At 66.3% G+C, this 57,402-nt stretch carries 57 protein-coding genes, 1 tRNA gene and 1 pseudogene (1 of these 59 only partly in view); 29 read left to right on the top strand and 30 right to left on the bottom strand.

What is annotated here, in order from left to right; genetic code table 11:
- Positions 1–185, top strand: a pseudogene (locus A5698_RS00440) (ABC transporter permease); the annotation flags it as partial.
- Here A5698_RS00440 and A5698_RS00445 read toward each other — a convergent pair.
- Together A5698_RS00445 and A5698_RS00450 are read right to left on the bottom strand one after the other, a co-directional pair.
- Positions 182–1,231: a phosphotransferase family protein gene (locus A5698_RS00445; RefSeq protein WP_068291938.1), complete on the bottom strand. Its 1,050-nt coding sequence runs from the start codon at positions 1,229–1,231 to the stop codon at positions 182–184. The pseudogene A5698_RS00440 and the gene A5698_RS00445 overlap by 4 nt on opposite strands.
- Before the next feature lie 90 nt (positions 1,232–1,321).
- Complete coding sequence (locus A5698_RS00450) at positions 1,322–1,864, bottom strand: TetR/AcrR family transcriptional regulator (protein WP_068292066.1); 543 nt, start codon at positions 1,862–1,864, stop codon at positions 1,322–1,324.
- A 93-nt stretch (positions 1,865–1,957) separates the two neighbouring features.
- Here A5698_RS00450 and A5698_RS00455 point away from each other — a divergent pair, with 93 nt between their 5' ends.
- The 5 genes from A5698_RS00455 (at position 1,958) to A5698_RS00470 (ending at position 5,915) form a co-directional block, all read left to right on the top strand.
- Complete coding sequence (locus A5698_RS00455) at positions 1,958–2,647, top strand: metal-dependent hydrolase (RefSeq protein WP_231967235.1); 690 nt, start codon at positions 1,958–1,960, stop codon at positions 2,645–2,647.
- A gap of 65 nt (positions 2,648–2,712) precedes the next feature.
- Positions 2,713–2,880 (top strand): hypothetical protein, encoded by a 168-nt coding sequence (locus A5698_RS29210; protein WP_231967236.1) that lies wholly within the window; start codon positions 2,713–2,715, stop codon positions 2,878–2,880.
- Between the two features lie 4 nt (positions 2,881–2,884).
- Complete coding sequence (locus tag A5698_RS00460) at positions 2,885–4,048, top strand: Rv3169 family protein (protein WP_068291940.1); 1,164 nt, start codon at positions 2,885–2,887, stop codon at positions 4,046–4,048.
- Between the two features lie 67 nt (positions 4,049–4,115).
- A complete protein-coding gene (locus A5698_RS00465) occupies positions 4,116–5,144 on the top strand; it encodes an epoxyqueuosine reductase (RefSeq protein WP_068291944.1) in 1,029 nt (342 codons plus the stop codon).
- 57 nt (positions 5,145–5,201) lie between these two features.
- Entirely contained in the window at positions 5,202–5,915 is a 714-nt protein-coding gene (locus tag A5698_RS00470; protein WP_068291947.1) for a cutinase family protein, read from the top strand.
- Between the two features lie 3 nt (positions 5,916–5,918).
- On the opposite strand, the gene pth is transcribed toward A5698_RS00470, so the two are convergent.
- The 8 genes from pth to A5698_RS00510 all read right to left on the bottom strand — a co-directional run bounded on the left by pth (position 5,919) and on the right by A5698_RS00510 (position 12,008).
- Positions 5,919–6,497, bottom strand: coding sequence for an aminoacyl-tRNA hydrolase (gene pth, locus A5698_RS00475; RefSeq protein ID WP_068291950.1), 579 nt, complete (start codon positions 6,495–6,497; stop codon positions 5,919–5,921).
- A 6-nt stretch (positions 6,498–6,503) separates the two neighbouring features.
- The gene (locus A5698_RS00480) at positions 6,504–7,175 is read right to left on the bottom strand and encodes a 50S ribosomal protein L25/general stress protein Ctc (RefSeq protein WP_068291953.1); all 672 of its coding nucleotides are present in this window, start codon (positions 7,173–7,175) and stop codon (positions 6,504–6,506) included.
- A 143-nt stretch (positions 7,176–7,318) separates the two neighbouring features.
- Positions 7,319–8,191, bottom strand: coding sequence for an oxidoreductase (locus tag A5698_RS00485; protein ID WP_068291956.1), 873 nt, complete (start codon positions 8,189–8,191; stop codon positions 7,319–7,321).
- A 90-nt stretch (positions 8,192–8,281) separates the two neighbouring features.
- Positions 8,282–8,962, bottom strand: a complete 681-nt coding sequence (locus A5698_RS00490; RefSeq protein WP_068291959.1) for an LpqN/LpqT family lipoprotein — start codon at positions 8,960–8,962, stop codon at positions 8,282–8,284.
- Positions 8,959–9,303 (bottom strand): arsenate reductase (glutaredoxin), encoded by a 345-nt coding sequence (arsC, locus tag A5698_RS00495; RefSeq protein ID WP_068291961.1) that lies wholly within the window; start codon positions 9,301–9,303, stop codon positions 8,959–8,961. The genes A5698_RS00490 and arsC overlap by 4 nt, the downstream gene beginning before the upstream one ends.
- Positions 9,304–10,284, bottom strand: a complete 981-nt coding sequence (locus A5698_RS00500; protein ID WP_067089459.1) for a ribose-phosphate diphosphokinase — start codon at positions 10,282–10,284, stop codon at positions 9,304–9,306. It lies immediately after the preceding gene.
- Positions 10,285–10,382: 98 nt separating this feature from the next.
- Positions 10,383–11,870, bottom strand: a complete 1,488-nt coding sequence (glmU, locus tag A5698_RS00505) for a bifunctional UDP-N-acetylglucosamine diphosphorylase/glucosamine-1-phosphate N-acetyltransferase GlmU (protein ID WP_068291964.1) — start codon at positions 11,868–11,870, stop codon at positions 10,383–10,385.
- A gap of 66 nt (positions 11,871–11,936) precedes the next feature.
- Positions 11,937–12,008: transfer RNA gene (locus A5698_RS00510), tRNA-Gln, on the bottom strand.
- A 98-nt stretch (positions 12,009–12,106) separates the two neighbouring features.
- On the opposite strand from A5698_RS00510, the gene A5698_RS00515 reads away from it, so the two are divergent.
- The 12 genes from A5698_RS00515 (at position 12,107) to A5698_RS00570 (ending at position 25,526) form a co-directional block, all read left to right on the top strand.
- Positions 12,107–12,712: a TetR/AcrR family transcriptional regulator gene (locus A5698_RS00515; RefSeq protein ID WP_064401528.1), complete on the top strand. Its 606-nt coding sequence runs from the start codon at positions 12,107–12,109 to the stop codon at positions 12,710–12,712.
- A gap of 76 nt (positions 12,713–12,788) precedes the next feature.
- The gene (gene mfd, locus A5698_RS00520; RefSeq protein WP_068292070.1) at positions 12,789–16,433 is read left to right on the top strand and encodes a transcription-repair coupling factor; all 3,645 of its coding nucleotides are present in this window, start codon (positions 12,789–12,791) and stop codon (positions 16,431–16,433) included.
- A gap of 257 nt (positions 16,434–16,690) precedes the next feature.
- Positions 16,691–17,317, top strand: coding sequence for a hypothetical protein (locus tag A5698_RS00525; RefSeq protein ID WP_068291967.1), 627 nt, complete (start codon positions 16,691–16,693; stop codon positions 17,315–17,317).
- A 169-nt stretch (positions 17,318–17,486) separates the two neighbouring features.
- Entirely contained in the window at positions 17,487–18,557 is a 1,071-nt protein-coding gene (locus A5698_RS00530; protein WP_068291970.1) for a nucleoside triphosphate pyrophosphohydrolase, read from the top strand.
- A 103-nt stretch (positions 18,558–18,660) separates the two neighbouring features.
- A complete protein-coding gene (locus tag A5698_RS00535) occupies positions 18,661–19,392 on the top strand; it encodes a lytic transglycosylase domain-containing protein (RefSeq protein ID WP_067089449.1) in 732 nt (243 codons plus the stop codon).
- Positions 19,393–19,477: 85 nt separating this feature from the next.
- Positions 19,478–20,767 (top strand): phosphopyruvate hydratase, encoded by a 1,290-nt coding sequence (gene eno / locus A5698_RS00540; RefSeq protein WP_067089649.1) that lies wholly within the window; start codon positions 19,478–19,480, stop codon positions 20,765–20,767.
- Between the two features lie 14 nt (positions 20,768–20,781).
- Entirely contained in the window at positions 20,782–21,486 is a 705-nt protein-coding gene (locus tag A5698_RS00545; protein ID WP_068291973.1) for an FtsB family cell division protein, read from the top strand.
- Positions 21,479–21,976, top strand: a complete 498-nt coding sequence (locus A5698_RS00550) for a DUF501 domain-containing protein (protein ID WP_068291976.1) — start codon at positions 21,479–21,481, stop codon at positions 21,974–21,976. The genes A5698_RS00545 and A5698_RS00550 overlap by 8 nt, the downstream gene beginning before the upstream one ends.
- A complete protein-coding gene (locus tag A5698_RS00555; RefSeq protein ID WP_068291979.1) occupies positions 21,969–22,910 on the top strand; it encodes a Ppx/GppA phosphatase family protein in 942 nt (313 codons plus the stop codon). The genes A5698_RS00550 and A5698_RS00555 overlap by 8 nt, the downstream gene beginning before the upstream one ends.
- 104 nt (positions 22,911–23,014) lie before the next feature.
- The gene (locus tag A5698_RS00560; protein WP_068291982.1) at positions 23,015–24,040 is read left to right on the top strand and encodes an Acg family FMN-binding oxidoreductase; all 1,026 of its coding nucleotides are present in this window, start codon (positions 23,015–23,017) and stop codon (positions 24,038–24,040) included.
- Positions 24,041–24,072: 32 nt separating this feature from the next.
- Complete coding sequence (locus A5698_RS00565; protein ID WP_084792161.1) at positions 24,073–24,537, top strand: hypothetical protein; 465 nt, start codon at positions 24,073–24,075, stop codon at positions 24,535–24,537.
- Between the two features lie 2 nt (positions 24,538–24,539).
- Positions 24,540–25,526, top strand: a complete 987-nt coding sequence (locus A5698_RS00570; RefSeq protein ID WP_068291985.1) for an Acg family FMN-binding oxidoreductase — start codon at positions 24,540–24,542, stop codon at positions 25,524–25,526.
- 10 nt (positions 25,527–25,536) lie between these two features.
- Here the strand turns inward: A5698_RS00570 and A5698_RS00575 are convergent, their stop codons facing one another.
- Positions 25,537–26,079, bottom strand: coding sequence for a GNAT family N-acetyltransferase (locus tag A5698_RS00575; RefSeq protein ID WP_068292077.1), 543 nt, complete (start codon positions 26,077–26,079; stop codon positions 25,537–25,539).
- A gap of 178 nt (positions 26,080–26,257) precedes the next feature.
- Between A5698_RS00575 and A5698_RS00580 the strand changes: the two genes are divergently transcribed.
- Positions 26,258–27,148 carry a universal stress protein gene (locus A5698_RS00580; RefSeq protein ID WP_067089430.1) on the top strand — a complete coding sequence of 297 codons (891 nt, stop codon included), beginning with the start codon at positions 26,258–26,260 and terminating at the stop codon, positions 27,146–27,148.
- A 7-nt stretch (positions 27,149–27,155) separates the two neighbouring features.
- Here the strand turns inward: A5698_RS00580 and dosR are convergent, their stop codons facing one another.
- Together dosR and A5698_RS00590 are read right to left on the bottom strand one after the other, a co-directional pair.
- Complete coding sequence (gene dosR / locus A5698_RS00585) at positions 27,156–27,806, bottom strand: hypoxia response regulator transcription factor DosR/DevR (RefSeq protein WP_067089427.1); 651 nt, start codon at positions 27,804–27,806, stop codon at positions 27,156–27,158.
- 60 nt (positions 27,807–27,866) lie between these two features.
- Complete coding sequence (locus tag A5698_RS00590) at positions 27,867–28,880, bottom strand: Acg family FMN-binding oxidoreductase (protein WP_067089425.1); 1,014 nt, start codon at positions 28,878–28,880, stop codon at positions 27,867–27,869.
- 107 nt (positions 28,881–28,987) lie between these two features.
- Between A5698_RS00590 and A5698_RS00595 the strand changes: the two genes are divergently transcribed.
- From A5698_RS00595 to A5698_RS00620, 6 genes are read left to right on the top strand one after another with little or no spacing between them, the layout of a single operon-like run.
- A complete protein-coding gene (locus A5698_RS00595) occupies positions 28,988–30,490 on the top strand; it encodes a bifunctional aminoglycoside phosphotransferase/ATP-binding protein (protein ID WP_068291988.1) in 1,503 nt (500 codons plus the stop codon).
- Positions 30,491–30,538: 48 nt separating this feature from the next.
- Positions 30,539–31,897, top strand: a complete 1,359-nt coding sequence (locus tag A5698_RS00600) for a WS/DGAT/MGAT family O-acyltransferase (RefSeq protein WP_067089643.1) — start codon at positions 30,539–30,541, stop codon at positions 31,895–31,897.
- A gap of 1 nt (position 31,898) precedes the next feature.
- Positions 31,899–32,366 (top strand): universal stress protein, encoded by a 468-nt coding sequence (locus tag A5698_RS27710; protein WP_067089420.1) that lies wholly within the window; start codon positions 31,899–31,901, stop codon positions 32,364–32,366.
- Between the two features lie 23 nt (positions 32,367–32,389).
- Positions 32,390–33,385, top strand: a complete 996-nt coding sequence (locus A5698_RS00610; RefSeq protein WP_082964003.1) for an alpha/beta hydrolase — start codon at positions 32,390–32,392, stop codon at positions 33,383–33,385.
- Entirely contained in the window at positions 33,382–34,185 is an 804-nt protein-coding gene (locus tag A5698_RS00615; protein ID WP_068291994.1) for a sigma 54 modulation/S30EA ribosomal C-terminal domain-containing protein, read from the top strand. Before A5698_RS00610 ends, A5698_RS00615 begins: the two co-directional genes overlap by 4 nt.
- A 33-nt stretch (positions 34,186–34,218) precedes the next feature.
- Positions 34,219–35,109 (top strand): universal stress protein, encoded by an 891-nt coding sequence (locus tag A5698_RS00620; protein WP_067089415.1) that lies wholly within the window; start codon positions 34,219–34,221, stop codon positions 35,107–35,109.
- Here A5698_RS00620 and A5698_RS00625 read toward each other — a convergent pair.
- Positions 35,038–36,009, bottom strand: coding sequence for a universal stress protein (locus A5698_RS00625; protein ID WP_068291997.1), 972 nt, complete (start codon positions 36,007–36,009; stop codon positions 35,038–35,040). The two genes, A5698_RS00620 and A5698_RS00625, sit on opposite strands and share 72 nt — an antisense overlap.
- Complete coding sequence (locus A5698_RS00630) at positions 36,006–36,884, bottom strand: universal stress protein (protein WP_067089409.1); 879 nt, start codon at positions 36,882–36,884, stop codon at positions 36,006–36,008. Before A5698_RS00630 ends, A5698_RS00625 begins: the two co-directional genes overlap by 4 nt.
- A gap of 312 nt (positions 36,885–37,196) precedes the next feature.
- On the opposite strand from A5698_RS00630, the gene A5698_RS00635 reads away from it, so the two are divergent.
- Positions 37,197–37,775 (top strand): Rv1733c family protein, encoded by a 579-nt coding sequence (locus tag A5698_RS00635; RefSeq protein ID WP_067089406.1) that lies wholly within the window; start codon positions 37,197–37,199, stop codon positions 37,773–37,775.
- A gap of 53 nt (positions 37,776–37,828) precedes the next feature.
- Here the strand turns inward: A5698_RS00635 and A5698_RS00640 are convergent, their stop codons facing one another.
- From A5698_RS00640 to A5698_RS00665, 6 genes are read right to left on the bottom strand one after another with little or no spacing between them, the layout of a single operon-like run.
- Positions 37,829–38,077: an acyl carrier protein gene (locus A5698_RS00640; protein WP_067089638.1), complete on the bottom strand. Its 249-nt coding sequence runs from the start codon at positions 38,075–38,077 to the stop codon at positions 37,829–37,831.
- 5 nt (positions 38,078–38,082) lie between these two features.
- On the bottom strand, positions 38,083–39,339 hold the full coding sequence (locus tag A5698_RS00645) for a dihydrolipoamide acetyltransferase family protein (RefSeq protein WP_067089403.1): 1,257 nt from the start codon (positions 39,337–39,339) through the stop codon (positions 38,083–38,085).
- Positions 39,339–40,313 (bottom strand): alpha-ketoacid dehydrogenase subunit beta, encoded by a 975-nt coding sequence (locus tag A5698_RS00650; RefSeq protein ID WP_067089402.1) that lies wholly within the window; start codon positions 40,311–40,313, stop codon positions 39,339–39,341. Before A5698_RS00650 ends, A5698_RS00645 begins: the two co-directional genes overlap by 1 nt.
- Positions 40,310–41,284: a pyruvate dehydrogenase (acetyl-transferring) E1 component subunit alpha gene (gene pdhA / locus A5698_RS00655; protein WP_067089400.1), complete on the bottom strand. Its 975-nt coding sequence runs from the start codon at positions 41,282–41,284 to the stop codon at positions 40,310–40,312. Before pdhA ends, A5698_RS00650 begins: the two co-directional genes overlap by 4 nt.
- On the bottom strand, positions 41,281–43,068 hold the full coding sequence (acsA, locus tag A5698_RS00660) for an acetate--CoA ligase (protein WP_068292000.1): 1,788 nt from the start codon (positions 43,066–43,068) through the stop codon (positions 41,281–41,283). Before acsA ends, pdhA begins: the two co-directional genes overlap by 4 nt.
- A gap of 6 nt (positions 43,069–43,074) precedes the next feature.
- Positions 43,075–43,329, bottom strand: a complete 255-nt coding sequence (locus tag A5698_RS00665; protein ID WP_067089395.1) for a hypothetical protein — start codon at positions 43,327–43,329, stop codon at positions 43,075–43,077.
- Between the two features lie 185 nt (positions 43,330–43,514).
- Here A5698_RS00665 and A5698_RS00670 point away from each other — a divergent pair, with 185 nt between their 5' ends.
- Positions 43,515–43,919 (top strand): nitroreductase family deazaflavin-dependent oxidoreductase, encoded by a 405-nt coding sequence (locus A5698_RS00670; protein ID WP_068292003.1) that lies wholly within the window; start codon positions 43,515–43,517, stop codon positions 43,917–43,919.
- Between the two features lie 213 nt (positions 43,920–44,132).
- Complete coding sequence (locus tag A5698_RS00675; protein WP_156614032.1) at positions 44,133–44,558, top strand: hypothetical protein; 426 nt, start codon at positions 44,133–44,135, stop codon at positions 44,556–44,558.
- A gap of 22 nt (positions 44,559–44,580) precedes the next feature.
- Here the strand turns inward: A5698_RS00675 and A5698_RS00680 are convergent, their stop codons facing one another.
- The 5 genes from A5698_RS00680 to ppsA are packed head-to-tail and all read right to left on the bottom strand — an operon-like array spanning position 44,581 to position 50,219.
- Positions 44,581–45,819: an NRAMP family divalent metal transporter gene (locus A5698_RS00680; protein WP_231967237.1), complete on the bottom strand. Its 1,239-nt coding sequence runs from the start codon at positions 45,817–45,819 to the stop codon at positions 44,581–44,583.
- A complete protein-coding gene (locus A5698_RS00685; protein ID WP_068292006.1) occupies positions 45,816–46,649 on the bottom strand; it encodes a magnesium transporter MgtE N-terminal domain-containing protein in 834 nt (277 codons plus the stop codon). The genes A5698_RS00680 and A5698_RS00685 overlap by 4 nt, the downstream gene beginning before the upstream one ends.
- A 36-nt stretch (positions 46,650–46,685) precedes the next feature.
- On the bottom strand, positions 46,686–47,054 hold the full coding sequence (locus tag A5698_RS00690; RefSeq protein ID WP_067089387.1) for a SpoIIAA family protein: 369 nt from the start codon (positions 47,052–47,054) through the stop codon (positions 46,686–46,688).
- Entirely contained in the window at positions 47,051–47,866 is an 816-nt protein-coding gene (locus A5698_RS00695; protein WP_067089385.1) for a universal stress protein, read from the bottom strand. Before A5698_RS00695 ends, A5698_RS00690 begins: the two co-directional genes overlap by 4 nt.
- Positions 47,867–47,912: 46 nt before the next feature.
- A complete protein-coding gene (gene ppsA / locus A5698_RS00700; protein WP_068292009.1) occupies positions 47,913–50,219 on the bottom strand; it encodes a phosphoenolpyruvate synthase in 2,307 nt (768 codons plus the stop codon).
- Positions 50,220–50,388: 169 nt separating this feature from the next.
- Here ppsA and otsB point away from each other — a divergent pair, with 169 nt between their 5' ends.
- Complete coding sequence (gene otsB, locus A5698_RS00705; RefSeq protein ID WP_231967239.1) at positions 50,389–54,087, top strand: trehalose-phosphatase; 3,699 nt, start codon at positions 50,389–50,391, stop codon at positions 54,085–54,087.
- Between the two features lie 17 nt (positions 54,088–54,104).
- Here the strand turns inward: otsB and A5698_RS00710 are convergent, their stop codons facing one another.
- The 4 genes in view from A5698_RS00710 to A5698_RS00725 are tightly spaced (each overlapping or abutting the next) and all read right to left on the bottom strand, a layout consistent with a single transcriptional unit that may run on beyond the window.
- A complete protein-coding gene (locus A5698_RS00710; protein WP_068292015.1) occupies positions 54,105–54,557 on the bottom strand; it encodes a hydrogenase maturation protease in 453 nt (150 codons plus the stop codon).
- Positions 54,554–55,846, bottom strand: a complete 1,293-nt coding sequence (locus A5698_RS00715; RefSeq protein WP_068292018.1) for a Ni/Fe hydrogenase subunit alpha — start codon at positions 55,844–55,846, stop codon at positions 54,554–54,556. The genes A5698_RS00710 and A5698_RS00715 overlap by 4 nt, the downstream gene beginning before the upstream one ends.
- The gene (locus A5698_RS00720; protein ID WP_068292021.1) at positions 55,843–56,601 is read right to left on the bottom strand and encodes an NADH-quinone oxidoreductase subunit B family protein; all 759 of its coding nucleotides are present in this window, start codon (positions 56,599–56,601) and stop codon (positions 55,843–55,845) included. Before A5698_RS00720 ends, A5698_RS00715 begins: the two co-directional genes overlap by 4 nt.
- Positions 56,602–57,402 carry the 3' portion of an FAD/NAD(P)-binding protein gene (locus A5698_RS00725; RefSeq protein ID WP_068292024.1) on the bottom strand. 15 nt of this gene lie beyond the right edge of the window, so the window shows 801 of its 816 coding nt (coding positions 16–816); its start codon lies off the right edge, out of view; the stop codon is at positions 56,602–56,604. It abuts the gene before it with no gap.

Here is a 57,402-nt window from a genome sequence, read left to right on the forward strand (position 1 = left end):
GGAATCCGGTGTCGTCGCTCGCTCAGGCGATGCGTCAATTGTGGGGCAACGGCGGCCCCGCGCCGGAAAGCGCGCAGCTTCCGCTGCACCATCCGGTGCTGGCGACCGTCATCTGGTCGCTGGTGCTGACCGCCCTGTTTGCGCCGTTCGCCCTGCGCGCCTACGCCCGCCGCACGGGAAGCTAGCCGCGGATCGCGACCGTCGTCCATGCGGGCAGTATCGGTGCCCGGGTGAGGAAGTGGTCCGATTGCCCCGTCACGCGTAACAACGCCTGCATCCGCAATATGCAGCAGCCCATGCGGACCATCGCGAAGATCTCGTACCAGTCGAGATCCTGCAGTGGCCGACCCAGCATCTCCTCATAGCGCTCGACCACCGAGGCGCGGCTGTCGAACCCCGCAAGTTCGGGGTCGAGGTCGAGCCCATTGACCTCGAGCATCTGCTTGCGGGTCGCCAACCACCAGGCGATGTCGGCTTCGGCGGGGCAGATGCAGGCCTGCTCCCAGTCCAGGGCCCCGACGAGTTCACCGTCGTCGTCGAAAATGGCATTCGACAGTCGTGCGTCGCCCCAACAGATACTCAAATCCGTTGTCGGAGAAGGCAAACGGTTCGTCAGCCAGTCGAATGCCTCGACCATCACGTCGGGGAGCTGGTCTTCGGTGCCCCAGCGGGCGTATTCGCGCCACCAGTCCAGCTCGGCGGCCACGCCCACCCCGCCGGGCCGCGCCAGCCACGGCGCCGATTCGACCGGAACGCTGTGCAGCCGAGCGAGCGTCTCGACGAACGAGTCGTGGGCGCGGCGCTGTACCGCAGGGCCCGCGTCGTGGAGCCAACCACGCGTGGCGTAGGAGGTGTCCGATGGGGTGTGGCCGACAATGCGCGGCATCACAAGGAACTTCGAGCCGATCCAGGACGGATCGGGTTCGTAGAGCAGCGGTGACGGAGTCGCGACACCGTGGGTGTGCAGCAGTTCCTGCGTGCGCGCCTGCGCCTGGAGGTCGTACTCCGGAAAGATCCCGCCACCGGCCGGCGGAATGCGGATCACGTACTCGGTCGACGCTCCGTCGGCGGTGACCGCGAAAACCAGCGACTCGCTGGACCACCCCGCGGCCCGGTTGGCCGTGCGCAGCTCCGACACCTCGACGTCACCGGAGGACCGCTGCGCGAACCAGTCGCGCAGTCGCACGCGGGCGGCGGACAGATCGCGCTTGACGAGAGCGATTCCGACCATGCGAATAGGGTTACACGAGCGCGGTGCAATGTAAAGGAATGACTTGTGACATACCGCAGCGCGCGGACAAGATCGTCGACGGGCTGGACGCTAGCTGACCGCCCGACGCGTCTGTCCGACGTCCAGGCCCGCGGCGTGGCGCAGCTCGGCGAGGAAGTCGGCGGGAGTGCCGCCACCGATCATGTAGTGGCACACCGCGATCCGCACCACTGCTGCCGCCGCGACGTTGCTGGCCTCGCCCGGGATGATCCGCGCGATGCGCTCGTGCATGATCGGCAGCACTCGTTTCATCTGGGACAGCACATGTTCAGGTTCCACATCGGCGAGCGAGCCCAGCGAGTAGGTGCTTTGGAACTGCACGATGAACCGTAGCGCCGCATCGAGCCGCTGCGAACCGACCAGTCCGGCCATGGCCGCGGCGATGCCCGCATCGAAATTGTCTTGTTCGTAGAGCCCGAACGCCTCGAGCAGGCCCTCCTTCGACCCGAAATGCCGATAGACCGTCGGACGGGAGACCCTGGCTTCGGCGGCGACGTCGGAGAGTTGAAGCCGGCGCCGGCCGTCGCGCGCGAGCACCACGAACGTCGCAGCAAGAATGCGCCGCCGCGTCGACTGCTCGTCCTGATCCGACATCGCCACCCTTTACACCTACGCCATCAAATGTCACACTGACGCTACAGCACACGCGTCCACGAGCGAGGCATCCGTGGGCTCCATGTTAATCCGGTGCGGAGGGCAGCAGCGGTGACCGACCTGGTGATCCGCAAGATCGGCTGGGAGTTCGACGCAGGCGTTCCGTTCAAATGGCAGCCGGCCAATCCCAACTTCGGGTTGTTCTGCAACGCATTCACGTTCATTGCCGTGCCGTTCGAGCGCTACATCGTCAGCGCGGTACGGATGGCGGCCGACCGGTTCGCCGAGAACCCCGCCGTCGCCGACGAAGCCGACGCGTTCCTCAAGCAGGAGGCGCAGCATGCCGCCGCCCACCGCAAGCACATGCTCGCGCTCATCGCGCGTTACCCCGAACTCGAACAGTGTTACGCCGACGCCTGCGCGGCCTACGACGCGCTCATCGAGAGCCGGCCGGTGGAGTTCCACCTGGCGTACATCGCGAACCTCGAGGCGACGTTCACCCCGCTGTTCAAAGTGCTTCTGGACAATCGGGATTCGTTGTTCGGTGGGGGAGACGCGCGCGTCGCATCGCTGATGATGTGGCATTTCGTCGAGGAGATCGAACATCGCAGCTCCGGACTCATCCTGTCTTCGCAGGTCGCGCCCAACCCTTGGTATCGCGTTCGCCACATCAGGGGCATGTGGGCGGCATTGCCGATGCGATCGCCGGGGAGTTCGACCGCATCGTCCCGTTCGATGACCGTGGGGCGTCGACACGCGAACTGCTGTCCGGGGCGTTTCTGACCGGCGAACTCAAACAGCGTCTCGGCCGCAGCCACGGTGGAGGCGCACCCACGATCTTCCATTCGGTGCCCACGCGCCACCTGGTGACGATGGTGTGGCGACTGGCGCTGTCGCAGACCCCGTATCACGACCCCGCCGATCAGCCCCTGCCCGAGTGGGCCGACGAGTGGATGCGGGCCTATGACCGCGGCGACGATATGACGACGTTCTTCGGATCGGCCGCAGAAAGGTGACCTTTTGCTGACCACCAACTACGGCGGCCTGGTGCCGGAGGACGAACTGCTGACGCACCAGATCGTCGACACGTTCGCGACCGTGAGTCAGTCCGATCCATCGTGGACCGAGAAGATCTGGACCATCGCCCACGCCCGGGACAACTCGCTGCAGGTGGTGCTGGGCGTCGGAAAGTACACCAACAGAGGGGTTTTCGACGGCGCCGCCGGTGTCTGTCGCGGTACCGAACAGTGGACGGTGCGCGCCGGGCGACGACTGTCGTCCGATCCGTCGGCCCCCGAGGTGGGGCCGATTCGCTACCGCGTCGAGAAACCGCTGCGCGCTGTACGGATCAGCCTCGATCCGTCCGAGCACGCACCGATCGCCTTCGATGTGCAACTCGAGGGCACCTTCGACGCGGCGTTGGAGGACCCGTGGCCCGACCGCAGCCCCGACGGCTATCGGGTCACCCACAACGTCTTGCGCTACCACCAGATCGGCGCGGCGTCGGGCTGGGTGGAGGTCGAGGGTGACCGCACCGAGATCGCGCCCACCGACTGGATCTCGATTCGCGACCACTCGTGGGGGCTGCGCCCGGGCGTCGGCAAGCCCATCCCGGGCTTACCGCGCGGCGGTCGCAGGATCCGCCAGATGTTCATGACCTGGCTTCCGATGACGATGACCCGCCCCGACGGCTCGAGGTACTCGCTGTTCGTCATGTACCAGGAGGAGCGCGGTGACGGTTTCCTCGAAATCCGTTGTCAGGCCGAGCAACAGAACGATGACGGTACCGCCCACCGGTTCGTCTCCGTCGAACAGGACATGCACTTCACCGACGACAACCGGCGGTTCACTCACGGCGTCGTCACCCTGATCGACGCCGACGGCACGCGCCGGCCCCTGACGGTCACCGCGGCCGGGCCCACCGGGTTCCACCTCGGCACCGCCGGCTATTACGGCTGGAACGATTGGGTTTACGGCGAATGGGTCGGCGACCTGAAGGTCGAGGGCAGCCACGTCACCGACTGTGATACTCCGGAGAATGCCCGCAAACTGCATCAACTGCGTGACCTGCTGGTCCGCGTCGACGACCCGGTGGGTGGCGGCTCGGGGTTCGGCAACGCCGAGACGTTCGCGCTCGGGGAGTTCCCCGAGCGGGGGCTCACCGCGCAGAACTCGTTCCTCTGATCGCCGGGCGTCGGCGCGCATTGGCCCAGCGGCGTGCCCCAGCTGAGTATTGTGTACTATACCTAGTATGGTGCAGAGAGCCGGACGCCTGGATGATCACCCCACGGTGCGCAAGGTGCGCGCCCGGCCGAGGCGGGCGCCCGGCGTCGTCGACGGGGACTGGCTGCGCCGGGTGTGCCTCGAAGCCGGCGCCGACGACGTCGCATTCGTCAGCGCCGACAACCCGGAGTTGGCGTCGGAACATGAGCACGCCGATGCCGCCCTGCCCGGCGTACGGAGTTACATCTCGCTCGTGGTGCGGATGAACCGCGACAACGTCCGTTCGTCGGCCCGCAGCGTGGCCAACCAGGAGTTTCACCGCAGCGGCGAGATCATGAACGAGGCGGCCCATCGCATCACCCGCGCACTCCAGGATGCGGGCCATCGAGCGATCAATCCGTCGATGTCGTTTCCGATGGAGATGGACCGCTATCCCGGGCGCATCTGGGTGATTGCGCACAAGCCCGTCGCCGTCGCGGCCGGACTGGGTGTGATGGGCATCCACCGCAACGTCATTCATCCGAAGTTCGGCAACTTCATCCTGCTCGGTACCATTCTGCTCGCCGCACCGGTCTCCAGTTACGGTGAGCCGCTGGGCTATTCGCCGTGCCTGGAATGCAAGCTGTGTGTCGCGGCCTGTCCCGTCGGTGCCATCAAGAAGGACGGCGACTTCGACTTCCTGGCCTGCTCGGTGCACAACTACCGCGAGTTCATGGGTGGTTTCACCGACTGGGTGCAGACCGTCGCCGACAGCGAGGACGGTGCCGACTTCCGCTCCCGGGTGACCGATTCCGAGAACGCCTCGATGTGGCAGAGCCTGTCGTTCAAAGCGAACTACAAGGCCGCCTACTGCCTGGCGGTGTGCCCGGCAGGCGAAGATGTGATCGAGCCGTATCTCGACGACCGCAAGGCGTTCATGGACCTGGTGCTGCGCCCGCTGCAGGACAAGAAGGAGACGCTCTACGTGCTACCCAACTCGCCGGCCAAAGAGCACGCCGAGCGTCGGTTCCCCCACAAACAGGTGAAGGTCGTCGGCAGCGGGATTCGCGGCGTGTGACCGGGGCCGCGGCCCACCCGCGGAATACATCGTCGTCGAGTCGGCGTTTGGCCATGCATGAAGACGACACTGCCGCTGCGTCGGCTGATGATCATGGTTGCGGCAGTGCTCATCTCGGGCGCATCGCTGAGCGCACCCCTCATGGCGACGGCTGGCGCGGCGCCCACCGGCGAATGTCCCGATGTACAAGTCGTGTTCGCGCGCGGCACCGGGGAACCGGTTGGCATCGGCCGCGTCGGGCAGGGCTTCGTCGATGCGTTGCGCCCGCTCGTGGGCGACAAGTCGATCGCCGTGTACGCGGTGAACTATCCGGCGACGCGGGACTTCCTGCGCGCAGCGGAGGGCGCCAACGACGCCAGCCTGTTCGTGCAGAACCTGGCGACCACCTGCCCAGACACGCGAATCGTGCTCGGCGGGTATTCGCAGGGCGCGGCCGTCATCGACGCGATCGCGCTGGCGAACACGCCGACACTCGGGTTCACCCAGCCGATGCCTGCCGCCGTCGCCGACCACGTAGCCGCGGTCGCGGTGTTCGGCAACCCGTCCGTCCGGCTGCTCGGCGGTCCGCTGACCGCGTTGAGTCCCGGATACGGTGCCAAGACCATCGACCTGTGCAACGGCGCGGATCCGGTGTGCTCCAACGGAAACGACGCGGCGGCGCACAGCCTCTACGTCGAGTCGGGGCTCGCCACGCAGGCGGCGCAGTTCACTGCCGCGCGCCTCGGCGGCGGGGCGCCGATCACCACGCTGTCCGGCCACACCGGAGGCTGACGCTCAGCCCCAGGCGTGCACGATGTTCTGCGCTGGCTCCACGCCCTGGGCGACGAGGATCTCGGTGGCGTCGGCGGCCTGCTCACAGATCGTCGGGACGTCCTTCCACTCCGTGGAGGTGAACGTGCTCAGCACGAACTTCGCACCGTCCATACGCCCGGGCGGTCGCCCGATGCCGATCCGGACGCGCTGAAAGTCGTTGCTGCTCAACGCCGAAGCGACCGACCGCAGACCGTTGTGCCCGGCCACGCCGCCGCCGAACTTCAGCCGGATGCGGCCGAAGTCGATGTCGAGCTCGTCATGGATCACCACGACGTCGGCGGGCGGCACCGAGTAGAACTTGGCCAGCGGCCCGACCTGCCGACCCGACTCGTTCATGTAAGTGCGCGGTTTGGCCAGCACCACGGCCCGTCCGGCGAGGCGGCCGGTGACCACCTCGGCGCCGGACTTCTTGTGCACCTTGAATCCCGAGCCGATCCGGTCGGCGAGGATGTCGGCGACGAGGAACCCGAGATTGTGCCGCGTGGTGGCGTACTGCGGTCCCGGGTTGCCCAGGCCGACCACCAAAAGTGGTTCGGCCATGCCGGACTACTCGGAGTCTTCGGCGGGGGCCGCTTCGGCGGAGTCGCCCTCTTCGGCCTCCTCCGCGGTCTCGGCGGCTTCCTCCTCGGCCGTCTCGCCGCCGGCTTCGGCCTCGAGCTCCTCGGCCGACGGCGCCTCGACGACGTTGACCACCAGCATCTCCGGATCCGAGATCAGCGTTACACCGGACGGCAACTCGACCGAGCCCGCGGTGAACTGGGTGCCGGCCTCGACGCCCTCGACCGAGACCGTCAGCTGCTGAGGAATGGACAGCGCGTCGGCCTCGACCTCGACCGTGCTGGCGTCCTGGGTGACCAGCGTGCCGGGCACCGCTTCACCCTCGATGATGACGTTGACCTCGACGACGACCTTCTCGCCGCGGCGCACGACGAGCAGATCGGCGTGCGTGATGGTGCGGCGGATCGGGTGGATGTCGAGGGCCTTGGTCAGCGCGAGCTGTTCCTTGCCGTCGATGTCGAGCGTCAGCACGGCGTTCGTGCCGGCGTTACGGAGAACCGCGGCGAAATCGTGGCCGTCGAGTTCAAGGTGCTGCGGATCGCTGCCGTGACCGTAGAGGACGGCGGGCACCTTGCCGTTGCGGCGGGCGCGGCGCGATGCGCCCTTGCCGGTCTCGACGCGGACCGCGGCGGTCAGGTTGTTGGGGGCGTTCTTCGCCATGATGTGGGTGCTCCTGTCGTGTGCTCAGCACGGCCAGGGCTCAACCACAAGAGTTTCGCGTCGATAACGGTGACCTCCGCTTGCGCGGCCACCCTCGCCGTGATCACGGGTCAGGGTAGCCGGAAATACCGCTGCCGCCCAAATCAGAGCGGGAACTTGGTGTCCGTGAGCTGCTCGGAGAGCTCCCACAGCGCGGTCGCCGTCTTGCCGTCGCGGGCCAGCGGACTGCGCAGCTGCGTCGGGCCCGTGGGACCGCGGCTGCCGAACCGGGGGCCGACGAAGGTGTCGCCCGGCAGGTCCTGGGCCGCCGCGTACAGCGTCTGCCGGGCCCCGAACTCGGCGTCGGTGGCGAACACCCGGTTGGCCGCGAGCCAGAAGCGGGTACCGACCGGGTTGCCGGTCTGTGCCTGCAGGTTGGTCGCGGAGTAGCCCGGGTGGGCGGCGATCGCCTTGATCGGCGAGCCGGCCTCGGTGAGCCGGCGCTGCAGTTCCTTGGTGAACAGCAGGTTCGCCAGCTTCGACTGGCCGTACGCGGGCCACGCCAGATACGGCCGGGCCTTCCAGTTGAGGTCCTTGAGGTTGATGCGGCCGAGCAGGTGCATTATCGACGACACCGTCACGACCCGGTCGCTGATCTTGGGCAGCAGAAGGTTGGTCAGCGCGAAGTGACCGAGGTGGTTGGTGCCGATCTGGCTCTCGAATCCGTCGACGGTCAGCGCGTACGGCACGGCCATGATGCCGGCGTTGTTCACCAGAATGTCGACCGCGTCGACGCCGTCGGCGAAGGTGCGGATGGACGCGAGGTCCTGCAGATCGAGCTTGCGGACCTCGACGTCACCGGTGATCGCGGCCGCGGCTTCGTCGCCTTTCGCGGTGTTGCGGACGGCCAGGATGACCTTGGCGCCGGCGCCGGCCAGTTCGCGCGCCGTGATGAGGCCGAGCCCGCTGTTGGCCCCGGTGACGATGACGGTGCGTCCGGTGAAGGAGGGCAGATCCGCGGCGGTCCAATCGCTCATGGCGACCACCTTATGAGGAAACCGCGAAACTGTGTTCCAGCAGGCCTTCACTCGCACTTTCGCTGCTGGAATACAGTTTCGCGGGGCGAGTTACTTCGGCGGCGGCTTGGGGATCGCGACGTTGATGCCGCCGATGATCTTCTCGATGTCGGGGGCCTCTTCGACCGCCTTGTCCGCATACCCCGTCACCGTGAACTGGATGAGATACCGCTGCTTGGCGGGCGGTGCGCCGGTCGCGATCACGATGCGGTTGTAGCTGTGCATCCGGGCGCCGTTCAGGTCGTAGCTGCCCTCGATCATCGCCGACGGGAAACCTTTGAAGTCGTCCATGGACGCGTTGAGGCGCTTGAAGTTCTGCGACATCTCGGCGTCGACGTACCCGTGCTTGATCGCCTCCCGCGGATCGAAGTCACCGGTCAGCTTCATCACCACCAGCATCGCGATCGGATAGGTCTCGCCCTTGGCGATCACCCTGGTGCCGGGTGCGAAGTTCGTGTTGAAGTACGGCTGCCAACCCGCGGGCGTCGGATACGACACCGTCAGGTCGGTGAGCTTCTCGGGGAAGACGGGCTGGCCCTTCACGCCTGCCCGTTCCAGGAAAGTCGCGATGGGGACCGGCTTCTGGTCACCGGACGCTTCGGTGGACGTCGGCGACGACGACGTCGACCACACCGACTGGTAGTTGGGCGGTTCGGTGCCACAGGCGGACACGGCGGTCGCGCCGATGACCGCCACCGCACCGGCCAGAAGCGCAAAGCCCCGGCGTGTCACAGAATTTCGCGCACCGTGTCGATCGGCCGGGCCAGGCGGGTGCCCTTCGAGGTGACGACGAACGGACGCTCGATCAGGATCGGATTCGCGACCATGGCGTCGAGCAGTTCGTCGTCGGATGCATCCGCCAGCCCGAGCTCGCGGTACAGCGACTCCTTCTTGCGAACGGCGGCCCGCACCTCGATGCCGGCGTCGGCGATCATCTTCTCCAGCTCGGCGCGTGTCGGCGGCGTCTTCAGGTACTGGACGATCTCGGGTTCGATCCCGTTCTCCCGCAGCAGATCCAGCGTCTTACGCGAGGTCGAGCACTTGGGGTTGTGATAGATGACATTGTCCGGCATTTATGCCGACCCGTCGAAAAGACTTGTGACAGAACCGTTGTCGAACACCGCGCGGATCGTGTTCGCCAACAGCGGCGCGATCGACAGCACGGTCAACTGCGGGAAGCGCTTGTCCTCGCCGATCGGCAGCGTGTTGGTGACGATCACCTCGCAGGCCCCCGAATCGGCGAGCCGTTCCCGCGCGGGATCGGAGAGCACGCCGTGGGTCGCCGCGATGATCACGTCGCCCGCACCGTCCTGTTTGAGCAGTTTGACCGCGCCGGCGATGGTGCCGCCGGTGTCGATCATGTCGTCGGTCAGCACACAGGTCTTGCCCCGCACGTCGCCGACGACGCGGTTGGACACCACCTCGTTGGGCTTCAGCGGGTCGCGGGTCTTATGGATAAAGGCGAGGGGGACGCCTCCTAATGAGTCGGCCCACTTCTCGGCGACGCGGACCCGGCCGGAGTCCGGCGACACGACGACCATGTCGTGATCGGCGTAGTGCTCGGCGATGTACCCGGTGAGCAGTTTCTGCGCGCGCATGTGGTCGACTGGGCCGTCGAAGAAGCCCTGGATCTGGTCGGTGTGCAGGTCAACGGTGACGATCCGGTCCGCGCCCGCCGTCTTGAGCAGGTCGGCGACCAGTCGCGCCGAGATCGGTTCACGTCCGCGGTGCTTCTTGTCCTGCCGTGCGTACGGATAGAACGGCAGGATCGCGGTGATCCGCTTGGCGCTGCCGCGCTTGAGCGCGTCGAGCATGATCAGCTGTTCCATCAGGTGCTCGTTCAGCGGCGCCGGATGGCTCTGCAGCACGAACGCGTCGCAGCCGCGAACGGATTCGTCGAACCGGACGAAGATCTCGCCGTTGGCGAAGTCCCGCGCGGTCTGCGCCGTCACGGGTACGTCGAGCTCCTTGGCGACCTGCTCCGCGAGTTCGGGGTGCGCCCGACCCGAGAACAACATCAAGTTTTTGCGATTGTCGGTCCACTCGGTGCCCACAGTGCGCCCTCAAGGTCGGGGATCGATACCGGCTAATCCTACGTAGGGTGACGCGTCGCCCGTGCCCGGGTGGCCAGATTGTGAACGGCCGGGGGCGATCACTGTGGCTCGGCGGTGTCCTTGTCGGGCCGTTCGCCCTCGTCGCGGCCGGTCGCCTGTTCCGCGGCGCGGGCCGACGCCGACCCCGGTCGTTTGCGCGCCACCCAGCCCTCGATATTTCGCTGCGGACCAGCCGAGATCGCGAGCGCGCCGGGCGGCACGTCGTCGCGCACGACGGTCCCCGCGCCGGTGTAGGCCCCGTCGCCGATGGTCAGGGGTGCGACGAACATCGTGTCCGACCCGGTGCGGACGTGCGAGCCGATCTTGGTGCGGCTCTTGGTCTCGCCGTCGTAGTTGACGAAGACGCTCGACGCTCCGATGTTGCTGTGTTCGCCGATGTCGGCGTCGCCGACGTAGGTCAGGTGCGGCACCTTGGTGCCGGTGCCGATCGTCGCGTTCTTCGTCTCGACGAAGGCGCCCAGCTTGCCGTCGGCGCCCAGCACTGTGCCCGGCCGCAGGTAGGTGAACGGTCCGACCGTCGCGCCGTCCCCGATCACCGAGGAACTGCCGTGCGTACGGCACACCGTCGCACCGTCACCGACGGTGACGTCGGCCAGCGTGGTGTCCGGCCCGATCTCACAGCGCCCGCCGACGCGGGTGCCGTCGAGTAGCTGGGTGCCCGGTTTGACGACGGTGTCGCGGCCGATGGTCACGTCGACGTCGATCCAGGTGGTGGCGGGGTCGATGACCGTCACCCCGGCCCGCTGGTGGGCGGCGACGATGCGCCGGTTCAGCTCGGCGCTCAGCTCGGCCAGCTGCACGCGATCGTTGACGCCCGCGACCAGCATCGAATCGTCGACATGTTGGGACAGCACGACGTGCCCGTCGGACCGCACGATCGAGACGACGTCGGTCAGGTACTGCTCCTGCTGGGCGTTGTCGGAGCTCAGACGGCTCAGGGCGGAGCGCAGTATGGCGCCGTCGAACGCGTACACCCCTGCGTTGACCTCGGTGATGGCCTGCTGTTCGGGGGTGGCGTCGGCCTGCTCGACGATGCCGAGCAGCTCGCCGCCGTCCGAGGTACGCAGGACACGTCCGTATCCGGTCGGGTCGGGCAGCGCCGTTGTCAGCACGGTTGCCGCGGCAGGCCGGGCGGTATGCGTGCTGACCAGCTCGGCCAGCGTGTCGGCGTCGAGCAGGGGCACGTCGCCCGAGGTCACCACCACGGTCCCGCCGAAGTCGGCCGGAAGCGCCGTCAGGCCGCACTGCACGGCGTGCCCGGTGCCCAGCTGCTGTTCCTGCGTCGCGGTGTCGATGGGACGGCCCAGCTCGGCGGCCAGTCGCTCCACCTCGGGCGTCACCTGGTCGCGGTCCTTGCCGACGACCACGACGACGTGCTGGGGCGCGGCCTTGGCGACGGCCCGCAGCGCGTGCGCGAGCATGGTGCGGCCCGCGAGCGTGTGCAGCACTTTCGGGGTGTCGGAGCGCATCCGGGTCCCCGCGCCGGCCGCTAGAACGACCACCGCGGTTTCGGTGGCTGCCGTCATCCGGTCTCCTGCCTATCGGATGTGCAATTCGTACGCGACTCGCTGGTGACGCGGTCTCGCTCGCTGCTCCGTCGCCAGGACTCGAACCTGAACTATCTGAACCAAAATCAGAGGTGCTGCCGATTACACCACGACGGATTGATCAACTCGTGATGCTAGTCCACCGCGGCCGCAGGCCATCTAACCTGATAACCGTGGCAGCACTCGACAAGGAGGTCAAAGCACCGCGGGCGCGCATGACCGGCGCCGAGCGGCGCCACCAGCTCATCGAGGTCGCGCGCAAGCTCTTCGCCGAGCGCGGCTACGAAGGCACCTCGATCGAGGAGATCGCGCAGCGCGCCAACGTCTCCAAACCCGTCGTCTACGAACACTTCGGCGGCAAAGAGGGCCTGTACGCGGTGGTCGTCGACCGCGAGATGTCGGCGTTGCTCGACGGCATCACCTCGTCGCTGACCCGGATGACCAACAACCGCTCGAGGCTGCGCATCGAACGCGTCGCGCTCGCCCTGCTGACCTACGTCGACGAGCGCACCGACGGTTTCCGCATCCTGATCCGCGACTCCCCGGCGTCGATCACCTCCGGCAGCACCTATTCGACGCTGCTGAACGAGGCCGTCAACCAGGTGTCCTCGATCCTGGCCGGGGATTTCTCCCGCAGGGGACTGGACCCGGAGATGGCGCCGCTGTACGCGCAGGCGTTGGTCGGCTCGGTGTCGATGACCGCGCAGTGGTGGCTCGACGTGCGTGAGCCGAAGAAAGAGGTCGTCGCCGCGCATCTGGTCAACCTCTGCTGGAACGGGCTGATGCATCTGGAGAACGATCCGCTGTTGCTCGACGAGTGACGCAGATCTCGTCTCTGGATCCGGCAAACCCTCGTCGCGGCAAGCTTTTCGGCGCTTGCCTACGATGGAAGGCATCATGACCGCATCGGGGACCCTGTCTGTCCCAACCCCGATCGCCGGGCTTGTCGAACTGGCGCTACGAGATCCCTCCCTGAACGAGATCTCGCGCCGTGCCGCCGACAAGCCCGCCGATCTCGCCATCATCGGCCCGGCCGCCGCCCGGGTCTTCGTCGCGTCTGCGATCGCGCAGGCTTCACCGTTGGTCGTCGTCACCGCGACTGGGCGCGAAGCCGACGATCTGACCGCCGAACTGCGCGGCGTGTTCGGCGACGCCGTCGCGATGTTCCCCTCGTGGGAGACGCTGCCGCACGAACGGCTCTCACCGGGTGTCGACACCGTCGGTGCGCGGCTGATGTTGTTGCGCAGGCTGACCCACCCCGACGACGCCCGGCTCGGGCCGCCGCTGCGGGTGGTGGTCACCACCGCGCGGTCGTTGCTGCAACCCATGGCGCCCGATGTGGCCGACGTCGAACCGGTGACGCTGACGGTCGGCGTGGAGGCCGAGTTCGACTCGCTGATCGAACGGCTCGTCGAGCTCGCCTACACCCGCGTCGACATGGTCGGCAAGCGCGGCGAGTTCGCGGTGCGCGGCGGCATCCTCGACCTGTTCCCGCCGACCTACGAGCATCCGGTCCGCATCGAGTTCTGGGGCGACGAGGTCTCCGAGATGCGGATGTTCTCCGTCGCCGACCAGCGGTCGATCCCGGAGATTGGCGTCGACACGGTGATCGCCGTGCCGTGCCGCGAAGTGCTGCTGACCGAGGACGTCCGCGCACGGGCCGTCGAACTCGCCCGCGAGCATCCCGCGCAGGAGAACACGCTTCCCGGCAGCGTGCCCGACATGCTGGCCAGGCTCTCCGAGGGGATCCCCGTCGACGGGATGGAGGCGTTGCTTCCGTTGCTGCGTCCCACCGAGTTGGCGACGCTGTCGGATCTCCTTCCGGCGGACATGCCGCTGCTGATCTGCGATCCGGAGAAGGTGCGCACCCGGGCCGCCGACCTGATCAAGACGGGCCGCGAGTTCCTGGAGGCGTCCTGGTCGGCTGCAGCGCTTGGCGGTGGCAAGAGCACAGCCCCGATCGACCTCGAGGCGCTGGGGGCGTCGGGCTTCGTCGATCTCGACGACGCACGCGCCGCGGCCCGCGAGGGCGGGCATCCCTGGTGGACTCTGAGCCAGTTGTCCGACGAAGCCGGCTTCGAGGTGGACATCAGGCCCGCACCGTCGGCGCGGGGTTCGCAAGCCAGCATCGGTGAGATCTTCGCCATGCTGCGCGCCCACGTCGCGACCGGCGGTTGTGCCGCCGTCGTCACGCCCGGCGCTGGCACCGCGCAGCGCGTCGTCGAGCAGCTCGCCGAATCCGACGTTCCCGCAGGGCTTTTAGAGTCCGGCGGCTCACTCAAGGACGGCGTCGTCGGCGTGCTCAAGGGCCCACTGCACGACGGTGTCGTGATTCCGGGCGCGAAGCTGGTGGTGATCACCGAGACCGACCTCACCGGCAACCGCGCGACCGCCACCGAAGGAAAACGGCTTGCGGCCAAGCGGCGCAACGTCGTTGACCCGCTGGCGCTCACCGCAGGTGACCTGGTGGTGCACGACCAACACGGCATCGGACGCTTCGTCGAGATGACCGAACGCGTCGTCGGCGGCGCCCGCCGCGAGTACCTGGTGCTGGAATACGCGTCATCCAAACGCGGCGGCGGCACCGACAAGCTCTATGTGCCGATGGACTCGCTGGACCAGCTTTCCCGTTACGTCGGTGGGGAGTCGCCGACGCTGTCGCGGCTGGGTGGCAGCGACTGGACGAACACAAAGACCAAGGCGCGCCGCGCAGTTCGCGAGATCGCGGCCGAACTGGTGTCGCTGTACGCCAAACGACAGGCCTCGCCCGGCCATGCGTTCTCACCCGACAGCCCGTGGCAGGCCGAGATGGAGGACGCGTTCGGCTTCACCGAGACCGTCGACCAGCTGACCGCGATCACCGAGGTCAAGGGTGACATGGAAAAGCCCATCCCGATGGACCGGGTGATCTGCGGCGACGTGGGCTACGGCAAGACCGAGATCGCGGTGCGGGCGGCGTTCAAGGCGGTGCAGGACGGAAAGCAGGTCGCGGTGCTGGTGCCGACGACGCTGCTGGCCGACCAACATCTGCAGACCTTCTCCGAACGGATGGCGGGGTTCCCCGTCACCGTCAAGGGCCTGTCGCGGTTCACCGACCCGGCCGAGTCGCGCGCAGTGCTCGAGGGCATGAAGGACGGCAGCGTCGACATCGTGATCGGCACGCACCGCCTGCTGCAGACCGGAGTGACCTGGAATGACCTCGGCTTGATCGTGGTCGACGAGGAACAGCGTTTCGGCGTCGAGCACAAGGAGCACATCAAGTCGCTGCGTACCCACGTCGATGTGCTGACCATGAGCGCCACCCCGATCCCTCGCACGCTGGAGATGAGCCTCGCAGGCATCCGCGAGATGTCGACCATCCTCACGCCGCCCGAGGAGCGCTATCCGGTGCTGACCTACGTCGGGCCGCACGATGACAAGCAGATCGCCGCCGCGCTTCGCCGCGAACTGTTGCGCGACGGGCAGGCGTTCTACATCCACAACCGGGTGCGGTCCATCGACCAAGCGGCCGCACGTGTTTCGGCGTTGGTGCCCGAGGCGCGCGTGGTCGTCGCGCACGGCCAGATGCCCGAGGAACAACTCGAGCGCACGGTCGAGGGCTTCTGGAATCGCGAATACGACATCCTGGTCTGCACGACGATCGTCGAGACAGGCCTGGACATCTCCAATGCCAACACGTTGATCGTCGAGCGCGCCGATACTTTCGGGCTGTCGCAGCTGCATCAGCTCAGGGGCCGGGTCGGCCGCAGCCGGGAACGCGGCTATGCGTATTTCCTGTATCCGCCGGAGGTTCCGCTCACCGAGACCGCTTATGACCGGCTGGCCACCATCGCGCAGAACAACGAACTCGGTGCGGGCATGGCAGTGGCCATGAAGGACTTGGAGATTCGCGGTGCGGGCAACGTGCTCGGTGCCGAACAGTCCGGGCACGTCGCCGGTGTCGGGTTCGACCTCTATGTGCGTCTGGTGGGTGAAGCCGTCGAGGCTTACCGCGCCGCCGCGGACGGGGAAACCGTTGCCGCACCGGAGGAACCGAAGGACGTCCGGATCGATCTGCCCGTCGACGCGCACCTGCCGCCCGACTACATCGGCAGCGACCGGCTCCGGCTGGAGGGTTACCGAAGGTTGGCGGCGGCCCCTGATCAGGGGGCGGTGAACGCCGTCGTCGAGGAACTCGTCGACCGGTACGGCCCGCTACCCGAACCCGCTCGGCGCCTGGTGGCCGTCGCGCGTCTGCGGTTGCTGTTGAAGGCCTACGGCGTCACCGAGGTCAGCTCGGTGTCGGAGTCGACGGTGCGGCTCTCCCCGGTGCAGCTGGCCGATAGCCAACAGCTGCGGCTCAAGCGGATGTATCCCAGCGCCGGCTACCGGGCGACCACGTCGACGGTTCAGGTGCCGATCCCGCGCGCCGGTGACGGCATCGGCGCACCGCGCATCCGCGACCTCGAGTTGGTGCAGATGGTCGCCGACCTGATCCTGGCGTTGGACGGGAAACCACAGGGCAGCGTCGACTTGATTTCGAGCCCGATTTCGGCCGGCTGACCGCCAGGTCAGGTGTCATTTCGGGCTGTCGCACCCGGCCCGGAACCCAGATGCGCTGTTAACGCACCGTCGCGCCGATCCGACATACACATCGGGGGGTCAAGGTGTTGCTTGCCCGTTGACCGAGGGAGTCGTCCGAACCGAGGGCGTCGATCACCTATGACAGGTGGTTTAAGCAATTTCCTAAACCGAACATCACACGATGCCGCCGAGGAATCGGGGTGTGTCGCGATGACGCAAGGCGAAGGAGTTTTCGAATGGACTTCAAGAAACTGGCAGTAACCACCACGATGACCGGTGCACTCGGGCTCGGCGCGCTTGGCCTGGGCGCAGGCCTGGCGCAGGCACAACCGCACATCGACATCCCGCAGCCTCCGGTTCCGGGCCTGGACGTTCCTAATGTGAACGTTCCTGCTGTGCACGCTCCCGATGTGGACGTGCCGGCTGTGAACGTTCCGAATGTGGACGTGCCGGCTGTGAACGTTCCCGACGTGAACGTTCCGCAGGTCAACGTCCCCGATGTGAACGTTCCCAAGGTGAATGTCCCTGATGTGGATGTTCCGAAGGTGAATGTGCCCGATGTGAACGTTCCGCAGGTGAATGTGCCCGATGTGGACCTGCCGCGGGTGAACGCTCCCGATGTGGACCTGCCCGACGTGCAGTTCCCTGAGGTGGACAACTACTTCAGGCTCCCGAACGGACACATCCCGCCGGGGCAGCTGAAGAACTCGCCGTTCATCAACGGTGTCGCGAACCCGTTCTACGGAATCCCGCCCGGGCAGCTGAAGAAGCTTCCGGACGTGAATGGGGTCGTCAACCCGTTCTTCGATGAGAAGCCGGGCCACTGGGTCCTCCCGGACGATCCGTTCGTGCCGGAGTCCTGAGCACCCTGCCAAGGACACGATGGCCGTCCTGCCGCCAGGCAGGGCGGCCATCGCCGGTCCGGGGGCGCACCGCAGCGCCGGGCAGGGTTCGCCGACTTCGGCGTCCGACGAGGTGTTGGTATAACCGAGATCAGCGGATCCATCAAAACGCGTGAGGGGGTGTGACCCGATGACCGTCGTTTTGGTCGACCCCCGACGCCCGGCCCTGATCCCGATCGACGCGATCGATCTGCTGTCCGGCGACGTCCAGTACACCGAGGAAATGCCGATCAAGGTGCCGTGGTCATTGCCGTCGGCGCGGCCGGCATACGACGGTGAGGACGCGCCGGTGCTGTTGTCTTCGGATCCGGAACACCCCGCCGTCAAGGCCCGACTGGCCGCGGGCGATCGCGTGATCTCCGCACCGGAGGCCGCGCCCGGCGAGCGGCTCGTCGATGCCGTCGCGATGATGGACAAACTGCGCACCTCCGGGCCGTGGGAGAGCGAGCAGACGCACGATTCGCTTCGCCGCTACCTGCTCGAGGAAACCTACGAGGTCTTCGACGCCGTGCACAGCGGCGACGCCGACGCGCTGCGCGACGAACTCGGAGACGTGTTGTTACAGGTGCTCTTTCACGCCCGTATCGCCGAAGACGCACCGCAGAATTCGTTCGGCATCGACGACGTTGCCGATGCGCTGGTGCGCAAGCTGGGCAACCGGGTCCCCGCCGTGCTCGCGGGCGAGCCGATCTCACTGGACGAACAACTCGCCCAGTGGGAGGAGCGTAAGGCACTCGAGAAGAAGGCAAAGCGGGCCAACTCGACGATGGACGACGTGCCGACCGCTCAACCCGCTTTGGCGTTGGCGCAGAAGGTGATCGAACGGGTCAGTGCCGCAGGTCTGCCCGGTGACCTGATACCCGATGCGATCACGTCGGTGACGGTCACGGCGGGCAGTGACGCCGAAAACGCTTTGCGCTCGGCGGTTCTGGAGTTCATGGACATTGTGCGGCGGACGGAGCGGGCGATTGCGGTCGACCGCCGCGGGGACGACGTGCCCGAGGAACTCGACGCGACCTCGTTGGGCACCGTGTCCGAGGATGAGTGGCGCGCGCACTGGCCATCCAGCGACGGGACCGAAACGGACGACGGCGGCGCCGCGATTGAAACAGAAGAGACCGATGACGACGCGGCTGAGACCAACGAGGCGGAGGTGGCCGATGAGGCTGCCGAGGCCGAAGTTGCCGATTCCGCGTCCTGAGCCGCTGAACAATTTGTGCACCCGAATCGCTCCCAACGCTGAGCCGCGACGTCCCGAACCCGTGGGACCATGGGCAGCGACCGAGGTTGGTTGAGGGAGTTTGGTGTCGCCGGTGCGTTGGCTACGTGCTGTCGCTGTAGTGGGTGCGACGGCGCTGCTTTTGGCTTCTAGCTGCTCTTGGCAGCTGGGGACGCCCATCCCTGAGGGCGTGCCGCCGCCGCCCGGCGACCCGGTGCCCAAGATCGACACGTACGCCAAGGGGCGCCCTGCCGATCAACTTCATGAGTGGGCGGCCGAACGCGCCCCCAAGCTGGGCATTCCGGTCGCCGCGCTCGAGGCGTACGCCTACGCCGCCCGGGTCGCGGAGGTCGAGAACCCCGACTGCAAGCTGGCGTGGACGACGCTGGCGGGCATCGGCCAGGTGGAAAGCCACCACGGCACCTACCGCGGCGCGGCGATCGGATCGAACGGCGACGTGGAACCGCCCATCCGGGGTGTCTGGCTCGACGGCACCAACGGCAACCTGGAGATCTTCGACGACGACGCGGTCAGCAACGACGGCGATTCCAAGCACGCCCGCGCCATGGGCCCTATGCAGTTCATCCCCGAGACCTGGGGGCACTACGGCGTCGACGCCAACAACGACGGCGAGGTCAGCGCTGACAACATGGACGACGCCGCGCTGTCTGCCGCGGGCTATCTGTGCTGGACCGGCAAGGACCTGGCCACGCCGCGCGGCTGGATGAACGCGCTGCGCGCCTACAACCAGTCCGACCAGTACGCGCGGACCGTGCGGGACTGGGCGACCGCTTACGCGGACGGGCACCCCCTCTAGACACGCCGACCCAACTGGGAGGCTCTAGGCTCGTCGGTTGACGCGAACACTCGCCCCCACCACCGAGGACACCAAGGAGACGCCAGTGCCCACAATCGATCAGGTCGGAGCCCGAGAGATCCTCGACTCCCGGGGAAACCCGACGGTCGAGGTTGAGGTCCTGTTGGGAGACGGTTCCTTCGCCCGTGCCGCGGTGCCATCGGGCGCCTCGACCGGTGAACACGAGGCCGTGGAGTTGCGCGACGGCGGCTCGCGCTACGGCGGCAAGGGCGTCGAGAAGGCGGTCGAGGCCGTGCTCGACGAGATCGGTCCCGCCATCATCGGTCTGCAGGCCGACGACCAGCGGCTTGTCGACCAGGCGCTGCTCGACCTGGATGGCACGCCCGACAAGTCGCGCCTCGGCGCCAATGCGATCCTGGGCGCCTCGCTGGCCGTGGCCAAGGCCGCCGCCCAGGCGGCCGACCTCGACCTGTTCCGCTACATCGGCGGGCCGAACGCCCACATCCTGCCGGTGCCGATGATGAACATCCTCAACGGCGGCGCGCACGCCGACACCGGCGTCGACGTGCAGGAGTTCATGGTCGCGCCGATCGGCGCCGCATCGTTCAAGGAAGCGCTCCGCTGGGGCGCCGAGGTCTACCACTCGCTCAAGTCGGTGCTCAAGTCCCAGGGGCTGGCGACCGGCCTCGGTGACGAAGGCGGATTCGCGCCCGACGTCGCGGGCACCAAGGCGGCGCTCGATCTGATCCTGTCGGCCATCGAGGCCGCCGGGTTCAAGGCCGGCTCGGATGTCGCGCTCGCCCTCGACGTGGCCGCGACCGAGTTCTACGCCGACGGGCAGGGCTACAAGTTCGAGAACGAGGTGCGCACAGCCGAGCAGATGGGCCAGTTCTACGCGGGCTTGCTCGATACGTATCCATTGGTGTCGATCGAGGATCCGCTGTCCGAGGACGACTGGGACGGCTGGATCGCGCTGACGTCGGCGATCGGGGACCGCGTGCAGCTCGTCGGCGACGACCTGTTCGTCACCAATCCGGAGCGGCTCGAGGACGGCATCCAAAAGGGCGCCGCGAACGCGCTTTTGGTGAAGGTGAACCAGATCGGCACGCTGACCGAGACGCTCGACGCCGTAGCGCTCGCCCACAACAGCGGCTACCGCACGATGATGAGCCATCGCAGCGGCGAAACCGAGGACACCACGATCGCGGACCTCTCGGTCGCGGTGGGCAGCGGCCAGATCAAGACCGGCGCGCCGGCCCGCAGTGAACGCGTCGCCAAGTACAACCAACTGCTGCGCATCGAGGAGAATCTCGGTGACGCCGCGCGTTACGCAGGCGACCTCGCCTTCCCGCGGTTCGCGATGGAAGCCAAATAGACCGGTAACGGACCGTGCCCGAAGCGAAACGGCCCGACCCGAAGCGTCGGTCACCGACTTCCCGTCCGGGGAAGTCGGGTAAGGCCGGTGGCGCAGGGAAGGGCCGTCCGGGCATCGCGGCACGTCGCGAGCCCCGTGTCACCGAATCGCGTCCGGCAACCGAGGCGCCGGCCGACGCCTCCGCCAAGTCCGGTGAAGCCGGCGTCGTCATCCGGCGGGCCATCGCCGAATCGGCCGAGCAGCAGTCCGAGCAGCGGTTCGGATCCGCGGCGCGGCGCGCGGCGATCCTCGCAGCCGTGGTGTGCGTGCTGACGCTGACGATTGCCGGGCCGGTGCGCACCTACTTCGCCCAACGCACGGAGATGAAGCAACTCAAGGCCACCGAACAGCAGTTGCGGGCCCAGATCGCCGACCTCGAACAGCAGAAGGTGAAACTGGCCGACCCGGTGTTCATCGCCGCGCAGGCTCGCGAGCGGCTCGGGTTCGTCATGCCGGGCGAGATCCCGTACCAGGTGCAGCTGCCTCCCGGCGCCGCCGTGCCGGGCACACCGGACGATGAGCCCACGACCGTTTACCGCGACCAGCCTTGGTACACCGCGCTGTGGCACACGATCGCCGATGAGCCGCACGGGATCACACCCGGACCGCTGCCCGGCGTCCCGCCGACCGCACCCGATGTGCCCCAGCCGCCGCCACCCCCACCCGCGCCCGGTGGTTGACCCCGCAGATCTCGACGCCGTCGAGCGGCAGCTCGGCCGCAGACCGCGCGGCGTCCTGGAGATCGCTTACCGTTGCCCGAACGGCGAACCCGGTGTGGTCAAGACCACACCGAAACTGCCTGACGGAACGCCGTTTCCGACGTTGTACTACCTCACCCATCCCGCGCTGACCGCCGCCGCCAGCAGGCTCGAATCATCGGGCATGATGCGGGAGATGACCGAGCGACTGCGCAACGACCCCGACGTGGCGCGGGCGTACCGCGAGGCGCACGAGTCGTATCTCGCCGAGCGTGACGCGATCGAATCGCTGGGTACGACATTCTCCGGCGGAGGTATGCCGGATCGAGTCAAATGTCTGCACGTGCTGATCGCCCACTCGTTGGCAAAAGGGCCGGGCACCAACCCGTTCGGCGACGAGGCGCTCGCGGCGCTGGCCGACGATCCCGCGATGGACGGCATTCTCGAACCCGAGAGGTGGAGGCATGAGTAGGGTCGGCGCCATTGACTGCGGAACCAACTCGATCCGCCTGCTGATCGCCGATCTCGTCGAGGGCAAGCTGGCCGATGTGCATCGTGAGATGCGCATCGTTCGCCTGGGCCAAGGTGTCGACGCCACAGGACAATTCGCGTCCGAGGCCCTGGCGCGCACGGAGGCTGCGCTGATCGACTACGCCGAGCTGATGCGCCACCACGGGGTCGAACACGTGCGGATGGTGGCGACCTCGGCGACCAGGGACGCCGTCAACCGCGACGTCTTCTTTGCGATGACGGCGGAGGTGCTGGGGACCGTGGTGCCCGGCGCCGTCGCCGAGGTGATCACGGGTACTGAGGAGGCGGCGTTGTCGTTCAACGGCGCGGTCGGTGAACTCGACTCGGCCGCAGCGCCTTTCGTGGTCGTCGACCTGGGTGGCGGTTCCACCGAAGTGGTGCTCGGCACCGATGAGCTGACCGCGGGTTATTCGGTCGACATCGGCTGTGTCCGACTCACCGAACGCTGTCTGCACTCCGATCCGCCGACGGCCGAGGAGATCGCCGCCGCGCGAAATGTGGTGCGGGAAGGACTGCAGGAGGCGTCTCGGGCGGTGCCGGTCGAACAGGCCCGTACCTGGGTCGGCGTGGCGGGAACCATGACGACGCTTTCGGCGCTGGCGCACAAGATGCCGGTCTACGACTCCGACGCTATTCACCTTTCGCGGGTCCCGTTCGCCGAACTGCTCGGCGTGTGTGAGGGACTGATCGCGATGCCGCGCGCGGAGCGGGCCAAGCTCGGCCCGATGCACGAGGGCCGCGTCGACGTCATCGGCGGCGGCGCGATCATCGTCGAGGAACTGGCCGATGCGTTGCGTGAACGCGCCGGCATCGAGGAGTTGATCGTCAGCGAGCACGACATCCTCGACGGCATCGCGCTGTCGATCGCCGACTAGCAGAGCGACCGCCCGGACACGCACCCTTCGGCGGGCCAGGAGTACCCCGAGAAGGGGACTTCTTGCCCTGTTTCTCTCGCGACTGTCGGCGCATCCTTCGTCATGTGACTGTTTCCTCCGGGACCACCGAACCGCCGACGGCCGAATTTCCCGATGCCGAGACGCTACGGACGGTGTTGTCGTTGGCGACGCGAGCTCCGTCTGTGCACAACTCGCAGCCCTGGTTCTGGAAGGTGGGCAAGGAGAGTCTGCATCTCTACGCTGACCGGTCGCGCCACCTGGCGAAGACGGACGCCGACGAGCGTGACTTGATGGTCAGCTGTGGGATGGCGCTGCATCACGCCATCGTGGCGCTGGCAGCCGTGGGTTGGCGAACCCGGGTCCACCGCTTGCCCAACCCCGCCGATCCCGACCACCTGGCCTCGTTCGAAGTGAGCCCCGCCGAACCCACCACCGCCGACATCGCCCTGGCGGCCGCCATTCCCCAGCGCCGGACCGACCGCCGCCACTTCAGCCCCTGGCCTGTGTCGATGGCCGACATCGCCAAGATCGGCGCAAGGCTCGCCAGGACGGGGATCCTGATGCGACGGGTCGAGATGTCCTTGGACATCAGGGCAATTGTGGCGCAAGCCGTGTGGCAGCACATTCACGACGATGCGTATCTGGCCGAACTCGCGGCTTGGAGCGGAAGGCACGCCGCGACGTCGGGTGTACCGGCGCGCAGCATTCCGGAATCCGACCCCACGGCCCCCCTCCCGGGCCGACTCTTTCCCGGCGGGACGCTGGCGCAACCGCAGGGCGCCTCCGGGCCCGAGGACCACGCGATCCTGTTGGCACTGGGATCCGTGGCCGACGACGACCTTTCCCGGTTGCGGGCAGGTGAGGCGTCGAGCCTGCTGCTGTTGACCGCCACCTCCATGGGCCTGGCCACCTGCCCGGTATCCGAGCCTCTCGAGGTTCCTGAAACCCGCCAAGCGCTCAGGGAGGAGGTGTTCGACGGTCGCGAGTATCCGCAGATGATGTTCCGAATCGGTTGGGCGCCGGTCGGTGCCGACCCGCTGCTGTCGACACCGCGCCGCCCTCTCAACGAGGTCGTAGGCACCCTCGACGGGGCCGCCGCGACCCTGTGACCCTACGTATTCCGATCAAGTTGGAGGACATGATGAGCATCTTGACCGTCGACCACCGCACGAGAACTGTTGCACGTATCCTGGGCCCGTACCTGACGATCGTCGCGGTGGTCGTCCTGTTTCGCACGCCGGACATGCGGATCCTGCTGACCGAGTTCACCGAGACCGCCGTATGGCCTTGGGTGATGGGAGCTTTCATACTCCTCGGGGGGATCGCGATCGTCGCCACGCACCAGACGTGGCGCGGCCCCGCCGCGGTCATCGTCTCTGTCCTGGGCTGGATGCTGGTCGCCCGGGGCGTCTTGCTGCTCGCGTTCCCGGAGACCTTCGCCGAGTTGGCGAACCGGACGATCGACGCCGCCTGGGTATGGCGGAGCGTGGTCGTCGTGCTGGGCGTCATCGGCCTGTATCTGACATACGTCGGTTGGCGCCCCCCGTCGAGGGCACACGACGTCACTCATGAGCATCGCAGCACCGAATCACGCCGGGCCGCATAGGCATGAACGCACACCATCCCAACGCCGAAACCATCCGCGCCGCACTGATGTTGGCCGTGAAGGCACCGTCGGTGCACAACACCCAGCCGTGGCGATGGCGGGCCGGCGAGCGCAGCGTCCACCTCTACGCCGACCGCCGTCTGCATCTGCCCCACACCGACCCCGATGCCCGGGACCTCATGCTCAGCTGCGGTGCCTCGCTGAACCACTGTCAGATCGGCTTCGCCGCCCTGGGCTGGCGCGCCGAGGTGCACCGATTTCCCAACCCGGACGACCCGAATCACTTGGCGGCCCTGGAACTTCGTCGGCACGACCCCAGGGACGCCGACATCGCGCTCGCCGCGGCCATTCCGCGACGGCGGACCGACCGCCGCCGGTACGGCTCATCGAAGGTCGCACCGGCGGATCTCGCATTGATCGCGACCCGGGCGGCCGCCGCCGGGGCGACCGCGCGCCAGGTCGACGATCTTTCCACGCTGAGGCGCCTCGTGAGCGAGGCGGCTCGACGCCATGCCGCCGACCACGGCTATGCCGCCGAACTCGCCACATGGAGCGGCAAATACGCGGCAACGGCGGGAGTGCCGGCGCGCAGCACACCCAAAGCCGACGGCAGCGTCTCGGCGCGGACGTTCGCGGGCGCGACTCTGTCCCAACCGGAGGGCTCCGAGGCGGAGACCGACAATGCCGTGGTTCTCGCTCTCGGCACAGACGACGACAGCGACCTGTCACGACTACGCGCCGGCGAGGCGGCCAGCGTGGTCCTCCTCACGGCCACCGTGCTGGGACTGTCGAGTTGTCCCATGACGGAGCCCTTGGAGGTGGCAGAGACTCGCGCTGCTGTCCGAGCGGAGGTTTTCGGTGGTGACCTGCACCCGCAGATGCTGGTACGGATCGGGTGGGGCCTTCTCGGTGCCGATCCGCTGCCGCCCACACCGCGCCGAGCCGTATCCGAGGTCGCCGCCCGACTCGATGGGTCACCACTGGCGTAAGCGTTCGAAGTCAACGGATTTCGGACAGATCGACTCTGAAGGTGACGACCGTACCGTCTCGCTCCCGCTCAAAGGGCCAGCCGGATTCAGACAGGACTTCCAGCATCGGGCTGTTCACGGTCAGCACCTGCGCGACGAGAAACTGCAGACCGCTGGCCTTGGCGATCGTGCCCAACCGGTGGAGAAGTAGCGTCCCCACGCCGCGCATGTGGTGGCCGTGCGCCACGGTGACCGCCATCTCGGCTTCGTTCGATGCCTTCGACACGACGTAGTTCGCGACGCCGAGCAGGCGATCGGATTCGAAACAACCGATGGCGCACTGCGTATCGGAACCATCGGTCACCGCGCTTGCCCAAACGGGCAGATCCCTCGGATTCATGGTGAAGAACCGAAGGTAGCGTTCATCGGCGTCCAAGCTCTCGTACAGGCCCATGACCTGTTCGGCGTCCGAAGGCGTCAAATCACGGATCACCACGACGCCGCCATCGAGCAACTCTGCCTGTCGACACGCACCAGGCATCCGCAACGCAAAGTCCTCGGAGCGTTGTCCCATCTGGACATCCAATCGGGCTGACCTCAGCGTGGATCAGTCGATGGTCCCCGTGGTGGCAGGGCTCGGTCCAGGGACTTTCGACCATTTCACCGGTGACGAACGCCTCCGGAGCAAGCACCGTCTACGGCGATACATTCATGGAAGTGGATTGACGTCAAGCGGTGAGAGGGAGCGCGAAATGGCCACAACGACATCCGATCAAGGCATTCTGGTCGCGGTGGACGGTTCGCCGGCCGCGAGGGTTGCCACCGACTGGGCTGCGCGGGAAGCCGCGTTACACCGGGTGCCGCTGAAGGTCGTGCATGTCGTCGAATCACCTGCCGTGCGGATGTGGCCGGAGGTGGCCATGCCGCCCCAAGTCACCGAGAGTCTCAAGCGAAGGGGTCACGAATACCTCGCGGCAGCGGTGGAAACCGCTCAACGGGCCACCCCCGACGAGGACCTGTCGATCACCACCGAGTTGGTGACGGCCGCCGTCCTGCCCACACTCATCGACCTGTCGAAAGAGGGCCGCATGATCGTGGTCGGCTGCCGTGGTCTTGGCGCCATCGGACGCCGTCTTCTCGGCTCGGTCAGCTGGGGTCTCCTGCACCACGCCAAGTGCCCTGTCGCGGTCATCCATGACGAGGATCCGCTGATGTCCGAACCGGTTTCAAAGGCTCCGGTGGTCGTCGGGATCGACGGCTCGCCGGCATCGGAAGCCGCCACGGCGGTCGCTTTCGATGAGGCATCCCGCCGCGGAGTGGATCTCGTCGCCGTCCACGCATGGAGCGACATGAGCTTCTACGAGCTGCCCGGGTGCGAGGTCGACGCCCTACGCCGGGAAGCCGAGGAAACGCTCGGCGAGCGCCTCGCCGGATGGCAGGAGCAGTATCCCGATGTTCAGATCAGACGCGTCCTGGTGATGGATCGGCCCGCACACCAGCTGCTCGAGCAATCGGATCGCGCGCAGCTGACGGTCCTGGGCAGCCATGGGCGCGGTGGCTTCGCCGGAATGCTGCTCGGATCCGTCAGCTCGACGGTCGCCGAGTCGGCGCGTATGCCGGTCCTGGTGGTACGACCGTCGTGACAGGCCCTCACATCTCGGGGTCGCGGTGCGACCTTTCCAATTTGGAGATGTAGACCGCAGCCTGCGTGCGTCGTTCCATCCCGAGCTTGGCCAACAGGCGTGAAACGTAGTTCTTGACCGTCTTCTCGGCGAGGAACATCCTGGCGGCGATCTGTTTGTTGGTCAGGCCTTCCCCGAGCAGATCCAGCAGCACCCGCTCCTGGTCGCTGAGTTTCGCCAAGGGGTCGGAATGTTCAGCTGCGCCACGCAATTTGGCCATCAAGGCAGCCGCGGCGCGGTTGTCCAGCAGTGACCGCCCCGCGCCGACATCCTTGATCGCCTGGGCGAGCTCCATCCCCTTGATGTCTTTGACCACATAGCCGCTGGCCCCGGCCAGAATCGCGTCCAGCATCGCCTCGTCGGAGGTGAAGGACGTCAACATCAGGCACCGCAGATCCGGCATGCGGGACAGAAGGTCCCGACACAGTTCGATGCCGTTGCCGTCCGGGAGTCGTACGTCGAGGACCGCGACATCGGGTTGCAGGGCGGGAATGCGCGCCATTGCCTGCGACACGGAGCCCGCCTCGCCGATCACATCCAGATCCGGGTCGGCGCTGAGGAGGTCGATGAGACCGCGCCGCACCACTTCGTGGTCGTCGACCAGAAAGACCTTCACCATCGGTGTCTCACTCCTGAGTTTGAGCCACGGTGTCTCACCTTACGGTCTGCGGTGTGCAGATCAAGGCCGAACAGCACCTTTCGCGGGCGGCTGGTGCACTTCGAGCACTTCAGCGATGGGGCGTCGCGGAGTCGCCGGGGGCCGGTCTTCGAGCTCCGGCGCCGTGCCGATGCGGATCAGCACTTGCGGCGTTGTCTCGGCGCCGATCAGCGAGGCCACGATGTCGCGGCTCGCCCTCAGTTCGGTGATGTGCGTCAGCGTGCACGTGGCCAGGCCGTCCATGGTGGCATCGAGCAGGACCGCCGACAGCATCTCTCCGCATCGAAGCACACTTTCGCGCTCGTTGTCGTAGGTGGACAGCACGACGATCTTCGCCCTGTCCTGGCCGTAGTTGGGGCGCCTGTCTCGTTCGTCGTGAGAAACGGGGAAACTACGTCCGACGCCCACGTGATCGCTCTCGGCCGCCGTGGGAAGAGAACTCGGGTCGATGCCCTCGCTGACCGGGAAAGGCGCTGTCCACCACTGCAACTCCTCGTGATAGTAAGGGTCGTAGAAGCGCAGGGACTCGGTCAGCCTGGAAGCCTGAACCAGTTCGGCGCGCAGTTCGTCGGCGATCACGTCCAATCTGACGGCATCCGAGCTGACGGTTCTGCGCAGTTGCGCTTCGACGGTGACCCACTCGGGCGGCGCCGCAAAAGGAAGCCGGTCGGTGCGCCGCATCATTATCGCGTCGGCGCGACGACGGTGTCCTTCGGTGACGAATTCCATCGGGGAGAAGTCGACATTCGCCAGGTGCACCGGGCTGTTCGGATTCGGATAGCGCTCGATGTCGGCTTCCCAGCCGGCTGCCGCCATCGCCACCGTGAGGTGGTCGAGTACCGCGCCGCAGCTCATCAGGGCTTCCCGCCCGGAACGGTCGGTCGAATACAGGACACGCGTCTTGTCGAGGTACAGCTCCAGCGAGGAACCGTCGGTCGTCCAGCGCCACGGCTGGCTGTTGTGCAACGACGGGGCCCGACACGCCAGGCGTACGGCGTTGGTGATGACGTCGGTGCCGACAAGGGTGTCTCGCATCACTCGATCGTGGGCTCGAAGCACCGCCGGAAACCAGGGCCAATGGTCCCATTCATCGGGGCTTCTGACCCTGTTGGACGGTGCCGGCCAAAGCAGACGATCGAGTCATGAGCGCATCGGTGGTGAAGGCGGACCGCGGCGCCATCGCGCTCCGCAATGCCGGCAATCTGCACGCACAGGCCCATGAGACGCACACCGGTGTCGTGGTGCTGCTCGGCGACAGGGCATACAAGGTGAAAAAGCCCATCCGCACCGACTTCCTGGATTTCCGTACGCCCGAGAACCGGGCGGCGGCCTGCGAACGCGAGGTGGCTCTGAATCGCAGGCTTTCTCCCGAAAGCTACCTCGGCGTCGGCCACTTCGCCGGTCCGGACGGCGGATCAGATGAGCCCGTGGTTGTGATGCGGCGTTACGCCGACTCGGTACGGCTGGCATCGATGATCCGTGACGGTCGGCCGGTGTACGAGCAACTGGACGCCATCGCCCAGAGGGTTGCCGAATTCCACCGGAACGCGGCACGAAGCGAGGTCATCGACGGATGCGGGCGACCCGGCGCCGTCGCGGCACGCTGGCGACAGAACCTCGACCAGATCGCGCATCACACCGGCCGAGGGGTGCTCGGCCAGCGCGTCTCCGAAATTCGGCGGCTCGCCGAACGATTCATGGCCGGTCGTTCGGCGCTTTTCAATCGCCGGTTAGCCGAACACCGTGTGGTTGACGGGCACGGCGACCTGCTGGCCGACGACATCTTCTGTCCCGGTGACCACCTCGCCATACTCGACTGTCTTGAGTTCGACGACAGCCTCCGTTTCGTTGACGTCGTCGACGACGCGGCGTTCCTCGCGATGGATCTGGAATTCCTCGGCCGTCAAGACCTCGCCGAGCTGTTCCTCGACTCCTATCGCAGGCACTCCGGTGACACGGCGCCGAGCGCGCTGACGCACTTCTACATCGCCTATCGTGCGGTGGTCCGGGCAAAGGTCGACTGCGTGCGCGTCGACCAAGGCCATGACGAGGCGCGCGCCGACGCGCGGCGACACCTCGAAATCGCTTCGGCGCATCTTCGGTTATCGACTGTGCGGCTGATCATCGTCGGCGGCGGTCCGGGAACGGGTAAGAGCACGCTTTCGCGGGGTCTGGCAGAACAACTCGACGCCGAGGTCATCTCCACCGACGACATCAGGAAGCAGATGCAGGGCGCCGGCACGATCACCGGTCTGGTAGGCGAGGTGGACACCGGTCTCTACGCGCCGCGAAATGTCAGCGCTGTTTACCAGGAGGTGCTGCGGCGAGCCGCCGCCACGCTTTCTGCGGGCAGGTCGGTGATACTCGATGGGACCTGGCGCGATGCCGAGCAGCGCGAGCGAGCACGCCGCATCGCCGATCGCGCGCGTGTGCCGTTGGTGATACTCACGTGCTCGGCTCCGCTGGACGAGGCCGCGCTGAGGATCGAAACCCGAACCGATACAACCTCTGATGCAACCCCCGACATCGCAGCCGCCATTGTGGAAGAACATGGCCTCGACTACGGCGGTCATCTGATCGACACCACGCGTCCATTGGCCGAATCAGTTACCGAAGCGCAGCAGATATGTTGCACCGCAATCTGATCAGCGATGGCAACCACCCCGATCGCACCGGCGCATAAGGAGGCAACCGTGCAACGCTTGACGACCCTTGACGCGGGGTTCTTGGAGGCAGAGGATTCCGATCGGCACATCAGCCTGGCGGTCGGCGGGCTTTCGATCCTCGAAGGACCGATGCCGCAGTTCGACACGATTGCTTCCGGCCTTGCCGCGAGACTGACTGAGCTGCCGCGGTTTCGGGAGGTGTTGCACACGCATCTGTTGGACCTTGCGCCGCCGGAATGGGTCGAGGTCGAAGATCTCGACATCACCCACCACCTTCATCGGGCGGCGCTGCCGCGGCCGGGAGACGATGATGCGCTGCACAGGTTCGTCGCCGACGTCATGGAGCGGCGTCTCGACCGCGATCGGCCGTTGTGGGAGTGCTGGATCGTCGAAGGCCTCGCCGACGGCAGGTGGGCGATCCTGTTGAAGATCCACCACTGCATCGCCGACGGCATCGCCACGATGCACATGTTCTCCTCGCTCGCCGACGGGGGAGAAGGCGAGACGTTCGCCACGGAGATCCGCGCCGCGAAAGCAGACCCGCACCAACCGGTCACATCGCCGAAATCAGTTCTGAACCCGTTGACCTGGCCGGGCGGACTAATCCGGATGGCCGCGACCGCGACCAACGCCGCGGCGCTGGTCGTCGAGGGCGCTGCCGAGCTCGTCGGTGGAATAGTCAGCCCTGCCGCCGAGTCGTCATTGAACGGTCCCGTCACGGCGATGCGCCGCTACAGCGGTGCGCGCGTCAGCCTCGCCGACGTCACCAAAGTGACGGAAGCCTACGGCGTCACGGTCAACGACGTCGCACTGGCCGCTTTGACCGACAGCTACCGCGCCGCACTCGTTCGACGCGGTGAGAAGCCGACACGCACCTCGCTGCGCACGCTGGTTCCGGTGTCGGTTCGAGCCAACGACGCGGTCGGTATCACCGACAACCGGGTCTCGGTCATGCTGCCGTTCTTGCCCGTGGAGAAAGAGGACCCAGTCGAACAACTGCTGGCGGTGCACCGTCGGCTGACGAAGGTGAAGGCGAGTGGTCAGCGCGAGGCGGGCAGTATCGTGATGTCGGCGATGAACGCTGTGCCGTTCCCGTTGACCGCCTGGTTCATCCGAACGGCGACGCGCCTGCCTCAGCGCGGCGTCGTCGCACTGGCGACCAACGTCCCCGGACCACGGAAGCGGATGACGATCCTGGGTCGGGAAGTCCTCCACGTGCTGCCGATTCCGCCGATCGCCCTTCAACTGCGAACGGGCGTCGCGATCCTGAGTTACGCAGACGAGCTGGTTTTCGGTGTCATGGCCGACTACGACGCAACGCCCGACGTGGACGAGATCGCCCGCGGGGTGACGGTCGCGATCGCCAAGCTCGTGGAGCGGTGTTGACATGCCCGACGTCGTCGGAACCGATGGATCAGCCTCGGCGGACGCGGCCGTTCGCTGGGCGGCGTGCGATGCAGCCCTGCGCGGGGTTCCACTCGCTATTGCTCACGCCGCAGAGCCCGTCTTGGGGACGTGGCTCGGCGTACCGGTTCCGCCGAAGGTGTTGGAAACACAAAGGCGACGCAGTCATGAGATCGTGCGACGAGCCGCGCAGCTGGCGGTCGACACCGCCGGCCGAGGCTTGAAGGTCGTTACGCGAGAGGTTTCGAAGCCACCGGTCGCGGCTCTCATGGAGGTTTCGCGTGACGCCGAGCTGCTGGTGGTTGGCGCTCAGGGAGCCGGCACGATGGAACGCGCATTGCTGGCCGGACGACCTAGCCACGGTTACGGGGCGGTCACCGGCGCCCTGCTGGGCTCGGTGAGCACGGCGGTCGTGCAGGCGGTTCGAACGCCGGTGATCGTGGCCCGCTGATGGATGGTGATGGGGGTGATGACATGCCGTACACAATCCAGCGGGTGTCGTTCGGCTCGGGCGGCACAGTGATCGCCGGCCGCTTGTACCTGCCAACAGCGGGTTCCAAGCCGCTCCCGGCTGTCGCTCTGGCGCACGGCTTTTCGGCGACCATGGATTGGATCGTGCCGGCATTCGCCGAAACGTTCGCCGAGGGTGGTCTGGCCGCGCTCATATTCGACTATCGCCATCTGGGCCTCAGTGGAGGAGAGCCGCGGCAACTCATCGACCAAGGCCGGCAACGCGAGGACCTCCGCAACGCGGTGGCGTTCATGCGTTCCCGACCGGAAGTCGACGACACCCGCGTCGCACTGTGGGGCACATCGCTCGGCGGAGCCCACGTCATCGAGGTCGCGGCGACAGATCCGTCCATTGCCGCTGTGGTTGCCAATGTCCCTGCCATCGACATGTTTCGAGGGCTTCACGGTCGCCATGTTCCCGCACACTTGCGGCTCGGCGTGCTACGCATCTGCAAGGCCACGGCGAGCCTGATGTGGGCCGCATCGGTCGACACGGTGAGAGGCGCGCTCCGGTTGGAACCGTCCTACCTTCCCGTGTACGGGCGCTTGGGTCACGCCGTGTTCTGGGATCCGTCACTTGCCTCGTTGTTCAGCGACCTCGAATCACATTCGCTCTCATGGCGTAACGAGGTCGCTCCGAGATTCCTCTTCAGGGCTCCGCGCCACCATCGAGAGACGTTGCGGCGGCTCACCGCACCGCTGCTTGTCACCGTCGCAAGAGATGACGAGGTGATCTCCACGCGGTTCATCGAGAAGGCGGTCGCGGACGCGCCTCGATATGAGGTCCACCAATATCCTGTCCGCCATTTCGAGATGTACCACGGGGCGATCCGAGACCAACTCGCGACGGACCACCTGCGTTTCTTGCAGTGCCATCTGGCGGGATCGAACTCGGTCCGCCAGCATGGTGACCTTCGACCCTCGAATGTGAGCGGTGCCTCGGCTTCAATGAAAACATGACCAGCAGAGCGGAAATCGACACAACCGGCGACGTCACGGTGTCCGCACCCAGCGAACTTCCAGGTGCGGCCGACTACGCCCGCCGAAAGATCGGCGACTTGGCGCGGCGCACGGGTAAACCCGTGTTGCATGCACGCGTCAGACTCACCAAATCCCGGAATCCGGCGGTGTCACGCGCGGTCGTCGCGCAAGGCAACCTGGACGTCAACGGCCGGGCCATCCGTGGGCAGGTGGAAGGCCAAACGGCCGAGGAAGCGATCGATCTGCTCGCCGCGCGGTTGCGGCGCCGACTCGAACGGATTGCCGAGCATTGGGAGGCGCGGCGCGGCAGACAACCGATCACCGCCCCGTGCGAGTGGCGTCATGAGTCAGAGCCGACCCATCGGCCGGTTCACTTCGAACGACCGGTCGATGAGCGCCAAGTGGTTCGGCGCAAATCGTTCACCGCATCGGTCTGCACACTCGATGAAGCCGCCTGGGACATGGAGATGCTCGACTACGACTTCCACCTGTTCATCGAGGAAGGCACGGGATCGGCCAGCGTGTTGTACCGGGATGACTCGAGCGGATACCGCCTCGCCCAGGTCGTCGCCCCTTCGGTGGACCAGCTCGCGGCCCACACGATTCCCGTGACTCTGAGTGCCCAACCCGCTCCGTGCATCACCGTCGAGCAGGCGATCGAACGGATGGAACTGCGCGGCTTACCTTTCCTGTTCTTCATCGAGGCCGTACAGGGGCGCGCCGTCGTGCTCTATCCCCGTTACGACGGTCACTACGGGCTCATCAGCTTAGCCGAGTGAGCGACTGGACGGTAACTGCGAGAGGAGCTTCCGATGGCTGAGGACACAAAGCACCGCGGCATCGTGGTCGGCGCCGACGGCTCCGCTTCGGCGAAGGCGGCCATCGGCTGGGCCGCCCGTGAGGCGAGCATGCGTAGGCTTCCGCTCACCGTCGTCCACGCCAACTCGGTGTCCACCGTCGCCGCCGCCATGGTTGCGTGGCCCGGCGGCCAAATTCCCCAGCAAGTGCTCGAGCAGCAGGAGGACGAGGCGCGGGCGATACTCGCCGAGGCCGTTGCATTGGCGCGCGAAACCGCCGGCAGCGGAGCAGGACTGACCGTAATCGACGAGATGTTCTTCGGCTGGCCGGTGCCGACGTTGGTCGACGTCTCCAAGGAGGCGGAGATGGTGGTCGTCGGATGCCGGGGCCGGACCGGCTTGCGCCGTGCGCTGTTGGGATCCGTCAGCTCCGGGCTGATTCATCATGGGCACTGTCCGGTCGCGGTCGTTCACGATGGTGACGCCTCATCGAGTCGGCTACCCGTGCTCGTCGGGATCGACGGATCGCGAGCCTCTGAAGCCGCGACCGCGATAGCGTTCGCCGAAGCCTCCTGGCGCGGTGTCGATCTCGTGGCACTCCATGTGTGGAGCGACGCCGACATGCCGAAGTTCAGCATGGATTGGACCGACGTGCTGGCGTCCACTCGCAGGACGTTGTCCGAGCGCCTCGCAGGCTGGCGCGAGCGTTACCCGGATGTGGAGGTCACGACGCTGGTGGAGTTAGAGGGCCCGGCGCGCCAGCTGTTGGAGCTCTCAGAGCGCGCACAGCTGGTGGTCGTGGGAAGCCACGGCCGCGGCGGCTTTACTGGGATGCTACTCGGATCGGTCAGCACCGTGGTCGCCGCGGCGGCCCGCGTCCCGGTCATCGTGGCTCGGGGGAGCTGAGTCGACGGACCCTCTGTGACAGACCATCACGGGAACGTGACTGTGATGCAGCATGTTCAAGCTGGTTGATCCCAGCAGTGCACCTGCGAGCGCGTTGCGACGGCGGGCGCCGACCACAAGCAGCTGTGAGTCTTCGGCGTGGCGCAACAACACATCGGACGTCGCTTCGGGCTCCAGAAAATAGGTGACTTCGACGTCCGGATAGCGCTTGGTCCACGGCTCGAGTGCACTGAGCAAACCCTGCCACTGCAACGCCTCGAAGCCGTCCCAATCCACCAGATACGGGTTGACCAACCCGGGCGCGAAACGTGGCTTGGACCACGCATGGACGGCACGCAGGCCGACTCCGAGCCTGCTCGCGTACTCGAACGCCGCATCGAACGCCGCGGCGCTGGTGGCAGGATCGTCGACGCCGAGCACGATCGGCCGCCGGGTGAGCGTGTTGAGACCCCCGCGCCAGGCGATGACCGGACACGTCGAATGCGCCGCGACGGCGAGCGTCGTGGAGCCGACCAGCATTGCCGTCGTCGGTGAGACCTCCTCAGAGCCAACGACAATGGCCTGAGCGGTTCGGCTGCGGTCCGCCAGCAGCTCGGCGGCCGGCACGTTGGAACGAAGAGCGAAAACGTCGAGGTCCGGAAACGCCGCTCGTACGTTCTGCTCTGCCGACTCCAGCACCGTGCCGGCCATATCACGTTGCTGCGCAAGCGCTGCCGCGCGGATGGTGGCGGCAGCCTCGGTCAGGAAGCTACCCGTCGTGCTCAAACCGGTGACCAGTTCCAACGGGGCCTTGAACTGTGTGGCGAGGTCTGCGGTCCACATCGCAGCGCCCATCGCCTCTTCCGATCCATCGACTCCGACGACGAACGGCAGGGCGTCGTCCAGCCCGTCCTGACTCATCGGGGACGAACGATCATCACGGGCACGGTCGCTGCGTGGGCGACCTTGGCCGCAACGGAGCCCAGTACAAGACCGGCGAATCCGCCGCGCCCGCGGCTGCCGAGGACCACGAGTTGCGCTTGTTGCGATGCATCGACGAGCCAACGCGCGGGCTGGTCGCAGACGATGCGGCGGTGAACACGGACATCGGGGTACTGCTCTTGCCACCCGGCCAAGCGTTCGGCCAGGACTTCGTGGCCCTGGTCCTCGTATCGGTGCCAGTCCATTCCGAGAGCCGGGAAGACTCCGACGTCGCTCCAAGCGTGCAGGGCGACGAGGTCGACACCGCGCCGCGAGGCCTCGTCGAAAGCCAACGCCGTGGCGCTTTCCGATGCGGGCGATCCGTCGACACCCAACAGAACCGGCAGGCGCCGGTCGGCCACCCTGCCGTACTCGGCATTGACCACCACCACCGGGCCGTGACCGTGGTGTAAGAGGCCACTGCTGACCGATCCGAGGACCGCCCGCCCGATCGCGGTAAGGCCCCGGGTGCCCACAACGGTCATGACAGCGTCGCGCGAGGCTTCGACGAGTGCCCACGGTGGGCTCGATTTGACCACGCGGGTTTCGATTTTCGGGATCGATGATTCACCGACACCAACGCGGACGGTCTTCTGCGCCTTCTCCAGCACATCATGGGCGGTTGCGTCCTGCGCCTCGAGGTAAGTGGCGTCGAGGAGGCCTCCCGGCCAGGTCGTGATCACAGGAGGGATCGCGTGCACCAGAGTAATTGGTTGCTCGCGAATCACCGCTTCCTGCGTAGCCCAAAGAATCGCGGCATCCGATTCCGGTGATCCGTCGACGCCGACGACGATTCCGTTCTTCTTCTCGGCCATGCCTGTGTGTGCTCCTCACTTCTTCGAAAAGCGCGTGCTGATATAAGTCGTCGCGATCGCCATCACCGCAACGATGGCTGCGATGAGGACCAAAGCCGTCGGCCAGTCCATGACGAATCTCCTCTGCTCCCGACGAAAGTTCACCTGACGTTAGGCCGGACGCAGTCGGCCACACGAGGGTCGTTGGTCCTCAGCGGCGATGCCAGTGGTCCTCGCGGGAAAGGCTCTGTGAGAGACATTCGACTCTGGGCGCGGTCGCCTGAAGCCGCGAAGATCGGTGCAGCTGTTTTGTCCGGCAGCGAGAGGACCCCGATGAGTCAGGACACCTTGAGCCGCCTCGGAAGCAGCTGGTTCCGAAGCCTCGGGCGGGGTGGCGGCCTGGTGCGTCGAAGTGACCGCTGGGAAGCCGTCGTGATGCTACTGCTTGTGGCGATTGCATTGGTGTTTGTATCGGTCGCCGGGGCGGTCGGCACCACGGTGTACGACGGTCGCAGCAGGGCTTACGCCGACGAAGCGCGGACTCGGCACTTGGTGTCCGCGGTCAGCGTCGGGCCCACCGGCGCCACGATCGAACGACCACGGTCGGTGGTCGAGGTACCTGTCGAGTGGTCCTTCCGAGGCGAGACACACTCTGGCGTAATTGAACTGGGCAGACCAGTTGAGACCGGCGAGCACCTGGAAATCTGGGTGGACGACGGTGGCCGCCGTGCGGGCGCTCCACGGCCGATGTGGTTGGCAGTCGTCGATGCCGTGGTCGTTGCGGCCGCGTCATGGCTTGGCGTCGTCGCCGTCCTCGGCGGAGTTGCGGTCTTGAGCCACGTCGCGCTCGATCGTCGGCGCGCCAGGGACTGGGACCGCGAATTGCGGCTCCTGCTCGAGAACTCCGGGTAGGCCGGGCTGCCGAGCTGGAGTCTCCCATGTGTTTTCGATGCGCATGTGCGATTTCACGCCGTGTGCACCTCGACGTATCGGACAACATCGTCAAGCGTTCGAAGGGCCTGGTAGTCCTTCTCCGGGATGTCCACCTTGAATCGCTTGTGCACGCGCTGCAAGAAGTTCAGCCAGTCCATGCTGTCGAGGTCGACCTGATCTCGCAGCAGCACGGTCGCCTCGAGTTCCTCCGGGTCGACCTCCGGCGCAATGGCGGTCAGCTCGGAAAGCACTGCGGCCTGGATGTCTTCGACAGTTGACATGGTGATCACTTCTCCAGGAGGTCGGGTTGCTGAAGCGCTTCGTCGATGGCGGCGAGAAACAAGGCGCCACGGTGCCCATCGCTTGCGCGGTGGTCGGCGGCGAGCGTCGCCTGCACAGTCGTGGCGATCCGGATGCCACCGTCCACCGCCCGGACGCGTTGCGTCGGCCTGCCGAAGCCGACAAGGGCTACCTGTTGGGGATAGATCACTCCGAACACCGCATCGACGCCCTGGTCGCCAAGGTTCGTCACCGTGATGGTCGGATCGGACATCTCCGAACTGCGCAACGAGAACGCGCGGGCGCGGGCGACCAGATCGGTGAGGTCGGCCATCAGCTCGTCGATCTTCTTGTCAGAGGCGTCGTGGATGGCCGGCGCGACCAACCCGCCGCCGCGCAGGGAGATCGCCACGCCGATGTGCACCGCCTCGGCCGGCTCGAACGTGTCGTTGCGCCAGAACCCGTTGAACTCGCCGAATCGTCGGGCGGCCAGGGCGACCGCCTTCAGTTGCAGGACGGCCGGAAGCAGGCGTTCCGTGACGGAGCGTTGAGCGTTGCGATCGGACAACCAGTTCAGCGCGTTGTCGAAGACGATCTCGTGAGCCAGGTAGTAGTGGGGGATCTCCCGCTTCGACCGGCTCATCGCCGCGGCAATCGAGCGGCGCATCTCCGCTCCACGCTTCGCAGCCAGCTCTCTCGGCGAAAGCCCCTGTGCCGGTGCGGAAACGGGTTTCGCCGGCTCGGCGGTTGTGGTATCGGCCGCCGCAGCGTGCTCGACGTCGTTGATGGTGACCGCACCCTGGGGGCCGGTGCCGGTGACCGCGTCGAGGTCGACGGCTAACGACTGCGCGAGACGGCGGGCGGCCGGTGAGATCCAGCGCCGGTGGCGCTCGGGCATCGTGACGACGGGGGCGACCGGCGCGGGCGCTGCCTCGGGTAACCGGCGCGGAGTCGGCTCCGCGACGGGGGGCGCCTCGACCGTCGGGAGTACCTCCACCGTCGGGGCCGGTAGCGGCTCGGCCGCTTCGCCCGGTTCGGCCAAGCGCGCCAACGGCGCTCCCACTTGAACCGTCGTGCCGACCGGCACCAGCAACTCGACGACCGTGCCTTCCTGCCAGCACTCCACCTCGACGGCGGCCTTGGTCGTCTCGACCACCGCCACGATCTGCCCGCGGGTCACCACGTCTCCCGGCTTGACCAACCACTCGTCGAGCGTTCCCTCGTCCATGTCGGCACCGAGGGAGGGCATCTTGAACTCGATCATCAGCCGTCTCCGAACAGGCTGCGCACCGCGGCGGTGATCTTCTCCGGTTGCGGCAACGCCGCTTGCTCCAAGTGTTTGGCGTAGGGGATCGGCACCTCTTCGGTGCACACCCGCGCGATCGGAGCGTCGAGATCGTAGAAAGCGTTCTCGACGATCCGTGCGCTGATCTCGCCGGACAGGCTCCCGGTGCGCCAACCCTCGTCGACCACCACCGCCCGGTGAGTCTTGCGCACCGACGCCATGATGGTGGTGTCATCGAGAGGACGCAGAACCCGCAAGTCGACGACCTCGCAATCGATTCCGGACAGCGAGAGTTCGTTGGCGGCGTCGAGGGCCTTTCCCAGGCAACCGCCGTAGGTGATCACCGTGACGTCCTTGCCAGGGCGACGAACCACGGCTCGGTCGATGTCGGTGGGCGCCGGCGTGTCGACGTCGGCCGAGGTGTTGTACAGCTGCACGTGCTCGAAGATGACCACCGGGTCCGGATCGGCCAGCGCGGTGGGCAACATGCCGTACGCGTCGGCCACCGTCGCGGGCGCCACCACCTTGATTCCGGGGATGTGGGCATACCACCCTTCCAGGCTGTGCGAGTGCTGGGCGGCGAGTTGACGCCCGGCGCCGGTGGCCATTCGCACCACCAACGGCACCGAGAACTGCCCACCCGACATGTGGCGCAACGACGCCGCGGTGTTGACGATCTGATCGAGGGCCAGCAGGCTGAAATTGACGGTCATGACCTCGACGATGGGACGTAACCCACCCAGCGCGGCCCCGATCCCCACACCGACAAAGCCGAGCTCGGAGAGAGGGGTGTCACGGATGCGCTCCGGCCCAAACTCCTCGAGAAGGCCCTTCGACACGGCGTACGTGCCGCCGTAACGGCCGACATCTTCGCCCATCAGCAGCACTCGCGAATCGGCGAGCATCGCTTCGCGGATCGAATCATGGACTGCTGCACGATAAGCAAGCTTCATGACGGACTCCCAGTCAGTGTGAGCACGTCGCGGGTGAGGTCGGCGACGTCTTCCCACATGCCGGCTTCGGCGTAGGCGACCGCATCTGTCACCTCCTGCTCGGCGGCCGAGCGGATGGCGGCGATGTCGTCTTCGGTCAAGAAGCCATCCGCCAAACATCTTTCGGTGAACGTCTTGATCGGGTCGCGTTCTTTCCATCGCTCGACTTCGCTTTTCTCGCGGTATAACTCGGGATCGAACATCGAGTGCGGACGAAATCGGTAGGTACGGAACTCCAGGAAGAACGGTCCCGCGCCACTGCGCACGTGATAGGCACCTTCTTGAGCGGCCGTGTGACACGCGATTACGTCCATGCCATCGGCCGCGAGCGCGGGCACCCGATACGATGCGGCCTTCTCAGTCAGATCCATCTGTGACAGTTCATGTTCCAACACTGTGCCCATCGCGTACCGGTTGTTCTCACAGCAGAACAGCACGGGCAACTGCCACAGCTCGGCCAGGTTCAGCGATTCGTGGAAGGCGCCTTCGGCGATCGCCCCTTCGCCGAAATAGCATGCGGTGACGCGGTTCAGCCCGAGTTGCTTGTCGGCGAGCGCCAACCCGACGGCCAGCGGTACGCCACCGGCTACGATGGCGTTGCCGCCGTAGAACCGGGCGTCGGCGTCGAACAGATGCATGGAGCCGCCACGGCCTCGTGAACAACCTTCCTGCTTGCCGAACATCTCGGCAATGATCCTGGTCATCGGCACCCCGTGTAGTAGGGCGTGTGCGTGCTCGCGATAGGTGGCCACTACGGCGTCGTCGGGCTGTAGGGCTCGAAGTGAGCCGGTGGCGACGGCTTCTTCACCGACATAGAGGTGGAGGAAGCCACGAATCTTGGCCGCGCTGTACAGTTCTGCGCATTTCTCCTCCATGAGCCGGACCCGGACCATATCGCTGAGCAGGATGTGAGCCAACTGCTTGTCGGTCATGGTGAGGCCTCCTGATGCTGGGGTGATTCGACGGTGGAGGTGTCGCCTTCGGGCAATCCGAGTTCGCGCGCCTTGAGCAGGCGGCGCATGATCTTGCCGCTGCGCGTATGTGGCAGACTCTCGACGAACTCGATCTCCTTCGGGGCGACCGCGGCGCCGAGGCGTTTCCGGGCCTGACCGGTCAGCTGGGCTCGCAGCTCCTCGGACGGCTCGAAGCCGTCCTTGAGCGTGACGAAGGCTTTCACCAGTTCCCCGACGGTGGGATCCGGCTTGCCGATCACCGCGGCCTCGGCAACGGCGGGGTGATCGGTCAGCGCGTTCTCCACCTCGAACGGGCCGATCAGGTGGCCCGCGGACTTGATCACGTCATCGGCGCGGCCGACGAACCAGAAGTATCCGTCGCGGTCACGCTTGACCAGATCGCCCGACAGGTACAGGCCGTTCGCAAAGCTCTTGTGATACCGCTCTTCTTGATGGAGGTATTCCCGGAACATCGACGGCCATCCGGGTTTCAGGGCGAGCTCACCCTCGATGTCGGGTGCGTCGATGACCGACACCGAGCCGTCGTCGTTGCGGCCCACCACAAAGGCATCCACGCCGGGCAGCGGGCGACCCATTGATCCGGGCTTGATGTCGAAGGCCGGGGTGTTGGCGATCATGATCCCACCGGTCTCCGTCTGCCACCAGTTGTCGTGGATGGGCAGGCCCAACACGCGCTTGCCCCACCAGACCGCCTCGGCGTTGAGCGGTTCACCGACGCTCGCGATGAATCGCAGCCGGGGAAAATGGTATTGCGCAGCGACTTCCGGGCCCGCCTTGATCAGCATGCGGATGGCCGTCGGCGCGGTGTACCAGACCGTGACGCCTTCGTCCTGAAGGATGCGGTACCAGCGCTCGGCGTCGAATTCGGCCTGGTCGACGATGGAGGTGACCCCGTGCAGCAGCGGTGCGATGATGCCGTAGGACGTGCCGGTGACCCAACCCGGATCCGCTGTGCACCAATAGATGTCATCGGGATGGAGGTCCAGTGCGTAGAGGCCGGTGACGAAATGCATCGTCACCGCCCCGTGCACATGGCGGGCGCCCTTCGGGGTTCCCGTGGTGCCGCTGGTGAAATGCAGCAGCGAGGTATCCTCCGCGGTGGTGGGTTCGATCGGGGCGTAGTCGGAAGCTTCGTCCATAAGCGGCGCCAGACTGAGCGTGCCGGGCACGGGACCGGTGTCGGACCCATCGACCAGCAGGACGTGCCGTACCGACGACAGCTGATCGCGAATCGAGGCGATCTTGCGTCGGTAGAGCGTCCTCGTCGTCACCAGCACGGCCGCCTCACCGATCGTGACACGGGTGGCGATGGGCTCAGGGCCGAACGCCGAGAACAACGGCGAAACCACGCTGCCGTTGCGCAAGGCCCCCATCATCGCGATGTACAGCTCTGGAATGCGGCCCATGATCAGGAACACGCCGTCGCCCTTGCCGACGCCCAGGCCCCGGAGGACGTTGGTGAACCGCCGGGCGCGACGGCCGAGTTCGGCGAAGCTGAGGTCATGGGTGACGAGCTCGCCGCCGGCGAGTGTGTCGGTGATGAACCGCAGCGCGGTCCGCGAGGCCAGCGGCCCCTCGGCGTGACAGTCAACGGCCGCGTAGGCGATATTGCAGCCACCGCCCGGCATTCCCTCGCACGGGTTGGGTACCGCAGACCAGCTGAACCCGTCGCGCGTCTTCGCATAATCGGCGTAGTTGGGCGGGACCTTCCAATCCTCGGCGCTCTTGGCGATGGTCGTCATCTGTGCTCACCAATCGGGTAGCGAAAGCACGCCGTTGCGCCTGGCGGGACCGATGTTCACCATCACCCGCTCCAGCAGCGCGGCGTAGGCCGATCCGTCGACGAGGAAGTCGGTGCCCCCGTGACGCAGTAGGTAGGCATCCAGGCGGCGGTCGAGCGACCAATCGGAGTAGATCCGGCCAGCGAATTCGGACCGCAGGAACCGCCAGGCCACGGTGTCGAGTTCCGCGGTCGTCAGATCGACGCGGTCCGTCGGCGTCATCGGTATCCTCCATCGTCGCTGTCGGTTGCCGCATCCATCATTTGCGCGCCGGGCTGACGGAGATAGAGAAGAAAGTCCCTCAAGATCAGCCCATTCGCCTCCGTCTGCGGTTCGTGCCTTTAGACCCTCGGACTTCGGTCCAGACGGCCCTGTGTGGCCGGCGAGTCCGTCGCAACGATCGAGATATGCCTTCAAGCGTGGTTGATCGAGTGAATACAAAGGTGCGTACGTTCAACAAGTACGTGCTCAATCCACTGATGATGCAGCTGGCCGGCCGCAGACACTTGTATGCCTCCGTCATCCGGCATACCGGCCGCCGAACCGGCCGGCACTACGCCACCCCTGTGGTGGCCGACCAGGTCGACAATGGATTCATCATTCCGCTGCCGTACGGAACGGATGTCGACTGGCTGCGGAACGTACAGGCGTCCGGCGAGGCCATCGTGTCGAGCGGCGGTCGCAATTACAACGTTGTCGAACCGCGAATCATCGATGCACAGACCGCGGGCCGGCTGATCTCGGCTCGGCGGGCACGGATGTTCAATCGGTTCGGAATTCACCAGTTCCTGATGTTGAGCAGGATTCGGTGACGTCAACCGACGGCCGCTGAGCGAATACCCGAGGAGGGCTGAGAAATGGCGAGATGCCCGAACGGCCACCACAATCCGCTGGGTTTCGATCTCTGTGGTGAGTGTGGGGCGCCCATTGAGCAGAAGGGGCCGGAGACAACCGCGTGGTACCGGACGAGATGGGCCCTCGTAGGCGCGAGCGCTGTTGCCGCCCTCACTGTTTCGGTCGCCGCAGTGGCCGTCGTGATAAATCGCGATCGAACTGAGCCCGCGGCCGCGACACCCACTGAACAACAGGCCGTCGTGCAATGGTGGGAACACGCGCATACTCCTGTCACCAAGCTGCAGGACTCCATCGCCGATGCCCGGCACTCCATGGAGAGCCTGACCCCGATAGGTCTCGAGCAGGCGTGCCAAAGAATGCACGATCTCGCCGGCGTCCAGGTGCATACCTACTTGCCGGCGCCTACCCCGGAACTCACCAGCGAGTTGGCGGCCGCGGCGGAGGACGCTCATGCCGCTGCACACATGTGCCTATCGGTGGTGGCGGGTTCGCGAAACGCTTATGACGGCGAGTTCAGATCCAGCCTCGAACAAGCCGAGCGTCAATTGGTCCACGCACAAGAACTCGTGAATGTCGCATTGCTTCACGATCAGTGAGCGGATTACGGTTCCGCGGGTCTCACCCCCAACCGGCGGTGAAGGCGAGGGCAACCACGCACATCAGTACCACGGCCGCTGTCGCGCCGTAGGCCACCGTCGCCTTCCTGCCCAACCGGAAATCGCCCATCAGATTTGCATTCCGCGCGACGCCGATGATCACGCCCAGCAACGGGATGAGCAGAACGGCGTTGAGGATCTGCGTGGCGACAAGGATCGTCACCAGCGGGACACCAGGGGCCATGACGACGACCGCGCCGAGCAGGGTGACGAGCCCGAACGTCACATAGAACGTTCTCGCCGTCCGAAAGGAATCGTTCAGAGCGGCCTCCGTTCCGGCGTACTCGCACACCGAATAGGCCGTCGACAACGGCAGAATGGCTGCGGCCAGCACGGCGGCGCCGATCAACCCGATCCCGAACAGCGTCGAGGCCAACTCACCCGCGAGCGGCTGCAAGGCCAGCGCCGCGTCCGCCGCATCGGTGATGGAGCGACCATCCCGGTGTAGGGTGGCCGCGCAGGCCACCACGACGAAGAAACCGATCACGCCTGTCAGCACGGCGCCGGTCACCACGTCGATGCGTTCCAACCGCAGGTCTTCGATCCGCAACTTCTTGTCGACGGCGTAGGACTGGATGAACGACAGTCCCCATGGCGCGAGAGTCGTTCCGACGGTCGCGGTGATGATCGCCAAGGTGTCCCGGTCGGCGGGCATCGTCGGTATCAAGAGACCGTGTGCCGCGGCCCCCCAGTCGGGCTGAGCGAGTATCCCCGAAGCGATGTAGGCGAGGAAGATCGTCGACAACAGCAGCAGGAAGTGCTCGACGCGGTGGAAGCTGCCGCGCAGCACCAGAGTCGAGACGAGCAGTGCCGCGACGGGAACACTGACCTCGCGGCTGACCCCGAAGAGCTCGAAACCCGCTGCGATACCGGCGAACTCGGCGCACGTCGTCCCGATGTTGGCGACGACCAGCGTCACCAGGATAGCGCCGCCGACACGTACGCCGTAGCGTTGGCGCACCAGGCCGATCAAGCCTTGTCCGGTGACCACGCCCATGCGGGCGGCCAAGACGTGGAACATCACCAAGGCGAGGGTGGACAGCAGCAGAACCCAGAGCAGTTGATAGCCGTAATCGGCGCCGAGTACCGAGTACGTGGTGATACCGGCGGGATCATCGTCCGAGAGGCCGGCGAGCAGTCCGGGGCCCACGACCGCCACCAGCGCCCCGATCGCCAGCCGGCGGCGCTTCGTCACCGTCACGATCGCCCGTGTCGACGACGTGGCCACACCCCGAAGCGACGGAAGTGTCTGTTCCTCCACAGGACCGGGCCGGACAGCCGGTCTCTCCACCGGGTGGCATGGTCGGTCGGCATCGCAGCGACGACGTCGGCCGCTTTGTTTCCGCCCAACGCTCGCAAGATCCGTTCCGCGTCAACAGGATGGCTGGCCTGGATGACGTCGGCTGCCACCGCCGCTTTCTTGGTATCGAGGACTTCGGCCGCGGATTCCGTGTCGAGTCGCGCGATGAGTGCTGCCAGACCGCGCGCGTCCAGTAGGTGAATCGCCGACCGTGGTGTCCCGAGCGCGACGGCGTGGCCCCGGTCGGACGTCAGGTGCAGGTCTGTCCACGCGACGGCATCGGATGGGAGTCGTTTCGCCAGCCGGCCGAGACCCAGGCGCCGCAGGACGGCATCGAACCCCACTTCGACGCCGATGACCTCCAGCCGGCCGTCGTGTCGGCGGGCAAGCACGACGTCGGCAACGCGCGCGAGTCGCTGCCCGGTGATGTCGACGACCTGTGTATCGAGGACGTCGCGCACCAGCATGATCTCGTCGTCCGCCAACATGCCGACGGCGACGCGCGGTGGTTCACCGTCGGTGTTCAGCCGAATGTGTTGCGGATGACGGAGATTGACGGCTTGGCATGGGACCAGCACCTGTGGCCCTCGGCGTCGGGACAGCACGAGGTGTTCAGCGAGGGGCAGGCCCGCACCGCCGTCGGGGCGGGCGATCACATCGGCGACGCGGCCGATCGGGCATCCGCTCGGGCCGATGACTTCACGGCGCACGATTTCGCTGAGCAGCAACACGTCAGCGGTGCACCTCGACCGTCATCGAACCCGCGCTCAGCCCGCGGCCCAGGTTTTGGCCTGCTCCAACTCATCGAGACCGAAGAGCGCGATCTCGCCGGGAACCATCCATGCCAGCGCGTGCAGGGTGTGTACCACCCACTTCTCATCGGTGACCACGGCGATCCGCTTGAAGGCCGAATGATGACTGATCAATGCGCCGAAACCAAGTTTCAGGTCCTCGACGAGCCCACCGGGACCGAAACCCTCATAAGTGGGCGCGATGACCTCGACGATGCGCACCTCGTCGCCCTGCAGCTTCTGTTCCATCGTGGGCTTGAAGTCGCGTAGGTCCTCACCGCTCAACCGGCCGGACACTCGGAAGCCGATCACACCGTCGGGCATATCCGGCAACACCTCGATCATCGAACGATCTCCTCTCGGGCGACGAGTCGGCCTCTGACCACCAGCACCGACGACCCGGCGTGGGAAAACCGGTGGTGTCCGTACGGGCCGAGGATATCGGCCACCTGGTGTGCTTCGGCGCCGCTGATGACGGCGAGTTGCACCCGCTCGTCACTGTTCTTGAGGAAGCGTGCGATGTCGGCGCTGTCGCCGATCGGGTAGATGCGAAGCCCCGGATGACGCTTGCGCAACGCTTCGACGTCGCGTTCGACACTGCCGTTCTTACCGACGACCAGCACTGGGGCTTGCCGCAATGCGGCCTCGTCCATCGCGGCTTCGAGGAGGGCGTCGGTGTCGCGACTCCTCTTGTCCGCGACGGTGATCCAGTTCACCGAGTGATCGGCCTCGGTGTCGAAGGGACGAATGATCGCGACGGGACAATGTGCCTTCTCCGCAACCTCAATCGCTGTGGATCCGAGGATGGAGCGCGCGTAGCGGCCGATGCCGACCGAGCCGATGCAGACCAGCGTGGCGTCGTAGCTTTCCTCGACCAGGCTGACTCCCGGCAGCCCGGTGAGGATGCCGGTCTCGACTTTCACCGACTTGCCGGTGGCGTCGACGGCGGCTTGTGCCGCGCGCAGCGAATCCTCGGCGTGGTGGATGTCAGCGTAATAGTCCTCGGCGGAGGGGTGTTCTGCCTTGGTGACGCACACCAAACGCAAAGGCACGCTTCGGCTGACCGCTTCATCGATTGCCCACAGCGCCGCTTCGATCGCCGTATCGGATCCGTCGATCCCGACGATCACCGAGGACTTGGAGTCGGTGTCGTTCATTGTGTTCCCCATCTCTCTTGCTGGTGCGGTCGCTGAGCCTGCCGTTTCACCCCGCCCGATCCGAGCCACCGTCCCGTGCCGTCAGCATCGCCTCCAGCATCAGCCGACGCTCGGCGGCCGCGACGGTGCGCCTCGCCGCGCTGACAGCGTCCGGGTTGACCGATACCGAGGTGATGCCCATCCGCACCAGATGTTCGGCGAAGGCAGGCTTGGTCGACGGCGCCTGACCGCACAACGACGAAGTGATACCGAATTTACGTGCAAGGCCGACAATTCGACCGATGGCGTCCAGGACGGCTGGGTCCGACTCGTCGAACAGTTCTGCGCAGATATCCGAGTCGCGGTCGACTCCGAGCATCAACTGGGTGAGATCGTTGCTACCGATCGACACTCCGTCGATACCCATGCCGATGTACTCCGGGAGCCAGTGCACGACCGAGGGCACCTCCGCCATCACCCACCGACGTAATCCGCGTTGGCGACCGAGTGGGCTGGAGTCGACGAGGGCGAGGCACTCCTCGAGCTCCCACCGCGTACGCACGAACGGGATCATCAGATGCAGGTTCGGGGATTGTTCGCGGATGCGCGCCAGCGCCCGGAGTTCCAGGGCGAACAGGTCGGGCTCCTTGATGTACCGGTAGCAGCCGCGGTAGCCGATCATCGGGTTGTGTTCCACGGGCTCGTACGACTCGCCGCCGACGAGACCCCGGAACTCGTTGCTGCGGAAGTCGGTTGCCCGGTATACGACCGGGCGTGGCGCGAAGGCGGTGGCGATGCGGCCCACCGAAGCCACCAACTTCTCGACCAGGCTGTCCTGTTCGCCGCGCGCGATGAGATCGCGTGGATGACGACCCCCGAGTGCCTCGGTGAGCATGAACTCGGCTCGTAGCAACCCGACACCGTCGACGTTCTGCGCGGCGACGGCCTCGGCGTGGTCGGGCATCGCCATGTTGACGTAGATCTTGGTTCCCGTCACCTCGTCAGCTGCTGCAGACACCGCTTGGGGCTGCGCCGTGACGGTCACTGGGGGGGCGGTGTCGACGCGGCCGGCAAGGACGCGGCCGTGGGTTCCGTCGACGGTGACGGTCGTCCCGTCATGGAGATCCTTTGTCGCGCTGCGTGCCCCGACGATGCACGGCACCCCGAGTTCGCGAGCGACGATGGCGGCGTGACAGGTCATCCCGCCGGTGTCGGTGACCAGTGCCGCCGCCCGCCGGATGGTCGGCAGCCAATCGGGATTGGTCATCTGGGCGACGAGGATCTCACCCTCGAGCAACCGGTGCCCCTCATCGGGGCTGTCGAGCACACGGACCTTGCCGATCGCGGTTCCCGGCGCCGCGGCCAGGCCGCGAGCCAGCACGGCGTGCTTCTCCGACGACGGCGCGGAGGTGTGCTTCAAGGTGGTGATGGGCCGCGCCTGCACCAGGTAGGTTTGGCCGTTCTCGATCGCCCACTCGGTGTCCTGCGGGCAGCCGTTGTGTCGCTCGGTGGCGATGGCGAGTTCAGCGATGGTGCGCAGTTCGCGGTCATCGAGCACCCGCGCGTCGGCCTGCGCGTCATCGAGGTTGACGTGGGTGTCGTTGCCGTCAGGGCCGCGCACGATCTTGAAGGCCTTGTGTCCCAGCCGGATATCGAGCACCTCGAGGGTGTCCTTGGCGATGATGTAGGTATCGGGCTCGACCATCCCCGACACGACGACCTCGCCCAGACCGAAGGCGCCCTCGATGACGACTCGGTCCTCGGCGCCGTTACTCGGATCGGCGGTGAACGCCACGCCGGCCTTGTCCGAGTTGACCATCCGCTGTACGACGACCGCCATCGCCGGGTCGGCCGTGAAGTTGCGGCTGGCGCGGTAGGTGACGACTCGTGGGCTGAACAGCGACATCCAGCAGCGTAGAACCGCGCCGACGAGCGCCTCGTCACCGGTGACGTTGGTGATCGTGGCGTTCATCCCGGCGAACGATGCGTCCCGGCCGTCCTCCCCGGTCGCCGACGAGCGGACGGCCACAACGGCGTCACGCCCGAGACGGTGATAGAACGCGAGGATCCGATCACGCACGCCGTCGGAGACGCCGGCCTTGTTCACCAGACCCTGCATCCGCTCACACGACTCGGACAGCCGGGCGGTGTCGGCGGCGTTCGCCATCGCTTCCCGGTGCAGCGCTGACAGTTCGGCGTCGACACCGGCGGCTCGCATCGAGTCCCGATAACAATCGCGCAGGAGGACGAAGCCGGGCGGAACAGGCAACTTGGCCGCCACGAGTTCCCCCATGTTTGCGCCCTTACCACCGGCTTCCTCGGCGTCGGCGATTCGCAGCGTCGAGATGTCGCGCACGTAGTCGTCAATGGTCATGCGGACAGCGTCGCCCCACGCGATTTCTAGGCGTAGCGTCCGAGGGCCGTATCCGATGGGCTGAGTGTCATCGCCTCGTAGGGCCGAAAGTCCCTGCGGGGCTCTCCGGAACGGTCTCGATGACTTCATGCCCTACCGGTGCGCCGCGCCGAGCAGTCAGATGGGTGGCGTGAAGACACCGGTGACCATCGATCCGCGCTTGTACGATGCCGCTCTCTTCGGCCTCGACGGTCTCGACGACGGTGCCGCGTCGACGGTCACGCTGGCCAAGAAGCTGACTGACGCGGGGCTGGGGACGGCCGCCTACTCCACGAGCCGAAGCTGCGATCGGATCACGGGCGCGGCGGACCCGGAGGACCTGTTCACCGTCCGCGTCGACGGTGTGGTCGCCGAGGCGCTCGGCCTGCCCGAACAACCCCATCCCGCAGTCTTGCTGGAGGCGTGCGCAGGTCTCGGAGTGACACCCGAACGCTCGGTGGTCATCGAAGGCAGCGAACTCGGCGTGCGGGTCGCCCGGCAAGGTGGCTTCGCACTGGTGATCGGTGTCGCACCGGCCGGGTCCCACGAGACCCTGTTGTCCAGCGGCGCGGACGTCGTGGTGTCCGACGTCGCCGAGGTGGCCGTGCGACTGGGAGACAGACGCATCTCGACCTTGCCGAACGCCCTCGACTCCTATGGACAAATGATCGCCGCGGTCGACGGAAGGCGCCCGGTCGTCTGCCTCGATTTCGACGGCACCCTGTCGCAGATCGTCTCCGATCCGGACGCCGCCGTCCTCGTCGACGGAGCCGCCGAGGCGTTGGCGGCAATGGCGGAGCAGTGTCCGGTGGCCATACTCAGCGGGCGCGATCTTGCCGATATCCGTGCGCGCGTGGGTGTTCCCGGTGTCTGGTATGCCGGCAGTCACGGATTCGAGATGGTGGGTCCCGACGGCACCGAGTATCAGAACCCCAACGCCGCGGCGGCGCTCCCGGCCCTGCAGCGGGCCGCCGACGCGCTGTGCGACCGTTTGGGTTCGATCACCGGGATCTATGTCGAGCGCAAGCGCTATGCCGTCGCGGTGCACTACCGCAACGCCTCTGCCGAAAGCGTGGCCGAGGTCGTCGCCGCCACCCACGGGTACGGGACTCGTTTCGGTCTCCGCGTGACGACAGGGCGCAAGGTGGTCGAACTGCGGCCCGACATCGACTGGGACAAGGGATCGGCGTTGAAGTGGATACAGGACCGGTTACCACCGGAAAGTCGCTTGATTCCGATCTACATCGGTGACGACCTGACCGACGAGGACGCCTTCGATGCGCTACGGGCCCGCGGGATCGGCATCGCCGTGCGGCACGAGGAAGACCGGGACCGGCCGAGCGCCGCCGGTTTCACACTCGACAACCCGCAGCAGGTTTGCGAGTTCCTGCTACGCGGTGGCCGATGGTTGGCACGCCAGCGCGCCACCTCAACGGTCGCGTGGACCTACACCTTCGAGGGGTACGACCCACCGAGCGAGAAGTTGCGCGAGGCCTTGTGCACCGTCGGCAACGGATACTTCGCGACCCGCGGCGCCGCCCCTGAGTCGAAGGCCGGCCAGGTCCACTATCCGGGGACCTACGCCGCCGGGGTGTACAACCGCCTCGACGACATCCTGGCCGGCAAGAAGCTCGAACACGAAAGCCTGGTGAACCTGCCCAACTGGCTTCCGCTGATGTTCCGTATCGACGGCGGCCCCTGGTTCGATGTGGATGCCGTGTCGTTGCTGTCCTACCGCCAGACCCTCGATCTTCGAGGCGGAGTGCTGACCCGTGCCTTGCGCTTCAGCGACGACGCGGGGCGGATAAGCTCGCTGACTCAGCACCGGTTGGTCTCGATGAGACAGACGCACATCGCCGCACTGGAAACCACGGTCGTCGCCGAGAACTGGTCCGGCACCATCGAATTCCGGTCGACGCTGGATGCCGACGTCAGAAACGGGGGAGTGGAACGTTACCAAGGCCTGGCCAGCGATCATCTCGAGTCCCTGACGATGGCCGAGATCACGAACGACGCGGTGCTGATGTCGACACGAACCAGGCAGTCACAGATACCGATTGCGCTGGCGGCACGGACCACGGTCTGGCACGACGATGTCTCCGCGGTCGCGAAATATCGTCTGGTCGAGCATGAATTCGAGATCGGACATGACATCTTCGTCGACATGGCGGAGGGCCAGTCGGTGACCGTCGAGAAGGTGGTGGCGTTGGTGACGGGTCGCGATGTCGCCACTTCCGAACCCGCGGCGGGCGCAGAACGCAGACTCACACGGCAGGGCCGATTCCGCGAACTCCGCCAGGAGCACACGCTGGCCTGGGCTCACATCTGGGAGCGACTGTCCATCGAATTCGACGGCCACCCCGAGGAATTGAGGATCCTGCGACTGCATCTGCTGCATCTGCTGCAGACCGTGTCGTATCAAAGCGAGGACCTGGACGTCGGCGTTCCGGCACGGGGTTTGCACGGGGAAGCGTATCGCGGCCACGTGTTCTGGGACGAACTGTTCATCTTCCCGGTTTTGAATCTGCGGTTTCCGACCATCACGCGAGCGCTGTTGCGGTACCGGTACCGTCGGCTGGTCGAGGCTCGTCGTGCCGCCAAGCTCGCCGGCTATGCCGGGGCGATGTTTCCGTGGCAGTCGGGAAGCGACGGCCGCGAGGAAAGCCCGTCGCTACATCTGAATCCCCACTCCGGCCGGTGGAATCCGGATGCGAGTCACCTTGCGCACCATATCGGTATCGCGATCGCCTATAACGTGTGGCAGTTCTATCAGGTCACCGGCGACCTGGCATACCTCATCGACTACGGTGCCGAGATGCTGATCGAGATCGCGCGATTCTGGGTCAGCAGGACCACCTACGACGAAGCCGCCGACCGGTATCGGATCCTCGGTGTGATCGGGCCCGACGAGTTCCACTCCGGCTATCCCGATCGGCCGTACACCGGTGTCGACAACAACTCCTACACCAACGTGATGGCGGTCTGGGTGATCCTGCGTGCCGTCGAGGCCCTTCAAGAGATGCCACTGCCCAACCGACTCGACCTCCGGGAGAAGCTCGGGCTGACCGACGAGGAGCTCGAACACTGGGACCGCGTGAGCCGCCGCATGTTCGTGCCCTTCCACGACGGGATGGTGAGCCAGTTCGAGGGCTACGACGGGCTCGAGGAACTCGATTGGGACGGGTACCGGGCCCGCTACGGCAACATCCAGCGCCTCGACCGGATCCTCGAGGCGGAGGACGACGACGTCAACCGCTACCGAGCCTCCAAGCAGGCCGATGTGCTGATGTTGTTGTACTTGCTGTCGTCCGATGAGTTGCGCGAACTGCTCAATCGGCTCGGTTACCAGCTTGCGCCGGAGATGATCCCTGCGATGGTCGACTATTACATCGCCCGCACCTCGCACGGTTCCACGCTCAGCGCCGTCGTGCATTCGTGGGTGCTGGCCCGGGCGAACCGCGATCACGCCGTCGATTTCTTTCGCGATGTGTTGAAATCCGATGTCGACGACATTCAGGGCGGTACGACGTCGGAGGGCGTTCACCTCGCCGCGATGGCGGGCAGCGTCGACTTGATGCAGCGGTGCTTCACCGGCCTGGAAGTGCGCGGCAACCGCATCGTGCTGTCGCCGCACTGGCCGGAATCATTGGGGGCGTTGGGCTTTCCGATTCACTATCGTGGCCATCACCTACATGTGCGGGTCAGCGGTCGCGGAGCCGAAGTCAGCGTCGGGCCCCAGAATGTTCCGCCGGTGACCGTCGAGTGCCGTGGACGGGTCCAGCAACTCAAGCCCGGAAGCGTCATCAGGTTCCCCAGCGAACCTGAGGCGCCCGCACCCGGCCGGTCCTAGGCGCAGCAGGGTTCCGATCACATGGAGTGATCGAGTTCGGCGAGCACCGCGTCGACCACGCCGGGGATGGCGGCGGCGACATCTGCCGTCATACCGACACCGTGGCCCGCGTCGACAATGTCCACGCTGAACCCGACCAGGCGATCGGGCAACTGCCCCAATGCTTCTCCCAACGCGAATGCTTCCGGTAGGCCGATCGCGTGTGAACTGACGACCCGCGGTGGTCTGTTCTCGTCCGGAGTCCATCGCCGAATCCGACCGGGACTGGCCCCATCGCCCATCGCGGCGTCGACGACGATCGCGATGCCGACGCCGCTCCAAGCGTCGAGTAAGGCGCCAGGCTCACCCGTGGCAACGAGCACCCGCACACCCGGGAGGTCGCGCCTCGCGACTTCTTCGGCGACGGCAGGGCCGACTCCGTCGTCGCGGCGGAAGCTGTTGCCGATCCCGATCACCACGGCGCCGCTCACGACCGGTCGACCGTCAGCGTCAGGAAATGCGCCGAGCACGAGATGCAGGGGTCGTGGTTACGGATGGCCCTCTCGCACAGCGCGGTCAGCGCGTCGTCGGCCAGCGTGAGGTTCGCGCCAACGAGTTCGGCCATCTCGTGCTCGATGGCCGCCTGGTTCTGAGCGGTGGGCGGGACGATCACGGCCGCCCGCAGCAGTCCGTCGGCACCCACGTCATAGCGGTGATACAGCAGCCCGCGGGGCGCCTCGCTGACGCCGTGGCCCACCCCGTCCCGGGCGGGGACGTCGACGAATGGGCGGTCGGGAAGCCGATAATCGGCGATGATGCGCAATGCTTCGTCGATCGCATAGACGACCTCGACACCGCGAACGAGGATGCTCCGAAACGGATTTCGACACACCTCACCCAGCCCCGCGCGGGCGGCCGCCTCGCGGGCGACGGGGGAGAGGGTCTTGGAGTTCAGCGAGTACCGGGCGAGCGGACCGGTCAGGTAGCGGGCGCCGTCCAGTGTGGCGTGCAGCGCCGTGGACCGCTGCACCTGCGCCTCGACGACGTGGTCGCTGAATTCGCTGACCGCAAACGGGTGCCCCCCGCTTCTTCGGATGGTGCCGTTCTCGATCGGATAGCGGTCGGGCGCTGTGAGCGCCAGGAACTCGTGGTCGAATTCGGCTTCCGGGAAATCGAATTGGCTCGCTCTGTCGAGCAACCACAGCGCGTCGTCCATTGCGCCCCGGAGTAGCTCGGCCAGGGCAGCGAGCTCGCGGGGGTGCGGGACCGAATAGAATCCGCCCAGCCGAACGTTGATCGGGTGGATCGCGCGCCCGCCGATCTTCTCCATCAGCCGATTGCCGACCTTCTTCAACGCCAGTCCGCGCTCGATGAACTCGGGGTGGTCCCGAGCGAGGCTGATCCCGTCGGGATAGCCGAGGAAGTCTGGTGCGTGCAGCAGCACGATGTGCAGCGCGTGGCTGTGAATCCATTCCCCGCAGTAGAGAAGTCGCCGCAACGCCACCAGTTCCGGATCGACCGTCACCCCGCACGCGTCCTCGATGGCGTTGCACGCGCTCACCTGATAGGCGACGGGGCAGATGCCGCACACCCTGGCGGTGATGTCGGGTGGTTCAGTGTAGGCGCGGCCGCGCAGGAAGGCCTCGAAGAAGCGGGGTGGTTCGTAGATGTTCAACTCGACGGTGTCCACGCTCCCGTCACGCAGGGTGACGTGCAGGGCGCCTTCCCCCTCCACCCGCGTCAGCGCCCCGACGCTCAACGTCCGGATCTCTTCGCTCACCGGTCATTCCGTTCGTGGTTGAAGTTGACCGCGTTGAAGGTGGCGAAGACGCGCTCGACACCGGCGGCCGACATTCCGTCCCGGCGCAACACCGGAATGAGCGCGGCGGTGTTCGGGGTGGCGGCGGGTCCGAAGCATCCGTAGCAGCCGCGCCGATAGGTGGGACACAGCGCGCCGCACCCGGCGTGGGTGACCGGTCCCAGGCACGGGGTCCCGTCGGCAACCACGACGCATGTGACGCCGCGGTTCTTGCATTCCGTACACACCGTTTTGGCCGGCAACCGCGGTTTGCGCCCAACCAGGAGTGCCGCCAGGGTGTCGAGCAGTTGCCCGCGGTCGATCGGGCAGCCCTGGATCTGGTAATCGACGGTGACGTGTGTCGAGGCCGGCGTCGAGGTCGCCAGCGTGTCGATGTATTCCGGTTTGGCGTAGACGACGGAGGCGAATTCGCTGACGTCTGCAAAGTTCCGCAGGGCCTGCACCCCGCCGGCGGTGGCACACGCGCCGATCGTGACGAGCACGTTGGATTGCTCCCGGATCTCCTTGATACGACGCTCATCGGCCGCCGTCGTGATCGAGCCCTCCACCAGCGATACGTCGTACGGGCCGGCGACGGTGGCGCTCGATGCCTCCAGGAACGTGGCGATCTGCACCTGGTCGGCCAGCGTCAACAGTTCGTCCTCACAGTCCAACAAGGTCAATTGGCAGCCGTCGCAGGATGCGAACTTCCACACGGCTAGCTTCGGTGTTCCCACTTACAGCTCCTTCACGCTGAGCAGCGCCTCGGCGACGTCGTATCCGACGACCGGACCATCCCGGCACAACAGCAGAGGACCGAGCTGGCAGTGCCCGCACCATCCGATTCCGCATTGCATGTTTCGTTCCAGCGATACCTGGATCCTGTTTGGCGGCAGGCCTTTACGGAGAAGTTCGACGGCACCGTTACGCATCATGGCCTCGGGGCCGCACAGAAACGCGGTGGTGCGATCGGCACGCATCGGTGTCCGGCGCAAGGGTTCGGTGACGAAGCCGACCTCGCCGGGCCACCCCTGTATCGGGACGTCGACGGTCATGTGCACGTCGATGACGCCGCTGCTCGACCAGTCGGCGAGCTCTTGGGCGAAGAGAAAGTCGTCGCGGGTGCGAGCGCCCGCGATGAGGGTCACCCGACCGTAGGAGTCGCGATCGGTCAGCGTGGCCAGGACGACCGGCCGAAGCGGCGCCAGCCCGACGCCGCCCGCGACGATCACCACATCGTCTCCGACCGCCTCGGGCAGTCGCCAGCCGGTGCCGAACGGCCCCCGCATTCCGATCACGCTGCCGGGGGCGGCGCCGTGGAGTGCGCGGCTCACCGCGCCGACCGACCGAATGGTGTGGTGGATTGCGCCGCCGTCGGATTCCGGTACGCCGCTGACGGAGATCGCGATCTCACCGATGCCGAAGGCGTACATCATCATGAACTCACCGGGCCGGGGTGTCGGTAGCGGATCGTGCACCGGTTGCAGGGACAGCGTCGCCGAATCGCGATTCTCGTCGGTTCGGCGGCGCACCCGGTA

The organism is Mycobacterium sp. E136 (assembly GCF_001666865.1).
In the GTDB taxonomy this organism is placed as follows: Bacteria; Actinomycetota; Actinomycetes; order Mycobacteriales; family Mycobacteriaceae; genus Mycobacterium.

Bases quoted from the DNA above. Each gene is read 5' to 3' on its own strand.
- A5698_RS00445 (WP_068291938.1), bottom strand. From the start codon at position 1,231: ATGGTCGGAATCGCTCTCGTCAAGCGCGATCTGTCCGCCGCCCGCGTG.
- A5698_RS00450 (WP_068292066.1), bottom strand. From the start codon at position 1,864: ATGTCGGATCAGGACGAGCAGTCGACGCGGCGGCGCATTCTTGCTGCG.
- A5698_RS00465 (WP_068291944.1), top strand. From the start codon at position 4,116: ATGGTGCAGAGAGCCGGACGCCTGGATGATCACCCCACGGTGCGCAAG.
- A5698_RS00470 (WP_068291947.1), top strand. From the start codon at position 5,202: ATGAAGACGACACTGCCGCTGCGTCGGCTGATGATCATGGTTGCGGCA.
- pth (WP_068291950.1), bottom strand. From the start codon at position 6,497: ATGGCCGAACCACTTTTGGTGGTCGGCCTGGGCAACCCGGGACCGCAG.
- A5698_RS00480 (WP_068291953.1), bottom strand. From the start codon at position 7,175: ATGGCGAAGAACGCCCCCAACAACCTGACCGCCGCGGTCCGCGTCGAG.
- A5698_RS00485 (WP_068291956.1), bottom strand. From the start codon at position 8,191: ATGAGCGATTGGACCGCCGCGGATCTGCCCTCCTTCACCGGACGCACC.
- arsC (WP_068291961.1), bottom strand. From the start codon at position 9,303: ATGCCGGACAATGTCATCTATCACAACCCCAAGTGCTCGACCTCGCGT.
- glmU (WP_068291964.1), bottom strand. From the start codon at position 11,870: ATGACGGCAGCCACCGAAACCGCGGTGGTCGTTCTAGCGGCCGGCGCG.
- A5698_RS00515 (WP_064401528.1), top strand. From the start codon at position 12,107: ATGACCGGCGCCGAGCGGCGCCACCAGCTCATCGAGGTCGCGCGCAAG.
- mfd (WP_068292070.1), top strand. From the start codon at position 12,789: ATGACCGCATCGGGGACCCTGTCTGTCCCAACCCCGATCGCCGGGCTT.
- A5698_RS00525 (WP_068291967.1), top strand. From the start codon at position 16,691: ATGGACTTCAAGAAACTGGCAGTAACCACCACGATGACCGGTGCACTC.
- A5698_RS00530 (WP_068291970.1), top strand. From the start codon at position 17,487: ATGACCGTCGTTTTGGTCGACCCCCGACGCCCGGCCCTGATCCCGATC.
- A5698_RS00555 (WP_068291979.1), top strand. From the start codon at position 21,969: ATGAGTAGGGTCGGCGCCATTGACTGCGGAACCAACTCGATCCGCCTG.
- A5698_RS00565 (WP_084792161.1), top strand. From the start codon at position 24,073: ATGAGCATCTTGACCGTCGACCACCGCACGAGAACTGTTGCACGTATC.
- A5698_RS00570 (WP_068291985.1), top strand. From the start codon at position 24,540: ATGAACGCACACCATCCCAACGCCGAAACCATCCGCGCCGCACTGATG.
- A5698_RS00575 (WP_068292077.1), bottom strand. From the start codon at position 26,079: ATGGGACAACGCTCCGAGGACTTTGCGTTGCGGATGCCTGGTGCGTGT.
- A5698_RS00580 (WP_067089430.1), top strand. From the start codon at position 26,258: ATGGCCACAACGACATCCGATCAAGGCATTCTGGTCGCGGTGGACGGT.
- dosR (WP_067089427.1), bottom strand. From the start codon at position 27,806: ATGGTGAAGGTCTTTCTGGTCGACGACCACGAAGTGGTGCGGCGCGGT.
- A5698_RS00590 (WP_067089425.1), bottom strand. From the start codon at position 28,880: ATGCGAGACACCCTTGTCGGCACCGACGTCATCACCAACGCCGTACGC.
- A5698_RS00595 (WP_068291988.1), top strand. From the start codon at position 28,988: ATGAGCGCATCGGTGGTGAAGGCGGACCGCGGCGCCATCGCGCTCCGC.
- A5698_RS27710 (WP_067089420.1), top strand. From the start codon at position 31,899: ATGCCCGACGTCGTCGGAACCGATGGATCAGCCTCGGCGGACGCGGCC.
- A5698_RS00610 (WP_082964003.1), top strand. From the start codon at position 32,390: ATGCCGTACACAATCCAGCGGGTGTCGTTCGGCTCGGGCGGCACAGTG.
- A5698_RS00615 (WP_068291994.1), top strand. From the start codon at position 33,382: ATGACCAGCAGAGCGGAAATCGACACAACCGGCGACGTCACGGTGTCC.
- A5698_RS00620 (WP_067089415.1), top strand. From the start codon at position 34,219: ATGGCTGAGGACACAAAGCACCGCGGCATCGTGGTCGGCGCCGACGGC.
- A5698_RS00625 (WP_068291997.1), bottom strand. From the start codon at position 36,009: ATGAGTCAGGACGGGCTGGACGACGCCCTGCCGTTCGTCGTCGGAGTC.
- A5698_RS00630 (WP_067089409.1), bottom strand. From the start codon at position 36,884: ATGGCCGAGAAGAAGAACGGAATCGTCGTCGGCGTCGACGGATCACCG.
- A5698_RS00635 (WP_067089406.1), top strand. From the start codon at position 37,197: ATGAGTCAGGACACCTTGAGCCGCCTCGGAAGCAGCTGGTTCCGAAGC.
- A5698_RS00640 (WP_067089638.1), bottom strand. From the start codon at position 38,077: ATGTCAACTGTCGAAGACATCCAGGCCGCAGTGCTTTCCGAGCTGACC.
- A5698_RS00645 (WP_067089403.1), bottom strand. From the start codon at position 39,339: ATGATCGAGTTCAAGATGCCCTCCCTCGGTGCCGACATGGACGAGGGA.
- A5698_RS00650 (WP_067089402.1), bottom strand. From the start codon at position 40,313: ATGAAGCTTGCTTATCGTGCAGCAGTCCATGATTCGATCCGCGAAGCG.
- pdhA (WP_067089400.1), bottom strand. From the start codon at position 41,284: ATGACCGACAAGCAGTTGGCTCACATCCTGCTCAGCGATATGGTCCGG.
- acsA (WP_068292000.1), bottom strand. From the start codon at position 43,068: ATGACGACCATCGCCAAGAGCGCCGAGGATTGGAAGGTCCCGCCCAAC.
- A5698_RS00665 (WP_067089395.1), bottom strand. From the start codon at position 43,329: ATGACGCCGACGGACCGCGTCGATCTGACGACCGCGGAACTCGACACC.
- A5698_RS00670 (WP_068292003.1), top strand. From the start codon at position 43,515: ATGCCTTCAAGCGTGGTTGATCGAGTGAATACAAAGGTGCGTACGTTC.
- A5698_RS00690 (WP_067089387.1), bottom strand. From the start codon at position 47,054: ATGATCGAGGTGTTGCCGGATATGCCCGACGGTGTGATCGGCTTCCGA.
- A5698_RS00695 (WP_067089385.1), bottom strand. From the start codon at position 47,866: ATGAACGACACCGACTCCAAGTCCTCGGTGATCGTCGGGATCGACGGA.
- ppsA (WP_068292009.1), bottom strand. From the start codon at position 50,219: ATGACCATTGACGACTACGTGCGCGACATCTCGACGCTGCGAATCGCC.